Annotated in this window: 44 protein-coding genes and 1 tRNA gene (2 of these 45 running past the window's edge); 25 read left to right on the forward strand and 20 right to left on the reverse strand. The window is 61.7% G+C overall.

Annotated elements, in window-relative coordinates; genetic code table 11:
* On the forward strand, positions 1 to 782 hold the 3' portion of the coding sequence (locus tag BLT98_RS08135; protein WP_092606373.1) for a CDP-6-deoxy-delta-3,4-glucoseen reductase. The gene continues 265 nt to the left of window position 1, outside the view; only the last 782 of its 1047 coding nucleotides appear in the window; its start codon lies off the left edge, out of view; the stop codon is at positions 780 to 782.
* Positions 783 to 1070: 288 nt separating this feature from the next.
* Positions 1071 to 1259 carry a hypothetical protein gene (locus BLT98_RS08140; protein ID WP_139179160.1) on the forward strand — a complete coding sequence of 63 codons (189 nt, stop codon included), beginning with the start codon at positions 1071 to 1073 and terminating at the stop codon, positions 1257 to 1259.
* Here BLT98_RS08140 and BLT98_RS08145 read toward each other — a convergent pair.
* The 8 genes from BLT98_RS08145 to BLT98_RS28720 form a co-directional block, all read right to left on the reverse strand.
* Positions 1247 to 1681, reverse strand: a complete 435-nt coding sequence (locus BLT98_RS08145) for a hypothetical protein (protein ID WP_139179163.1) — start codon at positions 1679 to 1681, stop codon at positions 1247 to 1249. The two genes, BLT98_RS08140 and BLT98_RS08145, sit on opposite strands and share 13 nt — an antisense overlap.
* A 93-nt stretch (positions 1682 to 1774) precedes the next feature.
* Complete coding sequence (locus BLT98_RS28715) at positions 1775 to 2017, reverse strand: hypothetical protein (RefSeq protein ID WP_139179166.1); 243 nt, start codon at positions 2015 to 2017, stop codon at positions 1775 to 1777.
* Positions 2018 to 2206: 189 nt separating this feature from the next.
* A tRNA-Pro gene (locus tag BLT98_RS08150) sits at positions 2207 to 2283 on the reverse strand.
* A 102-nt stretch (positions 2284 to 2385) separates the two neighbouring features.
* Entirely contained in the window at positions 2386 to 3000 is a 615-nt protein-coding gene (locus tag BLT98_RS08155) for a TetR/AcrR family transcriptional regulator (RefSeq protein WP_070282345.1), read from the reverse strand.
* Positions 3001 to 3062: 62 nt separating this feature from the next.
* Positions 3063 to 4511, reverse strand: a complete 1449-nt coding sequence (gene adeC, locus BLT98_RS08160; protein ID WP_092606379.1) for an AdeC/AdeK/OprM family multidrug efflux complex outer membrane factor — start codon at positions 4509 to 4511, stop codon at positions 3063 to 3065.
* Between the two features lies 1 nt (position 4512).
* A complete protein-coding gene (locus BLT98_RS08165; RefSeq protein ID WP_092606381.1) occupies positions 4513 to 7677 on the reverse strand; it encodes an efflux RND transporter permease subunit in 3165 nt (1054 codons plus the stop codon).
* A gap of 15 nt (positions 7678 to 7692) precedes the next feature.
* Positions 7693 to 8901, reverse strand: a complete 1209-nt coding sequence (locus BLT98_RS08170) for an efflux RND transporter periplasmic adaptor subunit (RefSeq protein WP_052140403.1) — start codon at positions 8899 to 8901, stop codon at positions 7693 to 7695.
* Between the two features lie 103 nt (positions 8902 to 9004).
* Complete coding sequence (locus tag BLT98_RS28720) at positions 9005 to 9238, reverse strand: hypothetical protein (protein WP_139179169.1); 234 nt, start codon at positions 9236 to 9238, stop codon at positions 9005 to 9007.
* Positions 9239 to 9324: 86 nt separating this feature from the next.
* Here BLT98_RS28720 and BLT98_RS08175 point away from each other — a divergent pair, with 86 nt between their 5' ends.
* Both BLT98_RS08175 and BLT98_RS08180 read left to right on the forward strand, forming a co-directional pair.
* Positions 9325 to 10836, forward strand: a complete 1512-nt coding sequence (locus BLT98_RS08175) for an ATPase domain-containing protein (protein WP_092606383.1) — start codon at positions 9325 to 9327, stop codon at positions 10834 to 10836.
* An 8-nt stretch (positions 10837 to 10844) separates the two neighbouring features.
* Positions 10845 to 12395 (forward strand): hybrid sensor histidine kinase/response regulator, encoded by a 1551-nt coding sequence (locus BLT98_RS08180; RefSeq protein WP_092606385.1) that lies wholly within the window; start codon positions 10845 to 10847, stop codon positions 12393 to 12395.
* Positions 12396 to 12398: 3 nt separating this feature from the next.
* Here the strand turns inward: BLT98_RS08180 and BLT98_RS08185 are convergent, their stop codons facing one another.
* Positions 12399 to 14285 carry an MFS transporter gene (locus BLT98_RS08185; RefSeq protein WP_092606387.1) on the reverse strand — a complete coding sequence of 629 codons (1887 nt, stop codon included), beginning with the start codon at positions 14283 to 14285 and terminating at the stop codon, positions 12399 to 12401.
* Positions 14286 to 14530: 245 nt separating this feature from the next.
* Here BLT98_RS08185 and BLT98_RS08190 point away from each other — a divergent pair, with 245 nt between their 5' ends.
* Positions 14531 to 17743: a DUF2339 domain-containing protein gene (locus BLT98_RS08190; RefSeq protein WP_092606388.1), complete on the forward strand. Its 3213-nt coding sequence runs from the start codon at positions 14531 to 14533 to the stop codon at positions 17741 to 17743.
* A complete protein-coding gene (locus BLT98_RS08195) occupies positions 17740 to 19197 on the forward strand; it encodes a DUF3999 family protein (RefSeq protein ID WP_092606390.1) in 1458 nt (485 codons plus the stop codon). Before BLT98_RS08190 ends, BLT98_RS08195 begins: the two co-directional genes overlap by 4 nt.
* Positions 19198 to 19221: 24 nt before the next feature.
* Here the strand turns inward: BLT98_RS08195 and BLT98_RS08200 are convergent, their stop codons facing one another.
* Positions 19222 to 19965, reverse strand: a complete 744-nt coding sequence (locus BLT98_RS08200; RefSeq protein ID WP_034785491.1) for a helix-turn-helix domain-containing protein — start codon at positions 19963 to 19965, stop codon at positions 19222 to 19224.
* A gap of 160 nt (positions 19966 to 20125) precedes the next feature.
* Here BLT98_RS08200 and BLT98_RS08205 point away from each other — a divergent pair, with 160 nt between their 5' ends.
* The 3 genes from BLT98_RS08205 to BLT98_RS08215 are packed head-to-tail and all read left to right on the forward strand — an operon-like array spanning position 20126 to position 21779.
* A complete protein-coding gene (locus BLT98_RS08205) occupies positions 20126 to 20548 on the forward strand; it encodes a hypothetical protein (protein ID WP_092606392.1) in 423 nt (140 codons plus the stop codon).
* Between the two features lie 24 nt (positions 20549 to 20572).
* On the forward strand, positions 20573 to 20989 hold the full coding sequence (locus BLT98_RS08210) for a hypothetical protein (RefSeq protein WP_092606394.1): 417 nt from the start codon (positions 20573 to 20575) through the stop codon (positions 20987 to 20989).
* 4 nt (positions 20990 to 20993) lie between these two features.
* Positions 20994 to 21779 carry a DUF2145 domain-containing protein gene (locus BLT98_RS08215; protein ID WP_092606396.1) on the forward strand — a complete coding sequence of 262 codons (786 nt, stop codon included), beginning with the start codon at positions 20994 to 20996 and terminating at the stop codon, positions 21777 to 21779.
* A gap of 48 nt (positions 21780 to 21827) precedes the next feature.
* On the opposite strand, the gene BLT98_RS08220 is transcribed toward BLT98_RS08215, so the two are convergent.
* The 5 genes from BLT98_RS08220 to BLT98_RS08240 all read right to left on the reverse strand — a co-directional run bounded on the left by BLT98_RS08220 (position 21828) and on the right by BLT98_RS08240 (position 28112).
* Complete coding sequence (locus BLT98_RS08220) at positions 21828 to 22901, reverse strand: ABC transporter ATP-binding protein (RefSeq protein ID WP_034785487.1); 1074 nt, start codon at positions 22899 to 22901, stop codon at positions 21828 to 21830.
* A gap of 35 nt (positions 22902 to 22936) precedes the next feature.
* Positions 22937 to 24727 carry an ABC transporter permease gene (locus BLT98_RS08225; RefSeq protein ID WP_092606398.1) on the reverse strand — a complete coding sequence of 597 codons (1791 nt, stop codon included), beginning with the start codon at positions 24725 to 24727 and terminating at the stop codon, positions 22937 to 22939.
* Between the two features lie 183 nt (positions 24728 to 24910).
* On the reverse strand, positions 24911 to 26008 hold the full coding sequence (locus tag BLT98_RS08230; protein ID WP_092606400.1) for an ABC transporter substrate-binding protein: 1098 nt from the start codon (positions 26006 to 26008) through the stop codon (positions 24911 to 24913).
* Positions 26009 to 26051: 43 nt separating this feature from the next.
* Positions 26052 to 27047: a tripartite tricarboxylate transporter substrate binding protein gene (locus tag BLT98_RS08235; RefSeq protein ID WP_092606402.1), complete on the reverse strand. Its 996-nt coding sequence runs from the start codon at positions 27045 to 27047 to the stop codon at positions 26052 to 26054.
* 3 nt (positions 27048 to 27050) lie between these two features.
* On the reverse strand, positions 27051 to 28112 hold the full coding sequence (locus BLT98_RS08240) for a porin (RefSeq protein ID WP_092606404.1): 1062 nt from the start codon (positions 28110 to 28112) through the stop codon (positions 27051 to 27053).
* A 214-nt stretch (positions 28113 to 28326) separates the two neighbouring features.
* Here BLT98_RS08240 and BLT98_RS08245 point away from each other — a divergent pair, with 214 nt between their 5' ends.
* The 4 genes from BLT98_RS08245 (at position 28327) to BLT98_RS08260 (ending at position 31790) form a co-directional block, all read left to right on the forward strand.
* Complete coding sequence (locus tag BLT98_RS08245) at positions 28327 to 29049, forward strand: response regulator (protein WP_070260636.1); 723 nt, start codon at positions 28327 to 28329, stop codon at positions 29047 to 29049.
* Positions 29046 to 30551 carry a sensor histidine kinase gene (locus BLT98_RS08250; RefSeq protein ID WP_092606406.1) on the forward strand — a complete coding sequence of 502 codons (1506 nt, stop codon included), beginning with the start codon at positions 29046 to 29048 and terminating at the stop codon, positions 30549 to 30551. The genes BLT98_RS08245 and BLT98_RS08250 overlap by 4 nt, the downstream gene beginning before the upstream one ends.
* A 168-nt stretch (positions 30552 to 30719) precedes the next feature.
* Positions 30720 to 31280, forward strand: coding sequence for an outer membrane beta-barrel protein (locus BLT98_RS08255; protein WP_034785479.1), 561 nt, complete (start codon positions 30720 to 30722; stop codon positions 31278 to 31280).
* Positions 31281 to 31424: 144 nt separating this feature from the next.
* Positions 31425 to 31790 carry a ribonuclease E inhibitor RraB gene (locus BLT98_RS08260; RefSeq protein WP_092606408.1) on the forward strand — a complete coding sequence of 122 codons (366 nt, stop codon included), beginning with the start codon at positions 31425 to 31427 and terminating at the stop codon, positions 31788 to 31790.
* A 63-nt stretch (positions 31791 to 31853) separates the two neighbouring features.
* Here BLT98_RS08260 and BLT98_RS08265 read toward each other — a convergent pair whose 3' ends face one another.
* Together BLT98_RS08265 and BLT98_RS08270 are read right to left on the reverse strand one after the other, a co-directional pair.
* Positions 31854 to 33176, reverse strand: a complete 1323-nt coding sequence (locus BLT98_RS08265) for a homoserine dehydrogenase (RefSeq protein ID WP_092606410.1) — start codon at positions 33174 to 33176, stop codon at positions 31854 to 31856.
* A 73-nt stretch (positions 33177 to 33249) separates the two neighbouring features.
* Positions 33250 to 34479 carry a pyridoxal phosphate-dependent aminotransferase gene (locus BLT98_RS08270; protein WP_034750427.1) on the reverse strand — a complete coding sequence of 410 codons (1230 nt, stop codon included), beginning with the start codon at positions 34477 to 34479 and terminating at the stop codon, positions 33250 to 33252.
* A 424-nt stretch (positions 34480 to 34903) separates the two neighbouring features.
* Here BLT98_RS08270 and BLT98_RS08275 point away from each other — a divergent pair, with 424 nt between their 5' ends.
* The 9 genes from BLT98_RS08275 to BLT98_RS08315 all read left to right on the forward strand — a co-directional run bounded on the left by BLT98_RS08275 (position 34904) and on the right by BLT98_RS08315 (position 44922).
* Positions 34904 to 35296, forward strand: a complete 393-nt coding sequence (locus tag BLT98_RS08275) for an Mth938-like domain-containing protein (protein WP_070260554.1) — start codon at positions 34904 to 34906, stop codon at positions 35294 to 35296.
* A complete protein-coding gene (locus tag BLT98_RS08280) occupies positions 35293 to 36966 on the forward strand; it encodes a glycosyltransferase family 39 protein (RefSeq protein ID WP_092606412.1) in 1674 nt (557 codons plus the stop codon). The genes BLT98_RS08275 and BLT98_RS08280 overlap by 4 nt, the downstream gene beginning before the upstream one ends.
* 206 nt (positions 36967 to 37172) lie before the next feature.
* Positions 37173 to 38309, forward strand: coding sequence for a DegT/DnrJ/EryC1/StrS family aminotransferase (locus tag BLT98_RS08285; protein ID WP_034785472.1), 1137 nt, complete (start codon positions 37173 to 37175; stop codon positions 38307 to 38309).
* An 11-nt stretch (positions 38310 to 38320) separates the two neighbouring features.
* Positions 38321 to 39316, forward strand: a complete 996-nt coding sequence (locus BLT98_RS08290; protein ID WP_092607067.1) for a glycosyltransferase — start codon at positions 38321 to 38323, stop codon at positions 39314 to 39316.
* Positions 39316 to 40233, forward strand: a complete 918-nt coding sequence (locus BLT98_RS08295) for a formyltransferase (RefSeq protein WP_092606414.1) — start codon at positions 39316 to 39318, stop codon at positions 40231 to 40233. Before BLT98_RS08290 ends, BLT98_RS08295 begins: the two co-directional genes overlap by 1 nt.
* Before the next feature lie 21 nt (positions 40234 to 40254).
* On the forward strand, positions 40255 to 41307 hold the full coding sequence (locus BLT98_RS08300) for a bifunctional UDP-4-keto-pentose/UDP-xylose synthase (RefSeq protein ID WP_034785470.1): 1053 nt from the start codon (positions 40255 to 40257) through the stop codon (positions 41305 to 41307).
* The gene (locus BLT98_RS08305) at positions 41307 to 42266 is read left to right on the forward strand and encodes a polysaccharide deacetylase family protein (RefSeq protein ID WP_092606416.1); all 960 of its coding nucleotides are present in this window, start codon (positions 41307 to 41309) and stop codon (positions 42264 to 42266) included. Before BLT98_RS08300 ends, BLT98_RS08305 begins: the two co-directional genes overlap by 1 nt.
* A 74-nt stretch (positions 42267 to 42340) precedes the next feature.
* Entirely contained in the window at positions 42341 to 42811 is a 471-nt protein-coding gene (locus tag BLT98_RS08310; RefSeq protein ID WP_092606418.1) for a peroxiredoxin, read from the forward strand.
* A 290-nt stretch (positions 42812 to 43101) separates the two neighbouring features.
* Entirely contained in the window at positions 43102 to 44922 is a 1821-nt protein-coding gene (locus BLT98_RS08315; protein ID WP_092606420.1) for a PhoH family protein, read from the forward strand.
* Positions 44923 to 45005: 83 nt separating this feature from the next.
* Here the strand turns inward: BLT98_RS08315 and BLT98_RS08320 are convergent, their stop codons facing one another.
* Positions 45006 to 50591: a DUF3320 domain-containing protein gene (locus tag BLT98_RS08320; RefSeq protein ID WP_092606422.1), complete on the reverse strand. Its 5586-nt coding sequence runs from the start codon at positions 50589 to 50591 to the stop codon at positions 45006 to 45008.
* Positions 50592 to 50886: 295 nt separating this feature from the next.
* On the opposite strand from BLT98_RS08320, the gene BLT98_RS08325 reads away from it, so the two are divergent.
* Positions 50887 to 51519: a site-2 protease family protein gene (locus BLT98_RS08325; RefSeq protein WP_092606424.1), complete on the forward strand. Its 633-nt coding sequence runs from the start codon at positions 50887 to 50889 to the stop codon at positions 51517 to 51519.
* Positions 51520 to 51543: 24 nt separating this feature from the next.
* Here the strand turns inward: BLT98_RS08325 and BLT98_RS08330 are convergent, their stop codons facing one another.
* Positions 51544 to 53955, reverse strand: coding sequence for a TonB-dependent siderophore receptor (locus BLT98_RS08330; protein WP_244517421.1), 2412 nt, complete (start codon positions 53953 to 53955; stop codon positions 51544 to 51546).
* A 146-nt stretch (positions 53956 to 54101) separates the two neighbouring features.
* Complete coding sequence (locus BLT98_RS08335) at positions 54102 to 55784, reverse strand: serine hydrolase (RefSeq protein WP_092606426.1); 1683 nt, start codon at positions 55782 to 55784, stop codon at positions 54102 to 54104.
* Positions 55785 to 56023: 239 nt separating this feature from the next.
* On the opposite strand from BLT98_RS08335, the gene yidD reads away from it, so the two are divergent.
* Positions 56024 to 56503: a membrane protein insertion efficiency factor YidD gene (gene yidD / locus BLT98_RS08340; RefSeq protein ID WP_092606428.1), complete on the forward strand. Its 480-nt coding sequence runs from the start codon at positions 56024 to 56026 to the stop codon at positions 56501 to 56503.
* 256 nt (positions 56504 to 56759) lie between these two features.
* Positions 56760 to 57671 carry the 5' portion of a bestrophin family protein gene (locus BLT98_RS08345; protein ID WP_070282379.1) on the forward strand. 30 nt of this gene lie beyond the right edge of the window, so 912 of the gene's 942 nt are visible here — the first part of the coding sequence; it begins with the start codon at positions 56760 to 56762; its stop codon lies beyond the right edge, outside the window.

Raw genomic sequence — 57671 nt, forward strand, 5'->3', positions numbered from 1 at the left:
CCCGCGAGGTGGCCGGCAATGGCGACTTTCCGGTACGCAAAATGCCTTGCCGCGTCAGCGCGATGCAAAAGCTCGCGCCGGACGTCATGCAGCTCACGCTGCAGCTGGCGGCCGGCCTGCAATACCGCGCGGGCCAGTATGTCGATTTCATGTTGCGCGACGGGACGCGGCGCAGTTACAGCGTGGCCAATGCGCCCGACCAGACAGGCGCGCTGACCCTGCATATCCGCCACATATCCGGCGGCCGCTTCAGCGAACAGGTGTTTCGCGCGATGCAGGAACGCGACATCCTGCGCCTTGAAGGTCCGCATGGCAGCTTTTTCCTGCACGAGGATTCGGACAAACCGATGCTGCTGCTGGCGACGGGCACCGGCTTTGCCCCGCTCAAGGCCATGGTCGAACAGCTGATCGCGCTCGAATTGCCTCGTCCGATGGTGCTGTACTGGGGTGGACGGCGGCCGCATGACTTGTATATGGATGGCTTGTGCCGCGAATGGGCTGCGCGGCTGCCGCATTTCCGCTATGTGCCGGTGCTCTCCGCGCCTCTCGCCGAGGATGGCTGGCAAGGCCGCGTCGGCCATGCGGACCGTGCCGCGATCGCCGACTTTCCCGACCTGTCCGCTCACCAGGTGTACGCCTGCGGCGCGCCCGCCATGGTGGAAAGCGCGCGCCGCGATTGCGTGCGGCTGTGCCAGTTGCCGGAAGACGAGTTCTATGCCGACATCTTTGTTTCGCCGCAAGAAAAGAAACAGGCCACTCCGCAGAGTGGCCTGCGTCCTTGAATCCAATGCGCGCGGCGAGAAGATGCTTACCTTCTTCTCCATGCAGCCCATCAAGGTAGTCAATGCATGCCACGACATTCATGCTCTGATAGGGAGTGTTTGGCTTCAACGCTGGGATGGTCAAGAGACAAGGGAAAGGCGCAAGGCCCGGGCCGCCGTGTATACGCAGGGCCAGCTGTCGCCACGTGGGCGGCGGGTGGATACGCGAAATCGGCATCTTCGACGAGGCCGGCGACCCGTGCGCGGTGGCCAACTGCCAGCGGCCCAATGTTCGCCTGCACCATCGACATGTCCTACCTGCTGTGGGCACGCGGCATCGATATCCGCACGCTGAAAGAATCACAGATCGAAGATGGGTGGATCAGGATCAAGCCAAGCAAGACACAAAAAACCAGCGGCAAGGCTGTCGACATTATGGCTGCTTTCGCCCAAAGCAGACGTCGTACCACCTGTATCGGATACTCCTATGCAGCATGACGACGTTTGCGCCATTCCAGATAGTCGAGGTCGCGATTGTCGGGGTTACCTAATTCAATATGATAATAGGCGCGACCGGCGATTTCGAAAGGTGTTTCATGCCAGTAGATTTCCGCTACTTCTGCCATGGTGCGAGTTTTCAACCATTCCTTGTAGTAGCTATATGCAATCTCACGTGCATGATGCTGTTCGACGCCAAATCTCGCTGCTATCTCGCCTGCAGTTAGTTTTAAAAGGTGGGGGATCGTGCATTCAATAGGCTCATCAGCTTTCAAGGCTTCTTCTAGCCACGCTTTTATCGCAGTATTAAAGAGGAGCTCCGCCGCCCTTTCCGGAAACGTCGTCGTAAGAACCAGCTCACCTCGCTCTTCGAGACTCAAAAGAGCCTCGGTGATTTGTTCCACGATCTTTTTGTCTTCCATGGCGCACTCTCGTTTGTTGATCAAATGTCTGCCTCTGGCCGGTTGCCGCTATCAGCCTGCATATGACTGCGTCGCCTCATTCAGCCACCCGAATTAGGGCGTAAATTCACGAAACAGGAATAGTGACTCGCGCGGTACTATTTTCGGCACGCCGACATCAAAATCCACCATACCGACATCAACGCCATAGGGATTTGCTAACTCTTCGGTTAATGTGCCGCTTCCCAGATGGACTTCATCCAGATCGTGAATTCCAAGGCACATGAAGTTTGTCCTCTCCCCCGGACCGTCATTGTGCGCATCGTGAAAACCGCCGCTCATCTCTACCGCGCGCACGTATGCATGCTGTGCGTCTAAGGCAGGGAAGAGATGTGTCGCAACACGATGCCGTGTCTCCTTCCGAACTGCTTCATTCGATGCGCCATACGTCGCGTAAACGGAAAAACCCAGCACCGATATTATACAAACGTATAATATACAGTACTGGGTTTCTATACAGCTTGCGCTGTAACTCCTTGAATCTAATGGTCGGGGCGAGAAGATTCGAACTTCCGACCCCATGCACCCCATGCATGTACGCTACCAGGCTGCGCTACGCCCCGACGAGGTGGGAATTATAGCAGAGCCTTTTAGGTTTTTGCCATGCTTTGCGCATGATTCATATCGAACTGCGCAAACTTTTTTGCATGGCCCTGGCAAGCGGCCTATTCGTTCAGCAGCAGCGCCGTCAGGACGATGCGGAAGCCCGCGATCAATGGCTCGACTTTCACGTCCGGATTGTGAATGAGGCGCACGGGCAAGCCCTGGTAAATGGCGACGAGGGCATTCAGGCGGCCTTCCAGCATCTCTTCATCGGCCGGCAAGCCGCGCTTGATGCGCGCATCGCGGATGATGGAGAGAAACAACTGGCGCGAACGCTGGTCCGAGCATTGCAGCATTTCCGCGATCACCGGATTGCGCGATGCTTCCGCAAAAATTTCCAGCGGCATCATCCACGTTTTCGGGTCCAGCGCTTCGAGCACATGCTCGCCCGCATTGTCGATCACGGCCTGCAGCGGGTCTTCGCGCTGCGCCAGGTCCTGCATCAGGTTCGACACCCGCTCCGTATTCTGCATGACGAAGGCGGCGATGATCGCATCCTTGCTGTCAAAATAATTATAGATGTGGCCCGCGCTCATGCCGGCCGCTTTCGATATCTCGGCCATGCTGGCGCCGTGGAAGCCACGGCGGCTGAAACAGCTTTCGGCCGCATCGAGCACCTGCTTGCGCCGCGTGTTGGCGCGCTCGGGATCCGGATGCTTCTTTTCAACTTGGTTCATGATTTTCCAGTAGCGCGCCGACCCTGCCCTTGCGGGCAAGGCCGGCGTCGGCGTCCCCGTGATTATTGGGTGCCGCCAGCCGCCGCGACGGCTGTCTGCTCAGGCTGCCAACCGCCGCCCAGCACCTTGTACAAGGTCACCAGGTTGGTCGATTTGGCCAGGCGCGCCGTGATCAGGCTCTGCTGCGCCGTGTACAGCGCGCGCTGGGCCACCAGGGCGTTCAGGTAGGACTCGGCGCCCTGCTTGTAGCGCGCGTCGTGGATGGTGTAGCTCTTCGTCGACGCCTCGACCAGCGAGACCTGCGATTGCAGGCGCTCGTCGATGGTGCCGCGCTGGGCCAGCGCATCGGACACTTCACGGAAGGCGACCTGGATCGCCTTTTCGTATTGCGCCACGGAGATTTCACGCTGCACCTTGGCGATATCGAGGTTGGCGCGGTTCACGCCGCCATCGAAGATCGGCAAGCTGATCTGCGGAATGAAGCTCCACGTGCCACTGCCCGCCTTGAACAGGCCCGACAGGTTGTCGCTCAGCGAACCGGCCGTGGCCGTCAGCGAAATGCGCGGGAAGAAGGCCGCGCGCGCCGCGCCGATGTTGGCATTGGCAGCGCGCAAGGTGCGCTCGGCCGCCAGCACGTCGGGACGGCGTTGCAGCACGTCCGACGGCAAGCCGGATGGAATGTCCGCCAGGGCCGTGACGGCGCCGAACTCGCCTTGCGGCAGCAGCTCGGCCGGCACGGGGCCGCCCACCAGCAAGACCAGCGCATTCTGATCCAGCGCTACCTGGCTCGTGTAGACAGCCACGTCGGAACGGGCCGACTCGACGCTGGTCTGGGCATCGTACTTGTCCAGGCCAGAGGTAGCACCGGCACTGAAGCGGCGCACGGCCAGGTCATACGACGACTGCTGGCTCTTCAAGGTATCTTGCGCCACGCGCAGGCGCTGCTGGTCGGCCACCAGGTTCAGATAGGTGCTGGCCACTTCGGCCACCAGGCTGATCTGCTGTGCACGGCGTGCTTCTTCCGTGCCCAGGTATTGTTCCAGCGCGCTGTCGGAGAGGCTCCGCACGCGGCCGAAGAAGTCCAGCTCGTACGCTGACACGCCCAAGTTCGCCGTGTACTGGCGGTTGATGGACGCTTCGCCGTTGGCGCTGGCGTTCTTCGGCACGCGGCTGGCCGACTGGCCGCCGGACGCCGACAGGGTCGGGATCAGCGCGGCGCGTTCGATGCCGTAGGTGGCGCGCGCCTTCTCGATGTTGAGGATCGAGACGCGCAGGTCGCGGTTGTTGGCCAGCGCCAGTTCCAGTACCTGGCGCAGGCGCGCATCGGCAAAGAACTCGCGCCAGGCGACGTCCGCCACCGGCTTGGCGTCGGCGGCGGCCGTGTCGGCCTTGTAGGAAGGACCGGTCGGCCAGCTTGTGGGCGCCGGCGCTGCCGGACGCTCATACGTAGGGGCCAGGCTGCAACCGGCCAGCAAGGCCAGTGCCGCCATGGAGAGTAGCGATTTTTTCATATTAATGTGCATCCTTGGAAAGCGTGACGGCTGGCGAACCAGGCGTCGCCGGCGTGGTTGGCGCGTCCGACTTCGAGAAGAAGCCGCGCACCAGCACGAAGAACACCGGCACGAAGAAGATACCGAGGAACGTGGCCGTCAACATACCGCCCAGCACGCCAATACCGATGGCGTTCTGGCTGCCGGAACCGGCGCCGCTGGAAATAGCCAGTGGCAACACGCCCAGGCCGAAGGCAATCGAGGTCATCAGGATCGGACGCAGACGCAGACGCACCGCGTGCAAGGTCGCGTCCAGCAGCGACATGCCCGATTCCTGCATTTCCTTGGCAAACTCGACGATCAGAATCGCATTCTTCGCCGACAGGCCCACCACCGTGAGCAAGCCCACCTGGAAGTACACGTCGTTCGACAGGCCGAACATCCACGTACCGAGCACAGCGCCGATCACGCCCAGCGGTACCACCAGCAGCACGGAGAATGGAATCGACCAGCTTTCATACAGCGCGGCCAGGCACAGGAAGACGATCAGCAGGGACAGCGCGTACAGCTGCGGCGTCTGCGAACCGGATTCGCGCTCTTCCAGCGACACGCCGGTCCAGCTGAAACCGATGCCAGGCGGCAGCTTGGCCACCATTTCTTCCATCGCGTTCATGGCGGCGCCCGTGCTTTGGCCCGGCGCCGGCGTACCCAGGATCTCTACCGACGGCAAGCCGTTGTAGCGTTCCAGGCGTGGCGACGCGTAAATCCACTTGCCGGTGGCGAAGGCCGAGAACGGCACCATCTGGCCAGCGGTATTGCGCACGAACCACTTGTTCAAGTCTTCCGGCAGCATGCGCGAACTGGCGTCACCCTGGATGAACACTTTCTTCACGCGGCCACGGTCGAGGAAGTCGTTCACATACGAACTACCCCAGCCGACGCTCAGCACGCGGTTGATTTCCGAGATCTGCAAGCCCAGCGCCGTTGCCTTCTGCTGGTCGATGTCGATCTTGTACTGCGGCGTATCTTCCTGGCCGTTCGGGCGCACGCCGACCATGGCCGGATTCTGCGACGCCATGCCCAGCAACTGGTTACGCGCCGCCATCAGGGCGTCATGGCCGACGCCGCCGATATCCTGCAGCTGCATGTCGAAACCGGTGGCGTTACCCAGTTCCAGCACGGCAGGCGGTGCAAACGTAAACACCATCGCATCCTTGATCTGCAACAACTTGCCCATGGCGCGGCCCGCTACTGCCGGCGCTTTTTGCGCCACGTCCTTGCGCAGCGACCAGTCTTTCAGGCGCACGAAGGCGATACCCGTATTCTGGCCGTTACCGCCGAAGCTGAAACCGGCCACGGCAAACACGGAAGCGACGTTATCTTTCTCGCTGTTCATGAAGTGGTCTTCGACCTGCTCGATCACTTTCAGGGTGCGCTCTTGCGTGGCGCCCGTCGGCAATTGAATCTGCGTAAACAGGATGCCCTGGTCTTCTTCCGGCAGGAAGGAGGTCGGCAAGCGCATGAAGATGAATACCAGGCCGGCCAGCAACAGCACATACAGCAGCATCGAGCGGGCGCGGTGCGTAATCATGGCGCCAACCATGCCCTGGTACTTGTTGCTGCTGCTATCGAAGCTGCGGTTGAACCAGCCGAAGAAACCCTTGTTGGTCGCGTGATGGCCCTTTTCGACCGGTTTCAGCAAGGTGGCGCACAAGGCTGGCGTAAACACCAGCGCGACGACGACGGACAGCACCATCGACGAGACGATCGTGATCGAGAACTGGCGGTAAATCACGCCCGTCGAACCGCCAAAGAAGGCCATCGGCACGAACACGGCCGACAGCACCATGGCGATACCGACCAGCGCGCCCGTGATCTGCGTCATGGACTTGCGCGTCGCTTCCAGCGGCGACAAGCCCTCTTCGCTCATCACGCGCTCGACGTTTTCCACCACCACGATCGCATCATCGACCAGCAAACCGATGGCCAGCACCATGGCGAACATGGTGAGGGTATTGATCGAGTAACCGAATGCATTCAGGATACCGAAAGTACCGAGCAGCACGACCGGCACCGCCATGGTCGGGATCAGGGTAGCGCGGAAGTTCTGCAGGAACAGATACATCACCAGGAATACCAGGATGACCGCTTCGACCAGGGTTTTGACCACTTCTTCGATGGACAGTTTCACGAACGGGGTCGTGTCGAACGCCACCTGGTAGCTCATGCCTTCAGGGAACTGCTTGCTCAGGTTGCCCAGCATGGCTTTCGCCGCATTGGCCGTATCGAGCGCGTTGGCGCCCGTCGCCAGCTTGATCGCCACGCCGGTTGCCGCATGGCCGTTGTAGCGGGCCACGGTGTTGTAGTTCTCGCGGCCCAGCTCCATGGTGGCCACGTCCTTCAGGTGCACCATGGCGCCGTCGGTCGTGGTTTTCAGCAAGATGGCACCGAACTGCTCCACCGTTTGCAAACGGCTTTGCGCCGACACGGTAGCGTTCAGCTGCTGGCCCTTGATGGACGGCGTGCCGCCCAGTTCACCGGCCGACACTTCCGCATTCTGTGCCTGCACGGCCGTGATCACGTCCGCCGGGGTCAGGTTAAAACTTTGCAGCTTGGCCGGATTGAGCCAGATACGCATGGCGTACTGCGAACCGAACAGCGTCACATCGCCCACGCCGGCAACACGGCTCAATGGGTCGACGACGTTGGCGGCCACATAGTCGCTCAAGTCGGTCTGGTCCATCTTGCCGTTTTCGGAAATGAAGCCGAACACCATCAGGAAGTTCTTGGTGGCTTTCGACACGACGAGACCCTGTTGCGTGACAGCCGTCGGCAGCAGTGGCGTGGCCAGCTGCAGCTTGTTCTGTACCTGCACCTGGGCGATGTCGGGATTGGTGCCGCTGGTAAACGTCAGCGTAATGCTGATGCCGCCAGTGGCGTCGCTCGACGAAGCCATGTAGCGCAAGCCGTCGATACCCTTCATCTTTTGTTCGATGACCTGGGTGACGGCGTCTTCCACGGTCTTGGCGGAGGCGCCAGGATAGGAGCCGCTGATCGAAATCGACGGCGGAGCAATACTCGGGTACTGCGCGATCGGCAGGCTGAGGATCGAAATCACGCCGGCAAGCATGATGACGATCGCGACCACCCAGGCAAAAATCGGGCGGTCAATGAAAAAACGGGCCATTAATATTCTCCTGAATTAGTGGGCGCTGGCAGCCGATGCTGCGGCAGAGGCGGCAGCGGCAGGCGCGGCAGGCGCCTTGGCCGGCACGGCAACGGCTGGTGCGCCTGGCTTGACTTTTTGCAAGCCTTCCACGATCACGCGATCGCCTGCGGCCAGGCCGGACGTCACCAGCCAGTCGTTGCCGACCGTACCGCTGGTGGTCAGCACGCGTTGCTCGACCTTGTTTTCCTTGTTCAGGATCAGGGCCGTTGCCTGGCCCTTCTGGTTGCGCGTCACGCCCACTTGCGGCACGGTGATGGCTTTTTCATCGACGCCCGTTTCCAGCTGGGCACGTACGTACATACCTGGCAGCAATTCGCCTTTCGGGTTCGGGAACAGCGCGCGCAAGACCACGTTGCCGGTGGTCGGATCGACCGTCACGCCAGCGAACTGCAGCTTGCCCGGTTCGCTGTACTTGCTGCCATCCGGCAAGATCAGGTCGACCTTGGCCTGGCCTTCGCCCACTTTTTTCAGCGAACCGTCGGCCATCTGGCGCTTCAGGCGCAGCAGATCCGTGCTCGACTGTGTCACGTCGACATAGATCGGATCGAGTTGCTGCACGGTGGTCAGTGCTTCCGCCTGGCCCGCCGTGACCAGCGCGCCGGCCGTCACGGTCGAGCGGCTGGTGCGGCCGCTGATCGGCGCCGTCACGGTGCTGTATTTCAGGTTGATATTCGCCGATTCCAGCGCCGCTGTGGCGGACTCGACGTCGGCCTTGGCTTGCTCGAACGCCGCGACGGCGTCATCGTATTCCTGGCGGCTCACGCCTTCGATGGCGACCAGTTCCTTGTAGCGCGATGCTTTCGGACCAGCCGTCAGCAGGTTGGCCTTGGCTTTCGACAAGGCCGCCTTGGCCGAATTGTAGGCTGCCTGGTAGGTGGCGGAATCGATCTGGTACAGGGCCGTGCCTGCTTTCACATCGCTACCTTCGACGAACAGGCGCTTCTGGATCAAACCACCGACTTGCGGGCGCACATCGGCGACCTGGTAGGCATTCGTGCGGCCGGGCAGTTCGGCGCTCATCGGCAACGCGGCCGGATTAACAGTAAACACGACCACCTGTGGCGCTTGCTGCGCGTGAGGTGCTTCCTGTTTTTTACTGCAGCCGGCCATGATTACAGTGGCGCACAGAACGGCAATAGCGCCGCTCGTACGCGGCGACGTCAGGGAAAAAGTTGGTTGCATCTTGGACTTTCTGAAAAAGAAGCTGGCTAGTGTCGTTAGAAATGACTAAATTTATTAACGCAGATCAAAGAATGAACGATCATTCTAAAATCGTCAAGCATCGTTACAATTGAAACATAGTAACTATCAAGCGAATTAAATTATCAATGAAGCAATAAAATGAGGACAGCGACAGCGTCTGCACGTCAGCCAATTCGAACAGGAAGCTGGCGGACGGCGGCAAAACGGCAATGCGGGAAAGTTGGATTGAATGAATACTGTAGCAGGGTAATGCGTTTTTTGCTGAAGCCTCGATCGCGCGCGCAACACTGCCCCACGCGCGGCCGCCTGCCGCCATGAATATTTACCAATGGTATCGAAAAGACATGCCGCGGCGAACGCGCTAGTATAGTCTCCACAGCGTGGCAAAGCGGGGGCGCAACGATGACATCACAGGCGCGAAAAACACGGCGGCAGGATGGCGCCAGCGGCCCGGACACGCCGCCACTGCTGTCGACCGGCGTCGACGGCCTCGATGCCATCCTCTCGGGCGGCTTGCTGGCCGAGCGCCTGTACCTGGTCGAAGGCGTTCCCGGCACGGGCAAGACCACCCTGGCGCTGCAATTTCTGGCCGAAGGCGCGCGCAGCGGCGCGCCCGTGCTGTATATCGCCCTGGCGGAATCCGAGATCGAACTGCGCGGCGCGGCCCTGTCGCATGGCTGGGACCTGGCCGGCATCGCCATCGAAGAAGTGGCGCCCAACGACGACATCCTCGACCCCGAACGCCAGTACACCATCTTCCACCCGTCGGAAATCGAACTGGCATCGACCAACCAGCGCATCCTCGCCGCCATCGAAAAGCACCGCCCTGCCCGCCTGGTGCTCGACTCGCTGTCCGAACTGCAACTACTGGCGGAAAACCCCCTGCGCTACCGGCGCCAGGTCGTGGCATTGAAACAGTACCTGGCCAGCCGGCACTGCACCACCCTGCTGATCGATGACCGTTCCGCGCTGGACGACGGCTTGCAAGTGCGTAGCGTGGCTCACTGCGTGATTTCCCTGGAGCTGCAAAACCAGGCTTACGGCAATGACCGGCGCCGCGTGCGGGTGGTGAAATACCGGGGCGTGCCGTTTCGCAGCGGCACCCACGACTACAAGATCGCCCATGATGGCCTGCTCGTCTTTCCGCGCCTGGTGGCGGCCGACACGCGCCGCGATGGCGACCATCGGCGCCTGTCGAGCGGCGTGCCCGAACTCGACACCATGATAGGGGGCGGCCTGGAAGAAGGCATGAGCACGCTCATTTCCGGCCCGGCCGGCAGCGGCAAGTCCACCCTGGCGGCGCAATTCGTGCACGCGGCCATAACGCGCGGCGAACCGTGCGCCATGTTCCTGTTCGAGGAAGCGCGCAGCAAGCTGCTGAACCGGACCGACAGCGTGGGCATGCGCCTGCAGGCGGCGCTCGATTCCGGCCTGTTGAGTGTGCAGCAAGTCGATCCGGCCGAGCTGACACCGGGAGAATTCGCCCAGGCCGTGGTCGACGCGGCAGAACGGGGCGCCCGGGTCATCGTCATCGATAGCCTGAACGGCTACATGCACGCGGTGCCAGACGAGCGCTTCCAGAGCACCTATCTGCATGAACTGCTCAACTACCTGGGCCAGCGGGGCGTGGCCACCCTGCTCGTCGGCGTGCAGCAAAACATGCTGGGCACCTCGATGACGACCTCGGCCGACGCCAGCTACCTGGCCGACGGCGTCATCATGCTGCGCTATTACGAAACGGAAGGCGAGGTGCGGCAAGCCATTTCCGTCTTCAAGAAGCGCGGCAGCGCGCACGAGCGCAGCATCCGCCGCTTCGAAATCAGCCCGCAGGGCATCCGCATCGGCCCTGCCCTGGCCGGCTTTCACGGCATCCTGTCGGGCTTGCCCACCATCGGCGGCACGCCCTTCCCCTAGGAGTTGCCATGGAGCAGCGTATCCTGATCTACGCGCCTGGCGGCCAGGACGCCGCCCTGGCCGCCAGGGTGCTCGCCGGCGAGGCCATCGCCAGCCACGCCTGCCGCTCCGCAGGCGAACTGGCCGAGCAGCTGGCGCTGGGCGCCGGCGGCGTGCTGACGGTGGACGAGGCCTTGCATGCAGGCGTGTACGCCGTGCTCGACGCCTACACCCGCCAGCAGCCGGACTGGTCCGATTTGCCCATCATCCTGCTGACGCACGCGGGACTCGATTCCCTGCCCTTGCGGCAAGCCGTCGCCACCCTGGGCAACCTGACCCTGCTGGAACGCCCCGTGCACATCTTGACCCTGATCACCTCGGCCCACGCCATGCTGCGCGCGCGCCAGCGCCAGTACCAAGTGCGCGAGACGCAGCGGCGCAAGGACGAATTCCTTGCCAGCCTCGGGCACGAACTGCGCAATCCGCTGGCGCCCATCAAGACTTCGGTGGCCCTGCTCAAGCACCTGTATCCGGCCTCGGAGCAGGTCAGCAAGGTCAGCGGCGTGATCGAGCGCCAGGTGACGCATCTGACGCGGCTGGTGGATGACTTGCTCAACGTGGCGCGCATCACCAGCGGCAAGGTACTGCTGCAGCGCGAAAATATTGAATTACAGCAAGTACTCGACCATGTAATCGAACTGTGCCAGCCCGCTGCCGACAGCCGGCACATCAGCATCACGCAGGCGTTGCCGACGCTTGCCATCACGCTGCACGCCGACTATGCCAGGGTGGTGCAGATCTTTGCCAATATCGTTTTGAATGCCGTGAAGTTCACGCCGGAGGGCGGCCACATCCACATCACGGCGCGCCTGGCGCAGGGGCAGCTGCAGGTGACGGTCGAAGACAATGGCATCGGCATCGAGCCGGACGCCATCCCGCGCATCTTTTCCATGTTCGAACAGGGGCGCACGGTGGAAGGCCAGATGGCCAGCGGCCTGGGCATCGGCTTGAGTCTGGCGCGCCAATTTGCCGAGATGCATGGCGGCAGCATCGACGCGTACAGCGACGGCCCCGGCCGCGGCAGCCGCTTCATCGTCACCTTGCCGGCCAGCGCCAGCGACGCCCAGACAGCCACCCCGGCCACCCCGGCGGCGGCCGGCAGCGAGGCGCCCACCGGCGCGGACCCGCCCGTGCAAGTGCTGGTGGTGGATGACAACCTCGATGCGGCCGATTCCTTGCAAAGCCTGTTCCAGCTCGAAGGTTATGCCGCCAGTGTCGCGTATGGCGGCGCGCAGGCGCTGGCGGCCGTCGAGATGGCCTGGCCACAACTGATCGTGATGGACCTGGGCATGCCGGATATGGATGGCTATGAGGCGGCACGCCAGATACGCCAGCGTGCGCAGGGACGCGAAGTGCTGCTGGTCGCCCTGACGGGCTGGGGCCAGGGCGAGGCGCGCTCACGCACGGAACAAGCCGGTTTCGACCATCATCTGACGAAACCGGTGGATTTCGCCGCCATCGCCGCCCTGCTGGAACAGCACCTGGCGCGGCGGACGGGGACAGCTACGCGGACAAAATAGCGTTTATTTCCACTTGCCGCGCAATTCCTGCACCCTTTGCTGCAACAGTTCCGGCGTGGCGGCCTCGGGCGCCACGGGCATGCCCACGGCCAGCGACAAACGCGAGCGCAAGCCCGCCTTGAAAGCGCGCTCGAACAAATGGCCATTGCGATGGCTCAACAGATGACCCCACAAGCCGCGCAGCGCCAGCGGAATCACGGGTACCTTGCTGCGCTCGACGATCTTCGCGATGCCGCCCTTGAATTCGCTGATCTGGCCCGTGCGCGTCAGCTTGCCTTCCGGGAAGATGCACACCAGCTCGCCTTCGTGCAGCGCTTGCGCGATATCGATGAAAGCCTTTTCCATGAGGAACGGGTCTTCCTTGGCCGGCGCGATGGGGATGGCCTTGGCCGTGCGGAAGATCCAGCCCATCAGCGGCATCTTGAAGATGCGGTGGTCCATGACGAAACGGATGGGGCGCGGACTGGCCGCCATGATGACGATGGCGTCCACATAGCTGACGTGGTTGCATACCAGCACGGCCGCCCCTTCCGTCGGGATACGTTCGCCATCGACCACTTTGACGCGGTGCACGGTCTGGATGAGTATCCATGCGAGGAAACGCATGAGGAATTCCGGCACCAGCGAAAAGATGTAGGCGGCCACCAGCGCGTTCAGGATGGCCGTGACGAGGAACAGCTGCGGAATCGTAAATCCTTGTCCCAGCAGCACGATGGCCACGCCGGCCGCCGCCACCATAAACAGCGCGTTGAGGATATTCATGCCGGCGATCGTGCGCGAAATGTGTTTCGGGTCGCAGCGCGTCTGGATCAGGGCGAACAGGGGCACGATGAAGAAGCCGCCGAAGACGCCGATCATGACGATGTCGATCAAAATGCGCGGCACGCCCGCCTGGCTGACGAACGCCAGCGCATCGACCACTTGCGTATTCGCATACGCATTGCTGGCGAAATACAGGTCGATGCCGAACAGCGACAGGCCGATGGAGCCGAACGGCACCAGGCCAATCTCGATCTTGTGGCCGGACAGGCGTTCGCACAGCAAGGAACCCGTGCCGATGCCGACGGAAAACACCGTCAGCAGCAGCACGAACACGCTGTGGTCGCCATGCAGGAAATCCTTCGAGTACACGGGGAACTGCGCCAGGATCAGGGCGCCATAGAACCAGAACCAGGAGTTGCCCAGCATGGCCAGGAAGACGGGACGGTTCTTGCGCGAAAAATTCAGGTTGCGGAATGATTCGGCGACGAAATTCAGGCTCACCTTCAAGTCCGGCTCGGGCGCCGGCGTGCGCGGCACGCGGTAGCTGGCGACCAGGCCGAACACAGCCACGGCGATGGTGGCGCCGGCCACCAGTTCCACGCCCAGCGGCTTGTGCACGATCAGCACGGCGCCGAGGATTTCGCCCAATAAAATGCCGACAAAGGTGCCCATCTCGATCAGGCCATTGCCGCCAACCAACTCTTCCGGTTTGAGCTGCTGCGGCAGGTACGCATACTTGACGGGGCCGAACAGGGTCGAATGCACGCCCATGCCCACGACGGCCGCCACCAGCAGCCACAGCGTATGCGTCATCCAGCCGGCGGCGGCCACGGCCATGATGGCCAGTTCCATCCATTTGACGAAACGGGCCAGGCCCGCCTTTTCAAACTTGTCGGCCAGCTGGCCCGCCGTGGCTGAAAACACGACGTAGGGCAGGATGAACAGGCCGGGAATCAGGTTGGTGATGGTGGACGGATCGAGCGTGGTCCAGCTCAGCGCATCGTAGGCGAGGATCACCATCAAGGCCGTCTTGAACAGATTGTCGTTGAAGGCGCCAAAGAACTGGGTCCAGAAGAAGGGCCCGAAACGGCGCTGCGACAATAAGGAAAACTGGCTGCTTTGACTCATGGCATGGGGAACTGGCAATTAAGGAATTGCTAAAATACAGCACTATCTTGCGCACGACAATCTGAATGTCGACATCTTGCTTGGCGTCAATATGGAAAGCCCGCTCCGGCCCCATGCTTGCCTTGCCGCCACACGCGCTTCCTGGCACTTGCCCTGACACAACAGAAATCGCTTGTTTCTTGATAATAAGGTAATGTGCGCATACATTGGGCGCCTTCGCCCTGCCCCTTCCGGAAAGCTGCCCCATGTTTGGATTGATCACGCTGTTCATCCTTGGCTTGCTGATTACCGCCTTCGTGCTGGTGCTGCAATACCGCCGCAAGGTGGCGGATCTGGAATTGCTGACGGCACGCCTGCGCAAGGAAGTCGACGGCATCCAGCAGCGCCTGCGGACGCTGGAAGGCCAGGCCGAAGCGCCTGCGGCTACGTCCGTCGTTGCCGTAGCACCCGCCGAGCCCGCTAGCGTGGCGCCGGTGGCCGTGCCGACGCCTCTGCCGCCGCCCACGCCCGCCCCCGTGCCGCAGGCGGCCGCGATCAAGGTGGCCGAAGTGGCGCAGGCCGCGCCGGCAGCAGCTCCCGCACCCGCCGCGCCCGTGCCGCCAAAACCAGCCCCGCCGATTCCAGCCCGGCCCGTTCCTGCCGTCCCCAACACCCCTTCCTGGATCGCGCACCCGGACGGCCTCGTTGCCAAGGCAAAGAACTGGCTATTCACGGGCAACCTGGTCGCCAAGCTGGGCTTGCTGATTCTCTTCCTCGGCGTCAGCTTCCTGCTCAAATATGTGTCGGCGCAGGTCACGCTGCCCATCGAACTGCGCCTGGCCGGCATCGCGCTGGCCGATATTGCCCTGCTGGCCTGGGCCTGGCGCATCCGCCTCAGCCGTCCCGGCATCAGCCTGCCGCTGCAGGGCACGGCGCTGGCGATATTGATGCTGGTGACGTTTGGCGCCTTCCGCCTGTATGAACTGATCCCGGCCGGCCTGGCGTTTGCCGTGCTGTTCGTGCTGACGGCGTTCACGTGTTTGCTGGCCGTGCTGCAAAACGCCGTCTGGCTGGCCGTTTTCGGCATCGTCGGCGGTTTTGCCGTGCCCCTGCTCGTGTCGACGGGCAGCGGCAACCATATCGGCCTGTTCAGCTATTACGCGCTGCTCAATGCGGGCGTCTTCGCCATCGCCCTGAAACGCGCCTGGCGCGTCCTGAATGTGCTGAGCTTTGGCTTTACCTTCGTCGTCGCCACCACCTGGGGCCTGCTGCGCTACACGCCCGAGCACTACCTGTCGACGCAGCTGTTCTTGATCCTGTTCGTGCTGTTCTACGTCGGCATCGCCATCGCCTACTGCGCGCGCCAGGCGCCGCGCCTCAAGCATTACGTGGATGGCACCCTCGTCTTTGGCACGCCGCTGGCGGCCATGGGCTTGCAATACGGCCTGGTCCAGCACTTTCACTTCGGCCTGGCCTTTTCCGCGCTGATTGCCGGCCTGGGCTACACGGGACTGGCCGTGGCACTGTGGCGCCGCGCAGGTTTCAAACTGCTGGCCGAAGCCTTCCTCGCACTGGGCATCGTCTTCGGCACCCTGGCCATTCCGTTCGCCCTCGATGGCCGATGGACCTCCGCCGCCTGGGCGCTGGAAGGCGCGGGCATCGTCTGGGTCGGCTTGCGCCAGCGCCAGACACTGGCCTGGGCCTTCGGCCTGCTGGTGCAGGGGGCCGCCTGGATTGCCTTCCTGATCGCCATGCAGGAACTCGATACGGCCGCGGCCCTGCACGCCAACATCTGGCTCGGCTGCGCGCTGCTGGCCGCCGCCGCGCTGGTGATGGCCTACAATTTCCGCCACCACGCCAGCCATTTGCATCCGGAGTTCATGAGCAGCCTGTCCGTGCTCTTCCTGACGGCCGCCGCAGCCTGGCTGCTGGGCGGCATCTGGAGCGAAATCCTGCTGCGCACGGATGCCACCACGCAACTGAACCTGCTGACCGTCAGCGCGCTGGCTGTGGCCGCCTTGCTGGCGGTGCTGGCGCGGCGCGAACAATGGCATGCACCGCGCGCGCTGCTGCTGGCCGTGCAGGTGCTGGCCGGCATGGTCCTGCTCAGCCGCGCCAGCTGGGCCTGGGACCAGCACCCGGCCAGCCTGTTCGACGGTTCCTTCCTCAGCGCGCTGCTGCTGGGCGCCGCCGCCTTTGCCAGCGCCCGTTTCCTTGCGCTGCGCGCGCGCGGCGGCGACGAACTGCTGGCCCTGGCAGCACGCCCCCTGCTGGTCTGGAGCGGCTTGCTGTGGTTTGCCGCCATCCTCGTGCCGCTCGTCAGCTGGCTGCTGCGCCTGATCGACGGCGACCTGGAGCTGCAGCCGCACGCGGGCGAGCACTGGCTGGCGCTGTACCTGATCGCCGTGTGCGTCACGACGCCCGCGTTCGCCATCCTGGCGCGGCGCCTCGATTGGCCGCAGCTGCGCTGGTTCACCATCGCCACCTGGCTCGGTCTGGGCTTGTGGAGCGCCAACATGCTGCTGGCGCTGTACCTGCGCGATTACCTGCCGACCGGCTTGAGCTGGCTGGCGCTGGCCAGCGCCCTGGCGGCCGGCGAATACCTGCTGCTGGCCTGGCCGCAAGCGGGCTGGCAACTCGGCCTGCGGGCGCAGCGCCTGCTGCATACGCTGCGCACTGCCGCGCCATGGCTGATGCTGTGGCCGGTCGGCGCCATGCATGTCAACGCCTGGCTGGCACAGCATGAAGACAGCGTCAGCCCAGCCTGGGCCCGCTACTTGCCGGCCTGGGCCATGATGCTGGTGCTGGCCTTGCTGATCCGCCGCTGCCGCGCGGGCGCCTGGCCGGTGGCGCCGATTGCAGAGTGGTACCAGCGCACCTTGATACCGCTGGGCGCACTCTGGTCGCTGCTGCTGATTGCCGCCTGGAATATCTTCGACGATGGCGCCATGGCACCGCTGCCCTACTTGCCGCTGCTCAATCCGCTGGACTTGAGCACGGGCTTTGCCATCCTGCTGGCCATTGCCAGCTACCGCCTGCTGCCGGCGAAGCAGTTGCCCCTGCCTGCCCTGTGGCAAGCACGTCTGCCTGCCGTGGCCGCCTGCTGCGTGTATGTGTGGTTCAACCTGATGCTGCTGCGCACGGTATCGCACTATGTCGGCGTGCCGTACACCTTTGACGCCATGCTGGCCTCGCAATTCGTGCAAGCGATGCTGTCGCTGGTATGGAGCATCACGGCCCTGCTGCTGATGCGCCACGCGGCGCGCCATCAACGGCGCCAGCAATGGAGCATGGGCGCTGTGCTGTTGGGACTCGTTGTCTTGAAACTGTTCCTGATCGACCTGTCGAACGTGGGCGGCATCGAACGCATCATCTCCTTTGTCGGTGTCGGCTTGCTGATGGTCTTGATCGGCTACCTGGCGCCTTTCCCCAAGGCTGCCGCGCCAGCGCCAGCCGAACCGCAACAAGGAGCAGCATGAAACACTCATTGATCTGCTGCAGCCTGCTGCTGGCAGGCGCCGCGCTGGCCGCTCCTGGCCAAGACAGGCCACAGGACTACGGCTGGAGCATGCCGGTGACCGTGCCGGCCGGCGCGGGCATCGTCAAGCTGGCATTGCCCAGGGAAGCCTACCTGCACGCCAGCTCGGCCAGCCTGGCCGACGTGCGGCTGTTCGATGCCGACGGCAAGCGCCTGGCCTATGCCATCGGCGCGCCGCCCGCCCAATCGGCGACGCAGCGGACAGCCATTCCCGTCCGCATTTTCCCCGTGACGGGCGCGCCGGCAACTGGCGACGGTTTGCAAGGCATCGACATCCGCACGGCGGACGATGGCCGCTTGCTGTCGGTCAGCACCCGCGCCGGCGCGACAGCCAGTACGGCGGCGCTGCAAGCGCTGATACTCGACCTGGGCAAGCAGACGCAAGACAGGCGCATCGCCGCATTGCGCTTCACGCCACCGGAGCGCACGCAAAATTACAGTGCGCAAGTGCTGCTGGAAGTGAGCGACGACCTGAAGCAATGGGACGCCATCGGCACCACCACCCTGAATTGGCTCAGCAACAGTGACACGCAAACCCTGGCCAACGACAGCATCGCTTTTGCGCCGCGCGCTTTCCGCTACGCGCGCCTGAGCTGGCAGGAAGGCCAGCCGCTGGTGTTTGCATCGATTGCGGCGCAAGCCGTCAGCGAAACCGAGGCGGCGCCGCCACGCGCGAGCATCGTGCTGCGCGGTGCGCCAGGAAAACTTGCTGGTGATTGGGCGTATGCCACGCCGATCGCCATTCCCGCCGACAGCATTGCGCTGCAATTCAAGGAGCGCAATGTGGTGCTGCCCGTCACGCTGGGAGTGTATCGCCAAAGTCATTATGTGCCGCAGCGCCGCCTGTCCCTGCACCGGCAAACGCGACCGGCAAATGGCGAATATTTTGAGCCGCTGCTGACCACCAGCTTTTACCGCATCAGCGAGGCTGGCAAGGAACGCGTCTCCGGCGACCTGGCCATGCCCGTGGTGCAGACCACGCAATGGGTGCTGCGGCCCGAGTCGCAAAGTACGGCGATGCCGACCAGCGCGCCGCTGTTGCGCCTTGGCTGGACGCCGGAAACGCTGGTGTTCCTGGCCGGCGGCAAGGGACCATATCATCTGGTGTTCGGCAAAGCCGACGCGCAACCGGTGGCGCAGCCGCTGTCGCAGGTGGCACCAGGCTATCGCGACGGCGAATTGCAAGCGCTGCCGATTGCCACATTGGGTGCGTTGACGGCGCGCGCTGGCGCAAGCGACGCCGCGCCGGCGCCGGCTGGCACCAGTGCGCCATGGCGCCTGGCAGCACTATGGGCGGCCCTGCTGCTGGGCGTGTCCGTGCTGGGCTTTTTTGCCTGGCGTTTGCTGACGCAGATGAAAGAGGAACAAGGCAGTACCGACAAGCAGGAACATTAGCCGGTTGGCCGCGATATCGCTGCCTTATTGCCGCAGCAGCGCCTTGAACGTCTGCGGCATCCACGGCCGCGCCGCCAGCATGAAGCTGATGGCCAGGCGCTCCTCACCAGGCAGGCGCGCGTCTTCCTGGTGTTGCTGCGAGAATTCCACCGCGACTTGCTTCAGGCGCTCCAGCAAGGCCGCTGTGGATTTTTTCGACAGCATCACGTTCACCAGGCGCAGCAATTCCGTTTCGCCATCGAATTGCGAATTCAAATAGTCGCCATAGGCTTCCTTTTTGAAATACGTATGGATGGGACCGTTCGGTATCCACGCAAACGTGCGCGCCACCAGCAGTTTGACCCGGTTATTCGGCAGCAGTTCCAGAAAACCGATCTTGTCGAGACGCAGCAGGTATTTCACGGCTTGCGCTTCGCTGATGTCGTAGATGGCAACGATCTGTTCCAGCGGTAACAGGTTCAGGGCGGACACGGCCACCACGAACAGCCGGGTGTCCTCGATGATTTCCTTTTCCTGCGCATACGTCAGCCCCGTAATCAGGGTGGGCGCGGCCTGGGCTGACTGCACGGCCAGCGCCAGCTGCTGGAAATCGCTGCCGATGGCCACCAGGATCTGGTCCAGCCGCTGCAGGGTAAATTGCTTCTGCGAAAACATCCGCTTGACGCTGGCTTCGGATACGCCGATGCGCTGGGCCAGCTCGGCATACGTGACGGAACGCGCTTTCAACAGGCGTTTCAGGGCTTCGATCAAGGCGTGGGTTTGCGGCATGCACTTCCTTTATATAAATAGCATCGGTTCCAGCGGCAAAAAAGTAGCGCAATACGCTACCTGCGGTATGCCTGCCCGCTACGAGTAGCGTTTTCATTGACCAATTGCCCACAGTCTACAATGATGGCGTTGCCACTTGGCACACTTGAAGGAGAAACACATGAAACGCCTGCTGCCCCTCTGCCTGTCCCTGTCGCTGTTGACGCTCTCCGTGGCCGCTCCCGGCCTGGTCCACGCCGCCGCCTCCGAGAACCTGTCGAAAGGCTCGCAAAACCTCAGTCAGGGCTCCGCCGTGGTCGTCGCGGGTTCCATGTCGATGCTGGTCGCCTCCGGCCAGGTGGTCGTCGCCAGCGTGGAAACGGTAGGCGAAGGCATCGTCATCGTGCTGAAAGGCGCCTCTGAGGCTGGCGGCGCATCCATCCAGATGAGCACGCAAGCGGCCAAGGGCCTGTCGCTGGCGGCCGGCACCGTGGTCAACGTGGTGGCGCTGTCCACCGGCCACATGCTGGTCATGTCCGGCAAGGCCATCGCCTTCATCCCGAACGAACTGGGCAAGGCGCTGCTGCACCACTCCAAAGCGTAAGCACCAATGAAGAACGGACATCCCATGAAACAGTTGCTCGCCACCGCCCTGCTGTGCGCCACCAGCCTGGCGCCGCTGGCCCAGGCCGCCAACTCCGATACCACCAACGCGTCCGACAACGCAAGCATGGCGTCGGCCATCGTGCTGGTCGGCTCCATGTCGGTGCTGGCCGCCGCCGGTGAAATTGTCATCGACAAGGTGGAAGACGTGGCCGACGGCAGCGTCCTCGTATTGAAAAGCACGGCCAGGGGCGCCTCACAGGCTGCCACGGCGTCCGTCAAGCTGAGCCAGAAGGCCACGCAAGGCCTGTCGCTGGCGGCCGGCACGGTCGTCAACGTGGTGGCCGTCTCGACGGGCCACATGCTGGTGCTGTCGGGCAAGGCCATCGCCTATGTGCCGAACGCGGCCGGCAATGCCATCCTCCACCATTCGAAAGCGTGAATCCATGAAACGCCTGACTGCCATTATCATCAGCCTGGCCCTGGCCGGCACCGCCCATGCGGGACGCTCGTGCGAGGAAAAGCAAACGGATGCGAGCACCCTCGTCAAATCGATGGACCTGGCGCAAAAGACCCTGCAGGCGCTCGATGGCTCGGGCGCGCAGGTGGCGCTGGTGGCGCGCGCCGGGCAAGACCTGTCGAAGTACAATTTGCGCTATTCGCACATGGCGCTGGCCTGGCGCGACCACCCGAAAGGCCGCTGGCTGGTGGTGCATGAACTCAATGAATGCGGCACGGCGCAATCGTCGCTGTACAACGAAGGCTTGGGCAATTTCTTCATGGATGATGTGTTCATGTATGAAACCCTGATCCTGATTCCCGGCCAGGATACGCAGCAGCAACTGGTGCGCCTGCTGACGTCGAACACGCCCAAGCGTCTGCATGAGCCGCATTACAATATGCTGGCCTACCCGTTTTCCACCAAGTACCAGAATTCGAATCAGTGGGTACTGGAAACCCTGGCCGCCGCCAGCAACGAGCCGGGCAAGATCGAAACGCGCGCCGAAGCGCAAGGCTGGCTGCGCAGCGCCAGCTACGCGCCGCAAACGCTCAGCATACCCGCCGCCACGCGCCTGGGCGCGCGCATGTTCCGCGCCAATATCGCTTTTGACGATCACCCGTTCGAACGCCGCATGACGCGCCAGATCGATGTCGTCACCGTCGACTCCATCGTGCGCTTCATGCGCCAGCGCGAACCGAAGGTGCAGGAAATCGTCGTGCGGGGGAATTAAGGACGCGGCAGCACGGATGAGGTGGCCAGCATGGCCACCTCATCATCGTTAAAACACCCAGAGCTTATCGGCCGGCATGTGCAGCCAGTACTTGCCCGCCTCGAGCTTGTGGCGCGAGTACGCGCGCAGGCTGATGTTCTCGGCGCCACCGCGCTCGAACAGGCATTCCCAGCGGTCGCCCAGGTACATGCACGTCAGCAGCGGCAGCTCGATGGCGTTGTCGACCTGCGTGGCGCTGATCTTCACTTCCTCGACGCGGATCATGGTGGTTACTTCCGTGCCCACATTGGCGCCGCGCGCCACGCCCTGCATGGACGCGCCATCGACCAGCAGGCGCACCTGATTGCCTTCGCGCTGCACCACCTTGCCGGGCAGGCGGTTGTTACTGCCCATGAATTCGGCCGTAAACAGGGTGTCCGGCGTTTCATACATGCTTTGCGGCGTGCCCTGCTGCTCGATCTTGCCGTTATTGAGCAGCAGGATGCGGTCGGAAATGGCCATCGCCTCGCCCTGGTCATGCGTCACCATCAGGGCCGACAGGCCCAGGCGCACGATCAGTTCGCGCAGGAAGGCGCGCGCTTCCTCGCGCAGCTTGGCGTCCAGGTTCGACAGCGGTTCGTCGAGCAGGATCACGGGCGGGTTGTACACCAGCGCCCTGGCGATCGCCACGCGCTGCTGCTGGCCGCCGGACAGCTGATGCGGATAGCGCTCGCCCAGGTGCCCCAGGCCCAGCTGCGTCAGCACTTCCTTGATGCGCGCGGCGATCTCCGTGCTGCCCATCTTGCGCAATTTGAGGCCGTAGGCGACGTTGTCGAATACGGTCTTGTGCGGCCACAGCGCATACGACTGGAACACCAGTCCCAGGTTACGATGCTCGGCCGGCATTTCGAAATGCTGCGCGCCGTCGAAGACATTGCGCTCGCCGATCTGGATGGTGCCCGCCTTCGGGCTTTCCAGGCCGGCGACGGCGCGCAGCAAGGTGGTCTTGCCGCTGCCCGAAGGCCCCAGCAAGGCGACCACTTCGCCTTTTTTCAGGTGCATCGAGACACCCTTCAGGATCTGGTTGGCGGCGGCGCCGGTGCCGTAGTCCAGGTACAGCTCATTGACGGTCAATTCATTCATGATGTGGTCTCAGTTCTTGTATTTAGTTATGCAACTCAGTTGTGTAACTTCACGCCGAAGCGCAGCGCGATGCCCAGGCCGATGGCCACCAGGGTGATATTGATGAAGGACAGCGCCGCCACCAGGTCGGTCGAGCCGCCTGCCCACAGCGATACCAGCATGGCGCCGATCACTTCCGTGCCCGGCGAGAGCAGGTACACGCCCGTCGAATATTCACGCTCGAAGATCAGGAACACCATCAGCCAGGCGCCCAGCAAGCCGTATTTGATCAGCGGCAGGGTCACATCGCGCGTCACCTGGCCGCGGTTGGCGCCGACGGCGCGCGCCGCCTCTTCCAGCTCCGGTCCCACCTGCAGCAGCGCCGTGGAAATGAGGCGCATGCCGTAGGCCATCCACACCACCGAATACGCGAGCCACAGGGCGAAGATCGTCGAGCGCACTTCACGCAGCACGGGAATCACATGGCCGCTCAGCCACAAGGCCACGCCGTTGTCCATGCCTTTCAATATGCCGTCGAGCCAGGCCGGCACGAACAGGAACACCCACAGGAACGACAGGCCGGCCAGCAGACCCGGCACGGCGCGCGGCACCAGCACGCTGTAATCGAGCAGGCGCGTGATGCCGTCCTGCTTGCGGTGCATGGCCAGCGCGATGAAGCTGTAGCAGCCCACGGCCAGCGCGCCGCCGACGACGCCGATCAGGATGGTGTTGACGATGCCGCGCACCAGCGATGGCTGGTCAAAAATGTCGCGGAAATGCTGCAACGTCAGCACGTCGGCCAAATGCACGCCTTCGCCCCAGTACTGCACGAAGGAGCGCAGCACGATGCCCGTCAACGGCAGGATGATGGTGAAGATCAGCCAGCCGGCCAGCAAGGCAAACGCCAGCCACTTCCAGCGGCCCAGCGGCATGGCCTTGCTGCGCGCGCCCTTGCCCTTGATCGACACATACTTGTTCGCCGATTTCAGCAGCCAGCGCTGTATCATCACCAGCGGCATGGCCACCATCACCAGGCAGACGGCGACGGCGGCCATCAGGTGGTACGACGGCGTACCCAGTTTGTTCGTCAGCTTGTACAGATAGGTTGGCAGCACCAGGTGGCCTTCCGGATCACCGAGCACCAGCACCAGGCCGAACACTTCGAAGCCGAGGAAGAACACCAGCACGCCCGCATATGCGAGCGCCGGCATGATCATCGGCAGCGACACGTTCAGCATCACCTGGATCGGCGAAGCGCCGGCCACGCGGGCCGCTTCTTCCACGTCCGAGCCCAGGCTTTTCAGGGCCGACGAGGCATACAGGTAGACGTGCGGCACGTGCGTCAGGCCGGCGATGATGACGATGCTGGTGAAGGAATAGATATTCCAGGGCACGAAGCCGAACAGCTCCTTGGCCCAGATCGAATAGAAGCCCACGGGTCCCATCGACACGACGTAGCCAAAGCCCATCACCATCGGCGACACAAAGATCGGCACCAGCAGCATGGGCGCCACCCAGCCGCGGCCCGGCAAATCCGTGCGCACCATCAGGAAGGCCAGCATGCCGCCCAGCGGCACGGCGATCACGGTCAGGCCGCAGGCCAGCATCAGGCCATTCTTGAAGGCCATCGAGAAATCGGGATCATCGAAGATGAAACGGTAGGAGTCAAAGCCGAATTCGCGCACCGGCATGAAGAAGGGCGCGTTCAAAAAGCTCTGGTAAAAAATCAGGAACAGCGGCAGGAAGATGGCGACCAGGGTAATCGCCACGACCACGCCGCGCGACCAGTTCAGGCGCGACAAGGGAGAGCGCGACCGTGCAGGCAGCGGCAAGATAGCAGTTTGCATGATGAATCCAATGAATGAAGGGTGCGGCATCCAGCCGCCGGCGAACGCCCGCGGCTGGCCAAGGAACTCCGATAAAACCGTAGCGAGCGGCAGTGAGTTGTGGCTGAGAAGCGGATCTGTGCGAATGCACAGTGAGCATCGGAGGCCGCAAATCGCGACGCGCAGTAGGTTTTTCGGATGTTCCTATTTTTTGCCGGCTGTTTCTTTCCACTGCTTTAAGAAGGCCATGCGCTTGGCAGGTCCCAAAAATTGCAGGATGATCGGATGCACGGGAATCGGCTTGACGTTGGCCGCGCCGATTTCCTTGATCAGGTCCGCCGAGGTGGTCTCGCCCGTGACGTCGGCGCGAATCGCGTACAGCTTGGCGCCGTTGGCGATGATGGTCTGGCCGCGGTGCGACAGGATGTAGTCGAGCCACAGCTTGCTGGCGTTGACGTTCTTCGCGTTCTTGTTGATGAACTGCACGCGCGACAGGATCAGGGTGTAGTCCTTGGGCAGCACCACGCCGATCGACGGGTCGGTCTTGGCGCGCACCAGGGCGTAGGAACCCAGCACGTTATAGCCGATCAGGTTTTCACCCGACGAAATGCGCTCCATCATGGTGCCCGTCGACGACTGCACGCGCACCTTGGCCACGCCAAACGCGTTTTGCAGCGCCAGGAATTTCGGATATTCCTTGGCGTCCTGCGACATGAACATGAAGCCCACGCCCGACTTTTCAATGTCGTAGGTGGTGACCTTGTCCTTGAATTTCGGCGTGGCGATCAGCTTGGCGAAGTCGTCGTGGTTCTTCGGCACTTCCTTCGGATCGAGCAAACGCTTGTTGTAAACGATGGCGGCCGGCTCGAACGTGGTGCCGTAAGCCTGGTCGTCCCACATGGCCCAGCCGGGGATCTTGGACGCTTCCACGGATTTGTACTTGAGCGCATAGCCGTCCGAGGCCAGGCGCATCTGCAAGTCCATCGCCGACGACCACATCACGTCGGCCGTGTTGCCGCCGGCGGCCACTTCGGAAATGAAGCGGTTGTACACTTCGGTGGAATTCATGTCGTTGTATTCGACCGAGATGCCGGGATACAGGGCGCTGAAATCCTTGATCAGCGGCGCGGCGGCCTTGCTGTCGGTGGCGCTGTAGATCACCACCTTGCCTTCCTTCTTGGCCGCGTCGATGATCTTCTGGTAGTCGGCCGGATAACCTGCCGGTACCTGGGCGAAAGCGACGCCGGTGGTACCGGCGAAAGCGGCGGCCAGGGAGATGGCGAGAATGGTCTTGGTTTGCATGGTTTGTCTCCGTCTGTGATTGTTGTATGGTTGGCTATTGGATTCAGCGCATCAGGCCCAATTCGGCCGCCTGCCTGGAGTAGCGTTCGACTGCCTGGTTCACGTACTGCGTCAATTTGTCGCCCGTCAGCGCGAACGGATACATGCCCGCCTGCGTGCGCCACTGGGCAAACTGCGGCGTGGCCATGGCACGGTCGAACGTGGCCACCCAGCGCTGGTAATCCTGTTCCGGCACCTGCGGCCCCATCCACAAGCCGCGGATGATGGGCCACACCACGTCGATACCCTGCTCGCGCGCCGTCGGCACGCTGGCCAGCACGCCGGGCAGGCGCTTTTCCGACAGCACCGCCAGCACGCGCGCATGGCTGTCGCCCGCGTTCAGGGTCGCTTCCGACGTGTCGCCCGACATCACCTGCACGTAATTGGCCTGCATCGCCGTGAAGATCTCGCCGCCGCCTTCCAGCGCGACGAAGCGCAGCACTTTCGGGTCGATGCCGGCCCGGCGCGCCACCAGCGCCATCTTCACCCAGTCCTGGCTGCCGATGGTGCCGGACACGCCGATCAGCACCTTGTCGGGGTGGCGCTTGAGCACGGCGATCAGGTCGGCCAGGGTCTTGTAGGGCGAGTCGCTGCGCACGGCGATCATGCCGTAGTCGGCGCCCAGCGCCGCCACCCAGCGCACGTCGCCCGTCTTGGCGTTGCCGAACTTGCCTTGCGCCAGGTTCAGCAGCGAGCCGCCCGAAAACACCACCAGGGTGTTTGCTTCGGCACGCCGGCGCTGCGAGCCCATCGAGCGCCACGCCACCGCGCCGATGCCGCCTGGCAGATAGCTGATGCGCACCGAGGACGCGAACGGTGCCGCCGCCGCGGGATCGAGCTGCAGCAAGCCTTTCTGCGCCAGCTTGCAGGTCAGGTCCATGGCGCCGCCAGGTTTGGACGGCACCACGCAATCGACTTCAGGCGCGGCAGCATTTGCCAGCGCGGGCAGCAGCGCGGACAACAGCAGCAGCGACAGGAACGCGGTGCGCAGCATGGTCATCCCTTAGAAGCGGTGCTGGATGCCGGCAATCAGGCCGCGCTGCGTGTCGCCAAAACCGGCATCGTCACGCGACAGGCTGACCAGCTGCTTGTGCTTGGCCTTGGCGTAGGCGCCGGCCACATACAGGTCGGTGCGCTTGGACAGGGCATAGCGCACGCGCGCCACGTACATGATCGGATCGGCATCGAGGTTGGCGGCCACGTTCTTCACGTCCTGGTAGTAGATCACGCCCGTCAGGGTGACGACCGGCGTGGTCTTGTAGCTGACGCCGCCCCAGTACAGGGTGCCGCGCACATCGGCCTTGCCGGCGGCAGCCGGATCGAGCTTGTAGTCGCGCGCCGCCGCCTGCACTTTCCACGGGCCGTCGTCATACATGGCGCCCAGGTGGTAGACGGTGGTCTTGTCGCGCGCGCCGCCGGCGATGGCATTGCCGTTCACCTGTTCATATGTAGCGAGCAGGCTGACGGGACCCGTCTTGTAGGTGACGGCCGTGGACAGCTTGGCGCTGTCCGAATTGCCCGTCGACTGTTCGCCGAAGCCATACGATGCGCCGTAGCTGAAGTCGCCCGTCTTGCCAGAGTACTTGACCATATTGTCGAAGGCCGTCGTCATGCCGTATTTGCTCGGACCCGTCGCGTGTGCCGAAGTGGCCCACGAGTAGAACGGCGCATAGGCCATCGGATCGAATGGCAGCACGAAGTCATACACGGTGGTGAACGAGCGTCCCAGCACGACGCGGCCAAACGCGCCTTCCAGGCCCACATTGGCCTGGCGCTTGAACAGGGCGCCGTCGGCCGCGCCCGTGTCGACCAGGATGCCGCCTTCCAGATTGAAGACGGCCTTCAGGCCGCCGCCCAGGTCTTCGCTGCCCAGAATGCCCCAGCGCGAGGTGTTCATGCCGCCCGAGCTCACTTGCGTCATCGAGCTTTTGTTCGGACCGGCGTTGCTGGTGTTGCTGATGCCGGCGTCCAGGCGACCGTACAGAGTGACGTTCGACTGGGCGTGGGCGCTGCCGGCTGCGGCGAGTAGCGCCATGGCGGCCAGCGAGAATGCAGTTTTCTTCATGTAGAGTGTCTCCCTTAGATATAGTTATTAGTGATATGCCTGATCATTTTCATGAATCAGGATCACACTATATGAGCGCGATCCTTTCAATTCGCTTTCAGACTGACAGGTGTCGTCCGCCAGCCACAAGGAGGGCAAACATATTCATCGCCGCCCCTGTCGGCGCGGCGCCGGCAGGCTTACACTGCACCAATTCAAACGAATGGCGGAGACCATGCGCATATTATTAGTGGAAGACCATCTGGAGCTGTCGCACTGGCTGGCAAAGGCCCTGCGCGACGCGCACCTGACGGTGGAGACCGCCCACAACGGCGCCGATGCCGACGCCCTGCTGCATACGCAGGAATACTCCCTGGTGCTGCTCGACCTGACCCTGCCGAAGATGGATGGCCTGGACGTGCTGCGCCGCCTGCGCGCGCGCGGCGGCACGCGCGGCAAGACTCCCGTCATGATACTCACTGCGCGCGGCGGCCTCGATGAAAAAGTGCAGGGCCTGAACCTGGGCGCGGACGATTACATGGCCAAGCCGTTCGAGCTGGCCGAACTGGAAGCGCGCGTGAAAGCCCTGCTGCGCCGCAGCCAGGGCAACGAGGCACTCGTGCACACCTGCGGCGCCCTCAGTTTCGACACCGTCACGCGCATGTTCAGCTATCGCGGCGCGGCGCTGGCGCTGACGCCGCGCGAACACGCGGTGCTCGAAGCGCTGATCACGCGCTCGGGGCGGGCCGTGTCGAAAGAAAAGCTGTTTGACGAAGTCTTTGCGCTGGCCGACGACGCCAACCTGGACGCCATCGAGCTGTATATCCACCGCGTGCGCAAAAAACTCGAGAACGGCGTGGAAAGCGGCTCGCCCGACGGCGCCGTCATCACCACCCTGCGCGGCATCGGCTACCTGCTGCAGCCGCGCAGCGCGATGGCGCCGGCCGCGCCAAAATGACCGTGCGCGCCCCACGCCTGCCGCTGCTCGAACGCCTGCGCCGGCGCTGGGCGCAGAGCCGGCCGCTGGGCAGCCTGCGCAGCCAGCTGCTGCGCTGGCTGCTCATTCCGCTGGTGATGCTGGTGCTGCTCGATGCCGTTTTTGTCTACCGCAACGCGCTCGACGCGGCCGACATGGCCTACGACCGCTCCTTGCTGGCATCGACGCGGGCGCTGGCCGAGCGCGTCTCCATCGTCGGCGGCAAGGTCGTCGCCGAAGTGCCTTACGTGGCGCTCGACAGCTTTGAGACCGACACCCTGGGCCGCATCTACTACAAGGTGACGGGCATCAATGGCGAGCTGGTGTCAGGCTATGGCGACTTGCCGCCCGTGCCGAAAAACGTGCCACGCTCGCAGAACTATCCGGCCCTGGTGCGCTTCTACCACGCCGACTACCACGGCAAGCCGATCCGCATCGCCGCCCTGCTGCAACCCGTGTATGACGACTCGATGCGCGGCATCGCCCTGATCCAGGTGGCCGAGACACTGGACGCGCGGCGCGGCCTGTCGAACCAGATCCTGTTCGACACCCTGATCTGGCAGGCGGCAATGATACTGGTGATGGGCGCCCTCGTGTGGTTTGCCGTGCGCCTGGTGCTGCGCCCGCTGATGCGCCTGAAAACGGAAGTCGAGACGCGCACCCTGTCCGATTTGTCCGACGTCGATCCCACGCTGGTACACAAGGAAATGCGCCCGCTGGTCAGTGCCATGAACGGCTCCATGTCGCGCCTGCAGCAGCTGATCGCCAGCCAGCGTCGCTTCATCGCCGACGCCTCGCACCAGTTGCGCACGCCGTTGACTGTGCTGAAAACCCAGGCCGAACTGGCCATGCGCGAGTGCGACCGCCAGGCGGGCGCGCCGCCGGACATCGCCGCCCTGCGCGACATCGTGCGTTCGATCGCCGCCACCACCGATTCGACCGTGTTGCTGGCCAACCGCCTCCTGACCCTGGCGCGCATCGAGCATGGCGGCGAGAATCTGGCGATGGATACCGTCGCGCTGCGCGACGTGGCGCAGCAGGTGGGACTGGAAATGGCCATGACCGCGGTCGCCAAACATATCGACCTGTCGCTGGAAGCGCCCGACGAGGCACCCGTGCATGGCCAGGCCCTGCTGCTGCATGAACTGCTGGCCAACCTGGTCGACAACGCCCTGCGCTACACGCCGCAGGGCGGCAGCGTGATCCTGCGCGTGCGCGCGGCGCATACGGGGAACGGACACGAACACGGCGCCGTGCTGGAAGTGGAAGACAGCGGCAAGGGCATCCCGCCGGCCGAGCGCGAGCGCGTGTTGACGCCGTTCTACCGGGTCGGCGCGGCGCTCGAGAGCAATCCTGGCGGCGCCGGGCTGGGCCTGGCCATCGTGCGCGATATCGCGGCCCTGCACGGCGCCCGGCTGGAACTGGCGACGGCGGCGAATGGACATGGATTAAAAGTCGGCGTGCATTTCAGCGGTGCCGCATGACGGATTGCGCAGACAGGCAGTTCACATGTTACGTTGCTTAAAAACAACAAATGATTTATTTCTAATATTTTTAAAATAATTGCCTTACATAAACATATTCATCCCTATACAATTCGGCTCCCATTAAGCGGCGAGACAGTCTCTCCGCATTAATTATCTAGGATTAATATGAAAAAGCAATTGTTTGCAGTAGTCGTCGGCGCCGCTCTGGCATTCCCTTTGTTTGCACAAGCTGAAAACATTTATGTCGGCGCGAATGCCGGCCGTTCGGAATTGAAATTGTCGGGCGATGTCGCTTCAGGCAAAGAAAACAAAACCGGTTTTAAAGTTTATGCCGGTTACGACTTCACGCCTAACTTCGGCGCGGAAGCCGGCTACGTCAATTTCGGCAAACTGAAAGAAAGCGAAGGCAAGGAATCGCTGAGCATGGAAACCAGCGCAATCTACGCAGCCGCCACCGGCACCTTGCCACTGAACGCTGAATTCTCGCTGTTTGCAAAAGTTGGCGTTACTCAAAACCACACCAAAGCCAAATTGAACCTGATCGGTTTCAGCGCCAGCGAATCGAAAAACAAAACCGCTGCCCTGTTTGGCATCGGTGCTGCTTATAACTTCAATAAAAACCTGTCGGCCGTTGCTGAATATGAAAACTTCGGCAAAACGATGAGCCAGGATGGCATGAAACTGAAAGCCGACCTGCTGTCGATCGGCCTGCGTTACAAGTTCTAATTCACGCTCGCGCGAATCAGAATCAAGCCGTTGTTAGCGGCTGATAAAAAAACCGGCCATGCAGCCGGTTTTTTTATGGGTGAATGGCAAGCAGGCGGCATGGATGCTAAGATCGCGCCCTGAGATTTTAAGGAAGGCACCGCCATGATGACCAAAGAAGATGTAAGCGAACTGTTTGCCAATATCGCCGAGAACGCGCCATGGGACCTGTCCCAGCCGCTGCTGTGGGGCTATTACTTCACCAACCCGACGTCCGAACCGCTGGAGCAGGCCGCCACCCTGCTGGCGCTGCAGGGCTACCGCCCGGTGGAACTGTACCAGCCGGAACTCGACGATCCGACAGCACCGCCCGTGTGGGTGCTGCACGTGGAAAAGGCCGAAGTGCATGGCGTCGACAGTCTGCACGCGCGCAATGGCGAACTGATGGCGTTTGCGCAGGACAACCAGCTGGCCAGCTATGATGGCATGGATGTAGGCCCCGTCGGCGCGCCCGACGTGCCGCAGCATTAAGACCGCCATCGGATGAAAAAACGGCGCCCGCGGGCGCCGTTTTGCATGGATCGCTGAAAACGCTCAGCTCAGGTTTTCCAGGCGGATCTTGGTGACCGTGCCCACCACGCTGTTCAACGCTTCCATCTTCTCGATGGCCGCCGTGACGTTCTTTTCCTGCGTCTGGTGCGTCAGCATGATGATGTCCGTGTGCGTCTCGCCCTCGGCCGGCTCTTTTTGCAGCATGGCGTCGATCGAGATGCCGCGTTCGGCCAGGATGCGCGTCAGGTCGGCCAGCACGCCCGGCTGGTCGGCCACGTGCATGCGCAGGTAGTAGCTGGTGGTGATTTCCGACATCGGCAAGATCGCGATATCGGTCATCGCGTTCGGCTGGAACGCCAGGTGCGGCACGCGGTGTTCCGGGTCAGCCGTGGCCAGGCGGGTGATGTCGACCAGGTCGGCGATCACCGACGAGGCGGTCGGCTCGGCGCCCGCGCCGCGGCCCGAGTACAGGCTGGCGCCGACGGCGTCGCCATGCACCAGCACCGCATTCATGGCGCCTTCCACGTTGGCGATCAGGCGCTTGGCCGGGATCAGGGTCGGATGCACGCGCAGCTCGATGCCTTCCACGCCATTGACGGTGGCGCGCTTGGTGATGCCCAGCAGCTTGATGCGGTAGCCCAGTTGCTCGGCGTAGCGGATATCGACGGCATTGAGGTTGCTGATGCCTTCCACGTAAGCCTTGTCGAACTGCACCGGGATGCCGAAGGCGATGGCCGACATGATGGTGGCCTTGTGCGCGGCGTCGACGCCTTCGATGTCGAAGGTGGGATCGGCTTCCGCATAGCCCAGTTCCTGCGCCTGTTTCAGCACGGTGGCGAAATCGAGGCCCTTGTCGCGCATCTCGGACAGGATGAAATTGGTGGTGCCGTTGATGATGCCGGCGATCCATTCGATGCGGTTGGCCGTCAAGCCTTCGCGCAGCGCCTTGATGATGGGGATGCCGCCGGCGACGGCCGCTTCGAAGGCCACCATCACGCCCTTGTCCTGGGCGGCGGCGAAGATTTCGTTGCCGTGCACAGCCAGCAGGGCCTTGTTGGCCGTGACCACATGCTTGCCGTTGGTAATCGCCTGCATCACCAGGGTTTTCGACAGGTCGTAGCCGCCGATCAGTTCGACGACGATGTCGATCTCGGGATCGTTGACGATCAGCATCGGGTCATTGACGACCTTGCAGCCGCCGGCGACCAGCGCTTCGGCGCGCGCCACGTCGCGCACGGCGACGGCGACGACTTCAATGCCGCGGCCCGCGCGGCGCTTGATTTCTTCCTGATTGCGTTTCAGGACGCTGAACGTGCCGTAACCGACATTGCCCAGGCCCAGCAGGCCGATCTTGATGGATTTCATAGTTGTGCTTGACTGCTCATAAGTGGCGCCCCCTTGAGCGGCGCCAGGTTGATCGAGATTGCTGCTGGCTGATTCAGCCCCGGCCGTGACGCTTGCGGTAACCTTCGAGGAAGCGCGCAATGCGCCCCATGGCCTCGGTCAGGTCATCGGAGTTGGGCAGGAAGACGACACGAAAATGGTCGGGCGCGATCCAGTTGAACCCCGTGCCCTGCACGATCAGGACCTTGGCTTCGGCCAGTAATTCATAGGCAAACTGCTGGTCGTCGGCGATCGGGTAGATCTCCGGGTCCAGGCGCGGGAACATGTACAGCGCGGCCTTCGGCTTGACACAGGTGACGCCCGGAATATCGGTCAGCAGCTTGTGCGCCAGATCGCGCTGTTTCAACAGGCGCCCGCCGGGCCCCACCAGGTCTTGTATGCTCTGGTAGCCGCCAAGCGCCGTCTGGATGGCAAATTGCCCCGGCGCGTTGGCGCATAGCCGCATCGAGGCCAGCATGTTGAGGCCTTCGATGTAATCCTTTGCGTGGCGCTTTTCGCCCGAGACCACCATCCAGCCGGAACGGTAGCCGCAGGAGCGGTAATTCTTCGACAGGCCGTTCATGGTGATGAACAGCACGTCGTCGGCCAGCGAGGCGATCGACACGTGCTCGGCTTCGTCGTACAGCACCTTGTCGTAGATCTCGTCGGCGAAAATGATCAGCTGGTGCTGGCGCGCCAGTTCGACGATCTGCAGCAGCACGGAAACCGGGTACAGCGCGCCCGTGGGATTGTTCGGGTTGATGACGACGATGGCTTTCGTTTGCGGCGTGATCTTGCGGCGCATGTCCTCGATGTCGGGATACCACTCGTTCTGCTCGTCGCACACATAGTGCACGGGATTGCCGCCCGACAGGCTGACGGCGGCCGTCCACAGCGGGTAGTCGGGCGCCGGCACCAGCACTTCGTCGCCACTGTTGAGCAGCGCGTTCATCGACATGACGATCAGTTCGGAAGCGCCATTGCCCAGATAAATGTCATCGATGGTCACGCCGGCGATATTCTTGCCCTGGGTGTAGTGCATGACGGCCTTGCGCGGCGCGAACATGCCTTTCGAATCCGTATAGCCGGCCGCGTTCTGCAGATTGAGCATCATGTCGCGCACGATCTCGTCGGGCGGATCGAAGCCGAATACGGCCAGGTTGCCGATATTGAGCTTGGTGATCTTGTGGCCTTCTTCTTCCATTTGCCTGGATTTTTCCAGGACCGGGCCGCGGATGTCGTAGCAGACGTCCGCCAATTTATTCGATTTCTGAATCGGTCGCAAAATAAATCCCTGTCGTGATGCGGCGCGGTGACCAGAACTTGCAGCATGATAGCCGCGCCAGAACTATGAACCCGTGAAACTGCAATGCGAAAGACTGCAAGGCGAAAACAACCATTCTCGCCGAAAACAGGCCATTTTATCAAATTAAACATGGCCAACCCCAGCATTTGACGCCGATTCTGCCACGCCGGCGCCTCCGGACGACAATCGGGCGGGCGCCATCTTCATCTTCCCTTAATCTTGCAGCATTACCATGGCGAAAGCAGGCATCGCCACTGTGGCGCCGAACATTGCAATTTGGAAAGGATGTTGCTTTTCAGTCGCTCTTTTCTGTCATTTATGGCATGCTTACGCCCTTGGCCGCGGCACGCAGTTTGGCCGCGCGCGCACCGATCAACCGACACGACCAGCCCCCGATATCGCCATGAAACTCCATGCCAGCAGCACCCAACAATACCAGACTGTCACCGGCTATGACGAAAACGGCGTCGAGATCAATGCCCAGCCGTATAACTACAGTCTGATCGTCATGCCGGAAATGCCCCCGCGGGCGTGGGAGGTGGACAGTTTCGAACAGCTGAACGAGGCGCATTTCGCGCAAATCCTGGCCGATGCGCCCGACGTGGTCATCCTCGGTACGGGCGAGCGCCAGCGCTTCGTGCACCCGAAGCTGACGGCCGCGCTGACCATGCGCCGCATCGGCGTCGAATGCATGGATAGCCAGGCTGCCTGCCGCACCTACAATATCCTCATGGGCGAAGGCCGCAAAGTCACCCTGGCACTGATCCTGGCCCCGGCTGCAGGCAAGGCCGCATGAAAATCAATGTCAACGAGCTGCACTCGTCGCGGGTGCTGATGTGGTCGCTGCTGGGCATCTTCATCGTCGTCACCCTGTATGCGCTGGGCGTGCGCACCCTGGTGCCGCCCGACGAAGGCCGCTACGCGGAGATGGCGCGCGAAATGTTCGTCACGGGCGACTGGATCACGACGCGCCTGAACGGCATCAAGTACTTTGAAAAACCGCCGCTACAAACGTGGATGAATGCGCTGACCTTCGCCGCCTTCGGCCTGGGCGAATGGCAGGCCCGTTTGTGGACGGGCCTGTGCGGCATCATCGGCGTGTGCATGACGGCCTACGCGGGCAAGAAAGTGTTCGGCCCGCGCGTGGGGCTGTATGCGGGCCTGGTGCTGGCGTCGAGCCTGTTCTGGCTCGCTTCCGGCCAGATCAATTCGCTGGACATGGGCCTGTCGGGCATGATGACCCTCACCATGGGCAGCCTGCTGATCGCCCAGCGCGACGACGCCACGGCGCTTGAACGGCGCAACTGGATGCTGACCTGCTGGGCCGCCATGGCGCTGGCCGTGCTGGCCAAGGGCCTGATCGGCATCGTGCTGCCGGGCGCCGTGCTGGTGCTGTATTCGCTGTGCGCGCGCGACTGGCGCATCTGGACGCGTTTGCATCTGGTCAAGGGTTTGCTGGTGTTCTTTGCCATCGCCACGCCGTGGTTCGTGCTGGTCGCCCTGCGCAATCCGGAACAGCCGCATTTCTTCTTCATCCATGAGCATTTCCAGCGCTTCCTGATGAAGGGCCACAAGCGCGAAGGCGCCTGGTATTACTTCCTGGTGCTGCTCATTCCCGGCATCCTGCCATGGATAGGCGTGCTGCCGCAAAGCCTGGCCGCCGCCTTCCAGCGCCAGGAAGGCGCCTTCCAGCCCCGCTTGATGCTGCTGGTCTGGGCCGTCTTCATTTTCTTCTTCTTCAGCTATTCGACCTCGAAGCTGCCTGGCTATATCGTGCCCATCTTCCCGGCGCTGGCCCTGCTGGTGGCGCTGTACCTGGAATCGGCCTCGCGCCGCCAGCGCATGCTGGCCGCCGGCCTGCTGTGCGTGCTGGGCGCGGCCGTCCTGATCGGCGGACCGATCGCCTTTGGCAAGGCCAGCGCGCGCGACGCGGAAGCCTTGATCGCGCTCAAGGGATACCAGCCATGGCTGATGGCGGCCGGCTTCTTCGCCCTGGCCGGTGGCGCCCTGGCCTTGCTGCATGCGCGCCAGCTGCGCCGCGACATGACGGTGCTGACCATCGCCGGCGCCGGCTTCCTGGCCACGCACTGCATCCTGGCCGGCTCCGAACTGTATGGCCAGAACCGCGCGGGCACCGACATGCTGCCGCAGATCCAGGCCGAACTGACGGCCGATACCAAGCTCTATTCGGTCGGCATCTATGAACAGTCGCTGACGTACTACCTGCAGCGGCCAGTGATCCTCGTCGATTACTGGGATGAGTTCACGTTTGGCCTGAAACAGCAGCCCGAGCTGTCCATCCCGAGCATCGAGACTTTCATCACGCAATGGACGAACGATGCCAACGCCGGCGTGCGCGACATGGCCATTATCAGCCTGTACCGTTACAAGGAATTGCAGGAACGTGGCGTGCCCATGCGTGTCATTGCCAAGGATGCGCGCCGCATGGTCATTGCCAATAAATAAATGTTTAAAGGGGCGCGAGGCAGCATGGATCGCGCCCCCGGCCAGCTTGCCCCGCCCCCGCATCAGCAGGATTTTTCACCGCTGAACCGGCTGCGCCGCCGTACTGACGATATAAAATAGCCATGCCTGCCAGCGGCCATTCACCGCACTGGCAGCCTCGGCAACGCCGACACCCTGACACAATACAGATCCAAGAACTGCGCCCCATGACCTCTACCCTGCCCTTTTTGCCATTTTCCAAACCCACCATCGATGAAGCGACCATCGCCGCCGTCGGCGAAGTGCTGCGCTCGGGCTGGATCACCAGCGGCCCGAAAGTGCAGGCATTCGAAGCCCAGCTGTCCGAGTATTTCGGCGGGCGTCCCGTGCGCACCTTCAATTCGGGCACGTGCACCATGGAAATCGCGCTGCGCATCGCCGGCATCGGCCCCGGCGATGAAGTCATCACCACGCCCGTGTCGTGGGTAGCGACGGCCAACGTCATCATCGAAGTGGGCGCCACGCCCGTGTTTGCGGACATCGATCCCGTCACGCGGAATATCGACCTCGACAAGCTGGAAGCGGCCATCACCCCCCGTACGAAGGCCATCATCCCCGTCTACCTGTCCGGCTTGCCGGTCGACATGGACCGCCTGTACGCGATTGCTGAAAAGTACAATTTAAGGGTCGTGGAAGACGCGGCGCAAGCGTTCGGCTCCAGCTGGAAGGGCAAGCGCATCGGCGCGTTTGGCGACTTCGTCTCGTTCAGCTTCCAGGCCAACAAGAACATCACCACGGGTGAAGGCGGCTGCCTCGTCCTCAACAACCTGGAAGAAGCGAAGCTGGCCGAGAAATACCGGCTGCAGGGCGTCACGCGCAGCGGCGTCGACGGCATCGACGTCGATGTACTGGGCGGCAAATACAACATGAGCGACATCATGGCCGCCATCGGCCTGGGCCAGTTCGCCAATATCGACGCGATCACGGCCCACCGCCGCGCGCTGGCACGCCACTATTTCGCGCAATTCGGCAGCGATTTCGAAGCGCAGAGCGGCGCCCAGCTGCCCGTGCAGGACTTTGAAAACAGCAACTGGCATTTGTTCCAGATCATCCTGCCCGACAATGGCCCCGGCACGCGTGCCGCCTTCATGCAGCAAATGGCGCAGCAGAACGTGGGAACGGGCTATCATTACGCACCGATCCACCTGTTTACCATGTACCGCGAACGCGGCTTTACCGAAGGCATGTTCCCCGTCTCGGAAAAGATCGGCCGCCTGACCGTGACCTTGCCGATGTTCTACGCCATGACGACACAGGACGTGGAACGCGCCGTCGCCACCGTCAAATCCATTCTCATCAAATGAGCAGCGCGCCGATGAAACCTGAACTGTCCATTATCATTCCAATCTACAACGAGCAGGATGGCCTGGCCAGCCTGTTCGCCCGCCTGTATCCGGCCCTCGATGCCCTGCAGACGAGCTACGAGATCATCTTTGTCAATGATGGCAGCCGCGACAATTCGGTGGCCATCCTGGCGGAACAGTTCCGCCAGCGCCCCGACGTCACGCGCGTAGTCCTGTTCAACGGCAATTATGGCCAGCACATGGCCATCCTGGCCGGCTTTGAAGCTTCGCGCGGGCAAATCATGGTCACGCTCGATGCCGACCTGCAGAATCCGCCCGAAGAAATCGGCAACCTGGTGGCAAAGATGCGCGAAGGCTACGATTACGTGGGCTCGATCCGGCGCAAGCGGCAAGATTCCGCCTGGCGCACCCTGGCGTCGAAAATGATGAACCGGCTGCGCGAGCGCATCACCAACATCAAGATCACGGACCAGGGCAACATGCTGCGCGCGTATGGCCGCAACGTGATCGACCTGGTCAACCAGTGCGCCGAAGTCAACACCTTCGTTCCCGCCCTGGCCTACACGTTTGCCCGCAAGCCCACGGAAATTACCGTCGAGCACGAGGAACGGGCCGCCGGCGAGTCGAAATACTCGCTGTACAGCCTGATCCGCCTCAATTTCGACCTGGTCACGGGCTTTTCGCTGATTCCCCTGCAAATCTTTTCGATGCTGGGCATGCTGCTGTCATTCAGTTCGGCCCTGCTGGTGATCTATCTGCTGGCGCGCCGCTTCCTGTTCGGCGCCGAGGCGCAGGGCGTGTTCACCCTGTTCGCCATCGCCTTCTTCCTGATGGGCGTGATCCTGTTCGGCATCGGCCTCGTGGGCGAATACGTGGGACGCATCTTCCAGCAGGTGCGCGCCCGTCCCCGCTACGTGGTGCAAACCATCTTGCAGGACGGCATGGCCCAGGCGGAAGCCGAGGCGCCATCGTACGTGCGCCTGGAAAAGCGCCAGGTGGGCCGCTGATGGGCGCCCCGCGCGCCGTCGTCTTCGGCTACCACAATGTGGCCGTGCGCTGCATCAAGGTGCTGCTGGCCGGTGGCGTCGATATCGCCCTGGTCGTCACGCACGAAGACAGCCCCACGGAAAACCTGTGGTTCGAGTCCGTCGCCAGCCTGTGCCAGGCCGAAGACATCCCGTACATCACGCCCGGCGATCCGCGCGCGCCCGAGCTGCTGGCGCAGGTGCAGGCGGCAGCGCCGGACATGCTGTTCAGCTTTTACTACCGCCACATGCTGCCCGCCAGCATCCTGGAAGTCGCGCCCGCCTACAATATGCACGGCTCGCTGCTGCCGCAGTTCCGCGGCCGCGCGCCCGTCAACTGGGCCGTGCTGCATGGCGCCCCGCAAACGGGCGCCACCCTGCATGAAATGACGGTCAAGCCCGATGCCGGCGCCATCGTCGCGCAAACGGCCGTGCCCATCCTGCCCGATGACACGGCCTTCGAAGTCTTCGGCAAGGTCACCGTGGCGGCGGAACAAACCCTGTGGAACGTGCTGCCGGCCTTGCTGGACGGCACGGCGCCACGCCAGCTCAACGATTTGCGCCAGGGCGGCTACTTTGGCGGGCGCAAGCCGGAAGACGGCCGCATCGACTGGAAGTTACCCGCGCAGCAGGTGTACAACCTGCACCGGGCCGTCGCGCCGCCCTATCCCGGCGCCTTCACCGAAGTCAATGATGTCATTTACACCATCGAAAAAGCCCGCCTGAGCAAGCATTCCGCAGGAAGTTTGCCACCGGGCTTGGCGGTAGTGGATAATTGCATCTTGGGCGTCTGCGGAGACGGCCGCATGCTGGCCATTTCCGCGCTGAGGGCTGCCGGGGAGCCGATTTCGGCTCAGCAATTGCAAGCAAGTCTGACCACCCGCGTCAGCACACACTGATATCACTCAAGAGAATCTCACATGAAAAAAGTCCTCATCTTAGGCGTCAACGGCTTCATCGGCCACCACCTGTCCAAGCGCATCCTGGAAACCACCGACTGGCATGTCTACGGCATGGACATGAACACGGACCGCATCACGGAATTGCTGGAAGATGACAACTACAAGTCGCGCATGCACTTCTTCGAAGGCGACATCACGATCAACAAGGAATGGGTCGAGTACCACGTCAAGAAGTGCGACGTGATCCTGCCGCTGGTGGCCATCGCCACGCCATCGACCTACGTCAAGCAGCCGCTGCGCGTCTTCGAACTGGACTTCGAAGCCAACCTGCCCATCGTCCGCTCGGCCGCCAAGTACGGCAAGCACCTGGTCTTCCCGTCGACCTCGGAAGTGTATGGCATGTGCCATGACGAGGAATTCGATCCGGAAAACTCGGAACTGATCTGCGGCCCGATCAACAAGCCGCGCTGGATCTATTCGAACGCCAAGCAGCTGATGGACCGCGTGATCTGGGGCTATGGCATGGAAGGCTTGAACTTCACCCTGTTCCGTCCATTCAACTGGATCGGTGCGGGCCTGGACTCGATCCACACGCCAAAAGAAGGTTCTTCGCGCGTGGTGACGCAATTCTTCGGCCATATCGTGCGCGGCGAGAACATCTCGCTGGTCGACGGCGGCGCGCAAAAACGCGCGTTCACCTACATCGACGACGGCATCGATGCGCTGATGCGCATCATCGCCAACAAGAACGGCATCGCCAGCGGCAAGATCTACAACATTGGCAATCCGATCAATAACTATTCGATCCGCGACCTGGCCGGCATGATGCTGACCCTGGCCGCCGAATACCCGGAATACGCCGAAGGCGCGAAACACGTGAAAATCGTGGAAACGACCTCGGGCGCCTACTACGGCGCCGGCTACCAGGACGTGCAAAACCGCGTGCCGAAAATCACGAATACCTGCGAAGAGCTGGGCTGGGCGCCGACCACCACCATGGCCGATTCCCTGCGCAATATTTTCGACGCCTACCGCAGCCAGGTAGCCCAAGCCAAAGCCCTGATGGATTAATGTTGAGCAAGCCGTTCCTGACCCTGAAAATCGACGTCGATACCTATCGCGGCACCCGTGAAGGCATGGGCAATCTGGTGCGCATGCTGGCCGCGCACCAGGCCAAGGCCACGTTTCTGTTCTCGCTGGGCCCCGACCACACGGGCTGGGCCCTGCGGCGCGCCTTGCGGCCCGGCTTTTTCAGCAAGGTGTCGCGCACCTCGGTGGTCGAACACTACGGCTTGAAAACATTGATGTACGGCACCTTGCTGCCGGGACCCGATATCGGCAAGCTGTGCGCGGCGCAATTGCGCGCCGTGCGCGATGCCGGTTTCGAGTGCGGCATCCACACCTGGGATCACACCCTGTGGCAAGACAACGTGGCCAAGCGCAACGCCGCCTGGACCATCAACATGATGCGCAAGGCCGCCAACCGCTACGAACAGGTGTTTGGCGCCAAGCCGCACACGCACGGCGCGGCCGGCTGGCAAATGAATGTCAGCGCCTTTGTCGAACACGACACGGCCGGCTACCGCTTTGCCTCCGATGGCCGTGCCATGCTCGACGCGCGCGGTGCCATGGTGCATGCCACGAATGGCCCGCACCGCGTGCGCAACGGCAACACCATCCTGCAATGCGTGCAATTGCCCACCACCCTGCCCACCCTGGATGAATTGCTGGGCTGCGAAATCGACGGCAAACTGATCACAACGAGCAATGTTGCCGCGCATATATTGTCGCTGACGGCGGACAATCCCCGCGATCACGTATATACCTTGCATGCGGAACTTGAAGGACAGAAACTCGCCCCCATTTTCGAACAACTGCTGGCTGGTTGGAAAGCCCAGGGCTACCAGTTTGCAGCGATGGGCGATTATTATGAAAAGATAAAAAATACGGACTTGCCCGTTTGTCCCGTCACCTGGGATGAATTGCCAGGCCGTTCGGGACGCCTGATTGTGCAGGGCAAAGCGGCCTGAATGCTGTATTGTTGCACCTGGATGCGTTGCCAGATTAAAAACAGCGCTGATGATCACCGTTCAGGAGAGAACCTGTGGCTGATAGCCAATCCCTCGTTAGCATACCCGACTTTAGCGCCGCCATGACCAGCGGCAAGACCTTCCAGTTGCTGGGCCGTCCGGCCAAGGCCACGGTGCTGTTTTTCTATCCGAAGGACAACACCCCTGGCTGCACCACGGAAAACATCGCCTTCCGCGATGCGTATTCGCAATTCGTCGCAGCCGGCGTGGAAATCTACGGCATCAGCCGCGATTCCCTGCGCTCGCACGAAAGTTTCAAAACCAAGCTGGAACTGCCGTTCGAGCTCATTTCCGACCCGGACGAAGCCGTTTGTCTGCTGTTTAACGTCATGAAGATGAAACAGATGTACGGCAAGACGGTCCGTGGCGTCGAGCGCAGTACGTTTGTGATTGACGCCCAGGGCCGATTGGTGAAAGAATGGAGAGGCGTGAAGGTCGCAACTCACGTGGAAGAAGTGCTGGAATTCGTAGCGCATCTGAATTGATCGTCCATTTTTGATCCAATGCGCGTTGTCGGCTTCCAGCGAGCCTGGTTCAACCGCAGTTCAGTTCACGGTACCTATCGCCATTTTGAGTCAACGAAGCGCCTCCATCCACTCCGCCAGGCGGGCATGCAGCCCGTCGATGGCGTCCATGACCGGCCATGCTGCCGGCCTTCCGGCAGTTACTCGTCCTGTAGCATTGTTGTTCCCCCGCATCCACCCCATGAGAAGTGCCGCCAGAAGCTGGCTGCCCATGGGCGATTCATTCCAGAAATTTTTTGATTGAGATCCTGATGCCACTGCCAAAATTACCGAGCAAGCCAGCCACTATCCTGGCCACCCAAGATTACCCAACCGCAGGCGCAGCGCGCCCGGCCACCAAAACCCCGGCAGCCAAGAAAGTGGCTGCACCGATTATTGAAGCGGCGATCGCCGAAGTTGCCAAGCCGGTCCGCAATGCGGCCACGAAGATCAAGCAAGTGGCGGCCCTGATGGTCGCCAAGCCGGCGCCAGCCGTTGCTGCACCGGCGCCGGTCGCGGCCGCGCCTGCCACCGTTGCTGCGCCTGCAGCGAAAGCCAAGCCGGCGGCAAAAGGCAAGGTCACGCCGATCAAGCCCGTCAAGCAAGCCGAGCAGCCACATCCGGCCAAGCACAAGGCTGTCGAAGTGCAGCTCAAGTCGTCCGCCAGCCGTGCCGCCGACCAGCGCGGCATCAGCAAGCTGTTCGTGCTCGACACGAACGTGCTGATGCACGATCCATCGTCGCTGTTCCGCTTCGAGGAACACGATGTGTACCTGCCGATGATGACCCTGGAAGAGCTGGACAACCATAAAAAAGGCATGACGGAAGTGGCGCGCAATGCACGCCAGGTCTCGCGCACGCTCGACGCCCTGATCAGCAACACGGATGACGACGCCATCGAACATGGCATCCTGCTGTCCAAGCTGGGCAACAAGGATGCCAAGGGCCGCCTGTTCTTCCAGACGCGCCTGCAAAGCGCCGACTTGCCGGCTGGCTTGCCAGTGGGCAAGGCCGACAACCAGATCCTCGCCGTCGTGCGCTCGCTGGAATCGGAACAGGAAGGCCGCCCTGTCGTGCTGGTGTCGAAAGACATCAACATGCGCATCAAGGCGCGCGCCCTGGGCCTGCCGGCCGAAGATTACTTCAACGACCATGTGCTGGAAGACACGGACTTGCTGTACTCGGGCATCGTGCAATTGCCGGACGACTTCTGGAACAAGCACGGCAAGGACATGGAATCGTGGCAGGAAAGCAAGAACGGCTACAGCTCGACGTTCTACCGCGTGACGGGCCCGTTCATCCCGTCGCTGCTGGTCAACCAGTTCATCTACCTGGAACCGAAAAACGGCGAAACGCCGTTCTACGGCCAGGTGAAACAGATCAACGGCAAGACAGCCGTGCTGCAAACCCTGCGCGACTTCAGCCACACGAAGAACAATGTGTGGGGCGTGACGGCGCGCAACCGCGAGCAGAATTTCGCGCTGAACTTGCTGATGAATCCGGAATGCGACTTCGTCACCCTGCTGGGCCAGGCCGGTACCGGCAAGACCCTGCTGGCCCTGGCCGCCGGCCTGGCGCAAGTGCTGGAAACCAAGCTCTACAATGAAATCATCGTTACCCGCGTCACGGTACCGGTGGGCGAAGACATCGGTTTCCTGCCAGGCACGGAAGAAGAAAAGATGTCCCCATGGATGGGCGCCTTCGACGACAACCTGGAAGTGCTGAACAAGTCCGACTCCGATGGCGGCGAATGGGGCCGTGCGGCAACGCAAGACCTGATCCGCTCGCGCATCAAGATCAAGTCGCTCAACTTCATGCGCGGCCGCACGTTCGTGAACAAGTTCCTCATCATCGATGAAGCGCAAAATTTGACGCCGAAACAAGTCAAGACGCTCGTCACGCGCGCCGGTCCCGGCACGAAGATCCTGTGCCTGGGCAACATCGCGCAGATCGACACGCCATACCTGACGGAAGGCTCGAGCGGCCTGACTTACGTGGTCGACCGCTTCAAGGGCTGGACCCACAGCGGCCACGTCACCCTGGCCCGCGGCGAGCGCTCGCGCCTGGCCGACCACGCCAGCGAAGTACTGTAAGTGATAGCGGGCGGCGCGAGCTGCCCAGTCATTCGAAGCCCCGGCTGCAGCGATGCAGGCGGGGCTTTTTCTTGCTGAAGAGCTTATATGCTGTCCTGCGGCTTGAGCTCGAATACTTCACCATTTTTCTGCAGCAAGCCGCGCAGCAACAGATCATCGATGCGCGCACGGATGGTGTCGCGCAACTGCGGGCTGGTGGCCTTAAAACCAAACAGGCGCGCCACGTACTGGGCAATTTCAACAACTCCTGCGCCATAGTTTTTCTGTAGCGTATCAAGGATCGCCACGTCGATTTCCTGCGGCGGCAGCATGTCGGGCTTACGCAGAGTATCGGAAACCACGGCGCCTCGGTCACGGATGCTGATGATGGTATCGGCCATGCTCAAAAAGCGCTCTGTCATGATCATCCCATCGAAGCGGACGGCAGCATGGATGGCGCGTTCCACCGCTGCCTGGATGCGCCCGCCGGTCCGTTTCAAGCCCCACGCAGCGCGCAGGCGCACCACGACTTCATCGACGTGCACGGGACCTTCCAAGGTGACGATCTGCTTGACCAAGTCGCTCAAGGCCGCTACCGGCATCTCATGCAACTCGTCGGCATAGGCAGGTTTGGCAGGGATCGCTTCGACATAGGCCGCCGGCCTGTTTGGTCCATTCCTTTCCAGTCCAATCTCGGCATGATCTTCTCGCTCCACGGTCACTACAGACACGCACGGCTTGCGTTCCTGCCTCCCATGGAGTTCAGCGCGCGCTGCCAGCTCGGTCTTGGCGGCATCAATGGCCATCAGCAAGCGCTGCAACTCATTATTGGGCCTCTGAAACCAATCGAGTCCCCAAATACGGTGGATGATCCAGCCATGGTCTTCCAGCACGGCCTGGCGCAAACGATCGCGATCGCGCGCCGAGCGCGAGCTATGGTAGGACTCGCCATCGCACTCAATGCCCAGCAGGTAGCGGCCCGGATGCTGGGCATCGGCAATACCCAAGTCGATAAAAAACCCGGCGATGCCGACTTGTGGATGGACTTCGTACCCGCAGGCCTTAACGGCATCGGCCACTTGTACTTCAAACGGACTGTCATATTCTCGCCCAGATACGCGCGACAAGCCCAGCCTGCCCGTGCGCGCGAAATGCAGGAATAGCTTGAAGGCCACTACACCTCGTCCCTTGGCACGTTCAAGATCGATATCTTCATCGGTAATTGAGGCAAACACTTCGCAACGGCGCTTGGCGCGACTGATCAGCACATTGAGGCGCCGTTCACCGCCTTCGGCACTCAGTGGACCGAAGCGCATGGCCATGTAGCCGAGCTTGTTGCGACCATAGCCAACCGAGATAAAAATCACATCACGTTCATCGCCCTGCACGTTTTCTAGGTTCTTGATGAAAAACGGTTCGCTGGCATGCTGCTGAAAAAAGGGCTCCACATCCTGATGCTCGCGGCGTAACAACTCCAGTTCATCCTGGATGGCTCGCCGCTGCTTGACCGAAAAAGTCGCCACGCCCAACGAGTGTTCCGGTGAGTTGCGCGCATGGTCGATAATGGCCCCGGCAATGACCCTCGCCTCTTCCGCATTGGTGCCAGTGTTACCGGAATCAAAGACGCCGTTAGCGACGTGATGAAACTGCAAGCCCATGCCCGCCTCTTGGGTGTAGGGACTGGGCACGATAAACAGCTTGTTTTCATAGAACTGGCTGTTCGACACGGCGATCAAGGATTGATGCCGGCTGCGGTAATGCCAGCGCAGCATGCGTTGCGGCAAGCCGCGTGCAGTAAACAGCCCCAGGATGCTCTCAATATCGGAGACTTGCGCATCATCGTCTCCATCGTCATCAGGCTCAACGCTGGTCATCTTGGAAAAGAACTTGGTTGGTGGCAATTGCCGCTCATCCCCCACGACAACCACTTGGCGCGAGCGTGCAATAGCCCCCAGCGCATCCACGGGCTGGATCTGGCTGGCCTCGTCCATCACCAGCAAATCAAAACTGAGTTGCCCGGGAGGCAGGAACTGGGCTACCGATAACGGACTCATCATAAATACCGGCTTGAGTGCCTGGATGGCGGGTGCTGAGCGCTGCATCAACCGGCGTATCGGCATATGCCCCTTACGTTTAGCCATTTCGCCGCGCAGCACGCCCAAGGGGCCGATCGCACCGCCTCCCTGCGGGATGCGGCGGTGGTGTGCTTGCACCACTTCCAGACTGGATGCCGCAATGCGCTGGCGGTCCATCTGCGCAAAATCTGCCGCCAAGCGGCTATGGAGGTGGCCGTCAAAATGGGCCAGCGCCTCGTCGCTGCGTACTTGATCAGCAAAAATCGCTTCGAAATACGCCATTGTGAACGTGCGCATGGCATCCCTCGGGATCAGCGCGCCAGCTTCCAGTTGCGTGACAATTTCACCGATACCCAGCTGGCGTGCCTTGGAGCAGCGGTCGCGGTAGATCACCCACTTCGACAACTCTTCGGAAAATTCAATCCACACCGCCATGCGCCCAAGCAAGGCAAAGGCGGGCAAATCCAAGATAGCCGACACCTGAAACAGCTTCTCGTTATTGGTGCATAACTCGCTATAGAGTTCGTCGAGTTCCCTCACAAACTTGTCCTGCGCAGCTTCAAGCTCCAATGCGCAATGTAGCGGCGCGGCGCGATTATCGTGCCGCGCGACCATATGGCGCAGGCTAGACTTGGATGCCATCCACGCCGTGCTGATGCGCAAATTCTCCCAGTCGGACAATGGCCCCTGCCAATGCGCGCCAAACGCAGCTCGCCCCAACTCGCTACCTGCATCGATGCGTCGGCGCAATTGCTGCGCTTCGATCAACAAGTCGAGGCGCGCGATTTTGCCTGAAAGGTCAAGCGGTACATGTTGCATCACAGCTTGGCAGCCGGCCTGGCAAAACGCAAGCCGGGACACTTGCCCAGCCACCGTCTCAAAGGCAGAGGTCTCCACGCTAGCCCATTCACGAAAAGCGGGTTCATCTTTCCATCCGTTGAACCACATCGCGTCCAACAGTGGAAAAATTTCCTGCAGCAGCCCCTCCAGTAGTGCGGCCCGACGGCTGATTTCCGAACGGTTCGGCAACTTGCTGGCGATAATGCGCGGCTGCGCTCCCAGGCCACGCAAGCTGCGCATCCATTCCACCAACGCCAGCATAGGCGCCGAGCGCGATTGACCGCCCTTCCAGTCGGCACCAAACGCGCCACTACCAAATGAGTTGTTTGACTCAATCCGCTCCAGCAGTTTTCTCGCTTCGCCCAGATGGTCGAGAATTTCAATCTGTTCGGGCAGCGCTGTGTCCGGGTTGCGCAACAGGCCCTTGACTTGCTTGCTAGCCGCGCGCCACTCGCTGCTGACGAAACGCAGCAGGCTGTCACCATGGGCGGCCAGCACCTGGCGTGCCCCAGATAGATCAAGCTGCCAGGCATCGCTGCTGATTTTTCCTTCCAGCCGCGCTTGCAAGCCTTCCAGCGCCACCACGCATTGCGCCAGGTCGGCAGCTTGTTCCACGCCTTGATCCCATACCGTCGAAACAAACACATCGGGACTGACATCAGGTGCCGTCGCCACTTTCTGTGCCGTCAGCACCAAGCGGTTAATCTCGCTGTAGCTTGCCATGTGGTTGCCGGCATCGACACCGAGCAGTCGGCTGAGCAAAGCAACTTCGCCGTCGAGCCTGCTAAACAGCGTTTGCAAGGTCACCGCCCGTTCGAATGCCTGTGCGTCCGCGTACTGCGGCAAACCGACCAGTTGCTGGCGCAAGTCAAGCACATCAATTTCCCACGCGTCTGCATGGATTCCACCCGCTAGAGCGGCCTGCACAGATTGCAATTGGAGACCATCATCGATCAGAGCCATCAGGGCATTCGCCTGCTCGCTCCACTCTGGCGCCCGCAAGGCTTCGTTGGCAAGCTTGGGCGCCTCAGCAACGTCGCGCGCCAGCGCCACCAGATAGGTAAAGTCGCGCAACACCGCCGGCGCCACCGTATCGAGCGACATGGCCAGCTCTGCCTGTTGTTCAGCAAGCTCCTTGCAGCGCGCCCGTATAGCCGTGATACGCGACACTAAGCGCTCCACGTCATTGGGAAGTATAAGCTTGAGCGCCACGCCGCGCCATGGATGATCGCCCGGCTCGCCAATGTCAACGATGCGCTGCGCCAATTCCTCAACCACTGCCAGGCGCTGCTGCATCTCATCGGGCGACCAGCTTTCAGGCTGCTGCAAACGGATGTCCACCGGCTTGACATGCTCCAGGCGCAATTTACTCAATTCACCGATCACTTGATAAGGCGTAAGCCTGGCGGCGGAGTGCCGCAGGTGCAAGCGCGCACTGTGTGCGTTAAGTTGGTCGCGTGCCGCCAGCAAGCGGCTGTTCAAGGTGGTGGCCGCATCGCCCTTGGGTGAGCCTAGTTCAGACGTGCGGCGCAGTTCATCAAGAAACATTTTCTTGTTAGCTTTATTACTGTGCAATTCAATACAGGCATCGCCAACACCGGCTTGGTCCAGTCGCCGCTTGACCACCTCTAGGGCGGCCATTTTCTCCGCTACGAACAGTACCGTCTTGCCATCGGCAATCGCCGACGCGATGACATTAGCAATCGTTTGAGATTTGCCAGTACCGGGCGGCCCTTGGATCACCAAGTTACGGCCAGCGCGCACATCGTGCACGGCCAGCGTTTGCGAACTGTCGCAATCGACGATATGCAGCAACTCGGCCGGCGCGATATAGTCGTCCAGGTTGGCGTCTTCGGGAATGGTCGATGCACCGGCAGCAAAACCATCGGATAACAAACCGCGTATCAAGGGTTGATTCGTCAGCCCGCCTTCCGGCCACATGGCGGGATCAAGGTCGCGGTACATCAGGAATTTGGAAAATGAAAAGAAACCGAGCACGATATCGTCGGCATCGACCACCCAGCCTTCTTTCGACTGCACAGCATCCCTGACGGCGTCGATGTAGGCCATCGGATCGAATTCATCGCCAGCTTCATATGCGGGCATTTTTAAATGGTGCACGCGCTCCAGAAAGGCTTCCAGCGACAGATTCGATGAGTGCTCTTCCTGGCGCCATTTCAATTTGAATTGCTCGGCGGCGTTGCCCCTTTCCAAGCTGACGGGAATCAGGATCAGCGGTGCATATCGCACATTCTTCGCATTCAATGGATCGAGCCATTTCAAGGTACCGAGCGCTAAGAACAAGATATTGACACCCTGCTCTTCTTCCAAAGTACGTGCATCAAGATACATGTCTAGCAGGCGCTTCTGCAACCCCTTGGCGGTCAGCCTAGTTTGTAGACGCGTATCGGCATGCCGGTTCAAAACACCACGCGCATCGACACTGTCATCATGGGCTGGCGCCAATTCCGCGATTTCATCGGAGTTGGCGTTGGCGTCCGTATTATCAAGTTCAATCTTGCTTGCTGCCCTTCCAGGCAAAAAGCTAAATGGACGACTTTCGGATACCATCAACCGAAATATCTCGCTCGACTTCTCATCAACCACATCAATGGTGCGTGCGGTGGTAGAGGAGCGTGGAATATTCAGCAAGCGGTTGCGTGCAGTCAGGTCCAGCAACTCCGTACGGGCGCGCTCAAGCTTTGCATCAGCAGACAGACTACCTTGCAGAAAATCTGATTCAAAAGCTGGAGATACTATATCCGAATCATTCATTATTGCCTCGCTACTTCATCATTAATCTTGGACTACTGAATTTTCACGTACAACTTTACTCTCTAAAGATCATAGACGAGCTTAAAGCAACCGGAATAATACTGAATTTATGTCAAGTCAATAAAGATAGTTGCCAGCTAGATACGGTTAAAGTTATTTTCAACATCTATCAGGGTATAAATTTTGGACTATCGAGCGCATTGGTTTCTTTTGGCATGTTCTAATATCGCCCCTGTCCTTCAAAATATCAACAATGTTTCCGGTTATTCAATTCCCCCTAGCAGCAGCCCTCTTCATGTCCATCCACATTTCCGTCATGGCGGCCTGCGCCAGACTGTCCGGCATCACGGTGCGCAGCGTCAGCTATGGCGTGGGACCGACCGTGCTGACCTGGGGAAAAGTCTACGTCAAGCTGCTGCCGCTGGCCGGCAGCCTGGTGCTGAAAGATACGCGTGAAGAAGAACTGTATGACGACGATCCCTGCCTCGATGCCTACAACTTCCAGCCGCTGTGGAAGCAGGTGCTGCTGCCATTGAGCGGCGTGGGGCTGCTGCTGGCATTGTCGCTGGGCATCATGGGAGCCTCGGGCTGGGACAGCTTTGTCGCGGCCTTCGGGCAAATCGTCCACGGTGCGCTGGCCCCGCTGTCGACGGCGCAGGAATTGCTGGGCAATGGAGAGGCGTTTGCCCGCACACACGGCTTTGCGCTGGCGTTCGCCCTGTTCTCGTTGAAACTGTGCGCCTTGAACCTGTTGCCGTTTGCCGGCTTGAACGGGGGACAGGCGCTGCTGGCCATCGCGCGCGGCGGCAAGCCGTATGTGACGTGGGAAGAGACGGCAGCAAAATGGCTGTTGCTGCCGGGGCTGGCGATCCTGCTGGCGTGGGCGGCGGCACTGGCCGTGTATTGCTGGCGCGCGCTGGGGCTGTAGTCGCACGGCCCCAGTTGGCTACAGCTAGAAATTCACCTTCAGGCTCAGCAGGGCTTCGCGTTCGGCGCCACGGAAGATGCCGCCAAAGTATTTCTTGTCAAATACATTGCCGATATTCAGAGCCAGGCGGTAACGCGCTGTTTCGTAGGCCACGGCGATATCGGCCAGGGTGTACGGATCATTCAAGTACAGCGCATTGGCCGCGCCATTGTAGGGTGAACTGCCACGGTAGCGCAGGCCGCCAGCGAGCATCAGGCCGGGCACGACCATGGGCCGGTAGTCGAGCCAGACGCTGGCCGCATGGCGCGTCGTCTGCAGGGTCTGGCGGCCGATTTCGTAGTCGCGGTTGCTCTTCGTCGTGCGCGGGTCCAGATACGTATAGCCTGCCAGCACGCTCAACTCGGGCAAGGGTTTGAACGTACCTTCCAGTTCCACGCCCGTCGAACGTACCTCGCCCGTCTGTAGTGACGAACGCGGGTGCAGCGGATCCGGCGTGGTGACATTCGTTTGCGTCAGATCAAACAGCGATGCCGTCAACATGGTCGATGTGCCGGCAGGCTGGTACTTGATACCCAGTTCCACCTGCTTGCCCTTGCGTGGCTGAAAAGCCTTGCCGTCAAAGTCGCGGCCCGTGGCCGGGTCGAACGAGGTGGCATAGCTGGCATACGGCGCCACGCCATTGTCGAACAGGTACAGCAGGCCGGCACTGCCCGTGGTGGCATTGTCGTCGATGCGCGTGCTCGCCGAATTGAGCTGCGTGCTGCGCGCGCGGTCGTGGCGCAGGCTGGCGTTCGCCACCCATGCGCCCAGCTTGAACTGGTTCAACGTGTAGATGCCCGTCTGCTTGAGTTCAGTGTCGGTATAGTCGAGTCCCGGTGCGGCGATCGATTGATGGTAGACCGGCGCATGGATATCGAGGTTCGGCACGTCCCAGCCAAAGCCCAGTCCATCGTTTTCCTTGTATTTCAGGTAATCGATGCCCGCCACGAAGCGGTGCCCGATCTCGCCCCAGCGAAAGTCCTTTTGCGCGCGGCTGTCGACCGTCCAGGTCTTGCCGTCCACTTTTTCCGCCAGGCTGCCGCGCGTGGCCGTGCGCCCGTCAGGCAGCAAATCCATGGCGTAGATATGCTGGTAATCAACCTTGATGGTCGCATGGCGCAAGTTTTGCGTCAGCTTCCATCCATTCCCTGTTGCATGCTCGAACATATAGCCAAGGGCGCGCGTATCGCGGTCGAAATAGTCGAAGGACGGGTCGCCCGCCGTGCGGCTGACGGGCAAGTCCTTGATGTGCGGATGGACAAACAGGCTGGGCCACCATGGCTTCGGCGTGCCCCGCTCTTGCGAATATGTGCCCAGTACGGTCAGGCTGGTGCGCGCCGAGATGTCCCAGCGCAGCGAGGGCGAGATGGAAACGCGGTTGTTCTTCGACTCGATGGGACGATCGTCGGCATCGCGGCCCGTCAGCGTGACGCGGTACAGCAAGCCATCGTAGCCCGCGACAGCGCCGCCCAGGTCGGCATTGATCTGATAGCGGTGATAGCGTCCCGCGGAAAACCCCGCGCTATTGACGTGGTCTGCACCCGGCAGCTTGGAAGTGACATTGATCATGCCGCCCGGGCGGCCCTGGCCGTAGAAGACGGACGCGGGTCCCTTGATGACTTCGACACTGTCGAGATCTGCCATTTCGCTATTCCACGAACCATAACTGCCCGCCGACAGCAGCTTCAAGCCATCCTGGTAGTACGAGCTGCCATCGCTGAAGCCGCGGATGGTGGCGCCCGACATGCGCACGTCGGCACCCGTCACGTCCGTCAGCACGCCCGCCGTATAGGCCAGCGCCTGTTCGATGCTTTTCGGGGCCTGCGTCTTGATCTGTTCACGCGTGACAACGGAAATGGCGCGCGGCGTCTCGAGCAATGGCGTGCCCATCTTGGTGGCGGCCACGCTGATGGGCACATAGCCGCGCGACACCGTGCCCTCGCCCGCGTCAGCCGCTGCCATGACGGAAATCAATGGCATGACGGCGTCGGACGCCGTGCTGGCCAAGGCAGGCGCGGCGCGCAGCACGTAGCTGCCCGCCTCCAGTTCGACCGCCTGCAAGCCCGTACCCGCCAGCAAGGCGGCCAGGGCAGCCTGCGGCGTGTACTGGCCTTGCAGGCCGGCCGTGCTCTTGCCGCTGGCCTGGTCTGGCGTGTAGCTGAGCAAGACATTCGCCGCGCTGGCCAGGCTGCGCAGCGCGGGCGCCAGCGGACCGGCAGGGATGTCGTAGGCCAGGCGCATGGCGCCAGCCTGCTGGGCATTGGCCGCTTGCGCCTGCGCCAGGGCTGGCATGGCGGCGTACAGCGCCAGGCTGCACACGGCCAGCGACACGGCACGGGCGATGGGAAGGATTTGCGGTGTAGAAATATAGTAGCGCTGCTTGCGACGAACGGACATGATGTAAAGCCTCTCAAATGGACTGCTGAAATGATTCCCTTACTTAGCAGGTGCCTTGAGAATGCGAATCGGTCAGGCTGGACACGAAAAAATAATGCCTGCCGGCAGTATCGACTGGCCGGCAGGCATGCGTTGTACTGCGGCGATCAGTTCACGCGTTTGGCCGGCATATCCTGCCCCTCCTGGCGCAGCACCAGTTGTTGCGTCTTGCCATCGGCATCCTTGCTGAAACGCACTTCCGCATCGACTTCATTCGAGAAGAAAGCCGTCTCGCTCATCGGCAGCATGGCCAGCTTGCGGAAACCCGTCACCTGGGCGAAGAATTTATCGCCTTCGCGCGTCACCTCCAGGTAGACCTCGGGCGCCAGCGCATACTTGCCCACGTAGGCATCGAATTGCGCCGTCGTCATGGCGACCACCGTACGCGCCGGCTTGGCGGCGCTGGCGCGTTCGTGCACCGTCTTCGATTCGCCGCCGTCATTGAGGATCAGCTGCGCCTCGCCCTTCGGTCCCCGCTCGAATTCGGCAGTGGTGAGCGTATTTTCAATCAGAAAGCCATTTGGCGAGTACGCCAGCATGCGCTGGGCGGGACGCCCCGTGCGCTGCAGCAGCAAGTTACCCTCGAAGTTGCGGATCGTATAGCCGGCCTTGTCGTTGATGGCGTACACGCCCGCGTACGCATCGAGGATGGCGGGCTTGAGCGTGATGACCTTGATCTCGGGATATGGCCGGCCGACGGCGACAGCAGCCGCCTTGCGCGCCACCACGTCGGGATTGACCAGGCCCGTGTCCGAATTTTCCAGCACGGCCACATAGACTTTTTCCTTCGGCAAACGCATCGCATACGTGGCAAAACCATTGATGCCGCCGCTATGGTGGATGACGGGCGTGTTTTGCCAGGTACCCACCTTCCAGCCCAAGCCGGAACGGGTCGCCTTGCCATCGTTCAGCTTGGCCTGCGTGAACGCCTGCTGCCAGGTGGAAGCCTTGAGCAGCTTGCCGTCGGAGATGGCCGCGTCCCAGCGCGCCAGGTCGTCCACCGTGGACACGAGCGCGCCGGCCGCATACGGCTGCGTCATGCTCAGGGGCAAGTTCGGCACATACGTCTCGCCCGAACGGATATGCCCGGCCGCGCGCTTGGCGGGCCGGCGCTCGTGGCCTTCATAGGCCGTATCGTTCATGCCCAGCGGCACGAAGATCTGCTGTTCCACAAACGTGGCATACGGCTGGCCCGATGCCTTTTCAATGATGGCGCCCAGCAGGAAATAGCCGGAACTGCTGTAACTCCACTGCGTGCCCGGTTCAAAGTCGGGCGGATCGTTCTTGAAGAAATCGATCATCTGCGCGACGCTCAAGTCTTTCGTGCTGTTGGGCACAAATTCCGGCTTCCTTGTGTAGTCGTGGATGCCGGACGTATGCGCGAGCAGCTGTTCGATCGTGACTCTCTTGCCATGCGTCGGATAGTCGGGCAGGAACTTCGTGATGTCATCGGTGATGGCCAGCTTGCCCTGGTCGGCCAGCAGCAGGATGGCGACGGCCGTGAATTGCTTGGAAATGGAACCCAGGCGCAGCGACATGTCAGGCGTCAGCGGCTGGCCATCCTTCACGCTGGCCAGGCCATACGCCTTGCGCAACAAGGGCTGGCCATCCTTGACGACGATGACGACGGCGCCAGGTTCCGTGGCCTTGTAATAGGGAGCGATACTGGCGTCGATTTGCGCGGCCAGCGCTTGCTGCTGCTGGCTCAGGGGCGCCGGCTGGCCAGCCCAGCCGGCTGGCGCTTGCAACAGGATCAACGTGGCGAGGCAGATGCTGGAAACTGTAAACATGCAGATCACTTTCAAAGGAAGGATAAACCAGCTTGACCATGCCCCTGGCGGCGGCTATCGGGATGGGATAATTTTTTTAGACAATATTTCAAATTTGCCCACCCAGCCTAGCAGACGCGTCACGCATAATTCTCTCCATTTATCACCATGATAGTTTGTGCCTGCTGACGCTATTATTTTCGGGATACCTAACGTATGCTCGCACCAGTGACTTGATGGCATAGAAAAAAGGAGCTGGCATTTTCTCATTCGACACTTGCGGCAAACGCCTGGCCCTGTTGGCCATTCGCGCTTACCAGCGCTACCTGTCGCCCTATAAAGGCTATTCCTGCGCCCTCCGCGTGCTGACAGGCCGCGACAGCTGTTCCGCCTATGGCTACAAGGTCATCGCGCGCCACGGCTTGCGTCCGGGACTGGCGCTGTTGCAACGCCGTCTGCGCGCCTGCGGCGAACGCCATCGCCAGCACGGCGCGCTGCAGCCACCGGCACGGCACAGTGCGCGCAGGCAGGCACAGGCGGGGTATTGCGACTGCGATGTGCCCCTGGTCGACTGCGCCTGCGACTGCGCCGACGTGGCAAATGTACTGAACTGCAGTTGGCCGGGTCAGCATAAGCAGACAAGCTGGTTTCGCAATGGCTATACGACAAGCAAGGCATTGAAACAGCAGCAGGCGGCACATCGCAAGAAGATCAGGCAAGGGCAGAACCCGGACAACTGAAATTCACACGAATACTTACAAATGAAATATTCATTCATGAAATGAATAATGCCCATTATCACTGTGAATTGGCTCGAAGCGGGCCTGCGGCCTATACTCATGCCGTCTCCCCTACTTTGCTTCCCATGCACACCCTGCTCAGCCCGCATATATCGCGGGCTTTTTGTTCCCGGCAATTGCCACTCTGTCTTTCCCCTCTTACCGATCACCAGGTGCGCGTTTCCCCGCCAGCCCAGCTCCACACCGGGAGTACAGCATGATCGTGCGCGAGCGTCCTTCGGCGCTACGGCTGTTCCTCGTGGTGCGCGGCTCCGTCCTGCCGCGCATCCGCACCACGCTCATCGTCAATACCCTGATCGCCACCCTCGTCACCTGGTGCCACGGCACCCTGTTCGACCACAAGGTCATCCTCACCACCATCCCATTTACCCTGATCGGCTTGCCACTGGCCATCTTCCTGGGCTTTCGCAACACGGCCGCCTATGACCGCTACTGGGAAGCGCGCAAGCTGTGGGGCGAACTGGTCTTGCGCAGCCGTAATTTCTCGCGCCAGTGCCAGACCATGATACGCAGCGACACGCCGGCCCACGCGAGGCTGGGCCTGGACGATGTGCGCGTGCGCATGATTTACCGTACCATCGCCTTTTGCCATGCACTGCGCCACCAGCTGCGCGACACGCGCGGACCGGACGACTTGCAGCCGCTGCTGCGCCCGGCCGAATGGGAAGCGGCCTGCAAGGCGGCGAACCCGTCCGACTACCTGATGCTGCAGATGGGCCACGACCTGGCCGATTGCATCGCGCAGGGCCGCATCGACAGCATCCTGGCCACGCAGATCGATAACACGGTCTCGGCCATGGTAGCGGCAGGCGCCTCGTGCGAACGCATCCGCAGCACGCCGATTCCCTTCTCGTATTCGCTGCTGCTGCACCGCACGGCCTATCTGTACTGTTTCCTGCTGCCTTTCGGCCTCGTCGATTCGCTCGGTTTCATGACGCCCTTCGTCGTCGCCATCGTCGCCTACACCTTCTTTGGCCTCGATGCGCTGGGCGACGAGATCGAGGAGCCGTTCGGTGAAGACGCCAACGATCTGCCGCTGTCTGCCATGTGCCGCGCCATCGACATCAGCTTGCGCGAATCCGTGCAGGACGAAAACGTGCCGCCGCCC

Source organism: Janthinobacterium sp. YR213, from assembly GCF_900099875.1.
Lineage (GTDB): Bacteria > Pseudomonadota > Gammaproteobacteria > Burkholderiales > Burkholderiaceae_D > Janthinobacterium > Janthinobacterium lividum.

Excerpts from the sequence above, each read along its gene's own strand:
- BLT98_RS08140 (WP_139179160.1), top strand. The coding sequence starts at position 1,071 with ATGTCCTACCTGCTGTGGGCACGCGGCATCGATATCCGCACGCTGAAA.
- BLT98_RS08145 (WP_139179163.1), bottom strand. The coding sequence starts at position 1,681 with ATGGAAGACAAAAAGATCGTGGAACAAATCACCGAGGCTCTTTTGAGT.
- BLT98_RS08155 (WP_070282345.1), bottom strand. The coding sequence starts at position 3,000 with ATGAACCAAGTTGAAAAGAAGCATCCGGATCCCGAGCGCGCCAACACG.
- adeC (WP_092606379.1), bottom strand. The coding sequence starts at position 4,511 with ATGAAAAAATCGCTACTCTCCATGGCGGCACTGGCCTTGCTGGCCGGT.
- BLT98_RS08165 (WP_092606381.1), bottom strand. The coding sequence starts at position 7,677 with ATGGCCCGTTTTTTCATTGACCGCCCGATTTTTGCCTGGGTGGTCGCG.
- BLT98_RS08170 (WP_052140403.1), bottom strand. The coding sequence starts at position 8,901 with ATGCAACCAACTTTTTCCCTGACGTCGCCGCGTACGAGCGGCGCTATT.
- BLT98_RS28720 (WP_139179169.1), bottom strand. The coding sequence starts at position 9,238 with ATGGCGGCAGGCGGCCGCGCGTGGGGCAGTGTTGCGCGCGCGATCGAG.
- BLT98_RS08175 (WP_092606383.1), top strand. The coding sequence starts at position 9,325 with ATGACATCACAGGCGCGAAAAACACGGCGGCAGGATGGCGCCAGCGGC.
- BLT98_RS08180 (WP_092606385.1), top strand. The coding sequence starts at position 10,845 with ATGGAGCAGCGTATCCTGATCTACGCGCCTGGCGGCCAGGACGCCGCC.
- BLT98_RS08185 (WP_092606387.1), bottom strand. The coding sequence starts at position 14,285 with ATGAGTCAAAGCAGCCAGTTTTCCTTATTGTCGCAGCGCCGTTTCGGG.
- BLT98_RS08190 (WP_092606388.1), top strand. The coding sequence starts at position 14,531 with ATGTTTGGATTGATCACGCTGTTCATCCTTGGCTTGCTGATTACCGCC.
- BLT98_RS08195 (WP_092606390.1), top strand. The coding sequence starts at position 17,740 with ATGAAACACTCATTGATCTGCTGCAGCCTGCTGCTGGCAGGCGCCGCG.
- BLT98_RS08200 (WP_034785491.1), bottom strand. The coding sequence starts at position 19,965 with ATGCCGCAAACCCACGCCTTGATCGAAGCCCTGAAACGCCTGTTGAAA.
- BLT98_RS08205 (WP_092606392.1), top strand. The coding sequence starts at position 20,126 with ATGAAACGCCTGCTGCCCCTCTGCCTGTCCCTGTCGCTGTTGACGCTC.
- BLT98_RS08210 (WP_092606394.1), top strand. The coding sequence starts at position 20,573 with ATGAAACAGTTGCTCGCCACCGCCCTGCTGTGCGCCACCAGCCTGGCG.
- BLT98_RS08215 (WP_092606396.1), top strand. The coding sequence starts at position 20,994 with ATGAAACGCCTGACTGCCATTATCATCAGCCTGGCCCTGGCCGGCACC.
- BLT98_RS08220 (WP_034785487.1), bottom strand. The coding sequence starts at position 22,901 with ATGAATGAATTGACCGTCAATGAGCTGTACCTGGACTACGGCACCGGC.
- BLT98_RS08225 (WP_092606398.1), bottom strand. The coding sequence starts at position 24,727 with ATGCAAACTGCTATCTTGCCGCTGCCTGCACGGTCGCGCTCTCCCTTG.
- BLT98_RS08230 (WP_092606400.1), bottom strand. The coding sequence starts at position 26,008 with ATGCAAACCAAGACCATTCTCGCCATCTCCCTGGCCGCCGCTTTCGCC.
- BLT98_RS08235 (WP_092606402.1), bottom strand. The coding sequence starts at position 27,047 with ATGACCATGCTGCGCACCGCGTTCCTGTCGCTGCTGCTGTTGTCCGCG.
- BLT98_RS08240 (WP_092606404.1), bottom strand. The coding sequence starts at position 28,112 with ATGAAGAAAACTGCATTCTCGCTGGCCGCCATGGCGCTACTCGCCGCA.
- BLT98_RS08245 (WP_070260636.1), top strand. The coding sequence starts at position 28,327 with ATGCGCATATTATTAGTGGAAGACCATCTGGAGCTGTCGCACTGGCTG.
- BLT98_RS08250 (WP_092606406.1), top strand. The coding sequence starts at position 29,046 with ATGACCGTGCGCGCCCCACGCCTGCCGCTGCTCGAACGCCTGCGCCGG.
- BLT98_RS08255 (WP_034785479.1), top strand. The coding sequence starts at position 30,720 with ATGAAAAAGCAATTGTTTGCAGTAGTCGTCGGCGCCGCTCTGGCATTC.
- BLT98_RS08260 (WP_092606408.1), top strand. The coding sequence starts at position 31,425 with ATGATGACCAAAGAAGATGTAAGCGAACTGTTTGCCAATATCGCCGAG.
- BLT98_RS08265 (WP_092606410.1), bottom strand. The coding sequence starts at position 33,176 with ATGAAATCCATCAAGATCGGCCTGCTGGGCCTGGGCAATGTCGGTTAC.
- BLT98_RS08275 (WP_070260554.1), top strand. The coding sequence starts at position 34,904 with ATGAAACTCCATGCCAGCAGCACCCAACAATACCAGACTGTCACCGGC.
- BLT98_RS08280 (WP_092606412.1), top strand. The coding sequence starts at position 35,293 with ATGAAAATCAATGTCAACGAGCTGCACTCGTCGCGGGTGCTGATGTGG.
- BLT98_RS08285 (WP_034785472.1), top strand. The coding sequence starts at position 37,173 with ATGACCTCTACCCTGCCCTTTTTGCCATTTTCCAAACCCACCATCGAT.
- BLT98_RS08290 (WP_092607067.1), top strand. The coding sequence starts at position 38,321 with ATGAAACCTGAACTGTCCATTATCATTCCAATCTACAACGAGCAGGAT.
- BLT98_RS08295 (WP_092606414.1), top strand. The coding sequence starts at position 39,316 with ATGGGCGCCCCGCGCGCCGTCGTCTTCGGCTACCACAATGTGGCCGTG.
- BLT98_RS08300 (WP_034785470.1), top strand. The coding sequence starts at position 40,255 with ATGAAAAAAGTCCTCATCTTAGGCGTCAACGGCTTCATCGGCCACCAC.
- BLT98_RS08305 (WP_092606416.1), top strand. The coding sequence starts at position 41,307 with ATGTTGAGCAAGCCGTTCCTGACCCTGAAAATCGACGTCGATACCTAT.
- BLT98_RS08315 (WP_092606420.1), top strand. The coding sequence starts at position 43,102 with ATGCCACTGCCAAAATTACCGAGCAAGCCAGCCACTATCCTGGCCACC.
- BLT98_RS08320 (WP_092606422.1), bottom strand. The coding sequence starts at position 50,591 with ATGAATGATTCGGATATAGTATCTCCAGCTTTTGAATCAGATTTTCTG.
- BLT98_RS08325 (WP_092606424.1), top strand. The coding sequence starts at position 50,887 with ATGTCCATCCACATTTCCGTCATGGCGGCCTGCGCCAGACTGTCCGGC.
- BLT98_RS08330 (WP_244517421.1), bottom strand. The coding sequence starts at position 53,955 with ATGTCCGTTCGTCGCAAGCAGCGCTACTATATTTCTACACCGCAAATC.
- BLT98_RS08335 (WP_092606426.1), bottom strand. The coding sequence starts at position 55,784 with ATGTTTACAGTTTCCAGCATCTGCCTCGCCACGTTGATCCTGTTGCAA.